The 55373-nt window shown below is 68.5% G+C and carries 50 protein-coding genes, 2 tRNA genes and 1 pseudogene (1 of these 53 only partly in view); 29 read left to right on the top strand and 24 right to left on the bottom strand.

Going from position 1 to position 55373, the window contains the following annotated elements; genetic code table 11:
- A protein-coding gene (gene paaD, locus ACFV88_RS12270; protein ID WP_385489180.1) for a 1,2-phenylacetyl-CoA epoxidase subunit PaaD crosses the window boundary here: on the top strand, nucleotides 1-47 show its final stretch. The gene continues 538 nt to the left of window position 1, outside the view; 47 of the gene's 585 nt are visible here — the last part of the coding sequence; its start codon lies off the left edge, out of view; the stop codon is at nucleotides 45-47.
- Nucleotides 47-1102, top strand: coding sequence for a 2Fe-2S iron-sulfur cluster-binding protein (locus ACFV88_RS12275; protein WP_385489183.1), 1056 nt, complete (start codon nucleotides 47-49; stop codon nucleotides 1100-1102). The genes paaD and ACFV88_RS12275 overlap by 1 nt, the downstream gene beginning before the upstream one ends.
- A gap of 62 nt (nucleotides 1103-1164) precedes the next feature.
- Here ACFV88_RS12275 and ACFV88_RS12280 read toward each other — a convergent pair whose 3' ends face one another.
- From ACFV88_RS12280 to ACFV88_RS12295, 4 genes and pseudogenes are all read right to left on the bottom strand, one after another.
- Complete coding sequence (locus tag ACFV88_RS12280) at nucleotides 1165-1494, bottom strand: rhodanese-like domain-containing protein (RefSeq protein ID WP_385489403.1); 330 nt, start codon at nucleotides 1492-1494, stop codon at nucleotides 1165-1167.
- A 239-nt stretch (nucleotides 1495-1733) separates the two neighbouring features.
- Nucleotides 1734-2600 (bottom strand): annotated as a pseudogene (locus ACFV88_RS12285) (hypothetical protein); the annotation flags it as partial.
- A gap of 103 nt (nucleotides 2601-2703) precedes the next feature.
- Nucleotides 2704-4254, bottom strand: coding sequence for a DUF2252 domain-containing protein (locus ACFV88_RS12290; RefSeq protein ID WP_385489405.1), 1551 nt, complete (start codon nucleotides 4252-4254; stop codon nucleotides 2704-2706).
- A 97-nt stretch (nucleotides 4255-4351) separates the two neighbouring features.
- The gene (locus ACFV88_RS12295; protein ID WP_385489408.1) at nucleotides 4352-4684 is read right to left on the bottom strand and encodes a winged helix-turn-helix transcriptional regulator; all 333 of its coding nucleotides are present in this window, start codon (nucleotides 4682-4684) and stop codon (nucleotides 4352-4354) included.
- 333 nt (nucleotides 4685-5017) lie between these two features.
- Between ACFV88_RS12295 and ACFV88_RS12300 the strand changes: the two genes are divergently transcribed.
- Nucleotides 5018-5677: an FMN-dependent NADH-azoreductase gene (locus tag ACFV88_RS12300; RefSeq protein ID WP_385489186.1), complete on the top strand. Its 660-nt coding sequence runs from the start codon at nucleotides 5018-5020 to the stop codon at nucleotides 5675-5677.
- 100 nt (nucleotides 5678-5777) lie between these two features.
- On the opposite strand, the gene ACFV88_RS12305 is transcribed toward ACFV88_RS12300, so the two are convergent.
- Nucleotides 5778-6773: a hypothetical protein gene (locus tag ACFV88_RS12305; RefSeq protein ID WP_385489189.1), complete on the bottom strand. Its 996-nt coding sequence runs from the start codon at nucleotides 6771-6773 to the stop codon at nucleotides 5778-5780.
- A 215-nt stretch (nucleotides 6774-6988) separates the two neighbouring features.
- Between ACFV88_RS12305 and ACFV88_RS12310 the strand changes: the two genes are divergently transcribed.
- Nucleotides 6989-9247 (top strand): heavy metal translocating P-type ATPase, encoded by a 2259-nt coding sequence (locus ACFV88_RS12310; RefSeq protein WP_385489191.1) that lies wholly within the window; start codon nucleotides 6989-6991, stop codon nucleotides 9245-9247.
- Nucleotides 9248-9533: 286 nt separating this feature from the next.
- The gene (locus ACFV88_RS12315) at nucleotides 9534-10976 is read left to right on the top strand and encodes an MFS transporter (RefSeq protein ID WP_385489193.1); all 1443 of its coding nucleotides are present in this window, start codon (nucleotides 9534-9536) and stop codon (nucleotides 10974-10976) included.
- 100 nt (nucleotides 10977-11076) lie between these two features.
- Here the strand turns inward: ACFV88_RS12315 and ACFV88_RS12320 are convergent, their stop codons facing one another.
- Nucleotides 11077-11787, bottom strand: a complete 711-nt coding sequence (locus ACFV88_RS12320; RefSeq protein WP_385489194.1) for a TetR/AcrR family transcriptional regulator — start codon at nucleotides 11785-11787, stop codon at nucleotides 11077-11079.
- A gap of 304 nt (nucleotides 11788-12091) precedes the next feature.
- On the opposite strand from ACFV88_RS12320, the gene ACFV88_RS12325 reads away from it, so the two are divergent.
- On the top strand, nucleotides 12092-12424 hold the full coding sequence (locus ACFV88_RS12325) for a nuclear transport factor 2 family protein (RefSeq protein WP_385489197.1): 333 nt from the start codon (nucleotides 12092-12094) through the stop codon (nucleotides 12422-12424).
- A gap of 92 nt (nucleotides 12425-12516) precedes the next feature.
- Nucleotides 12517-13410 carry an NAD(P)-dependent oxidoreductase gene (locus ACFV88_RS12330; protein ID WP_385489199.1) on the top strand — a complete coding sequence of 298 codons (894 nt, stop codon included), beginning with the start codon at nucleotides 12517-12519 and terminating at the stop codon, nucleotides 13408-13410.
- Nucleotides 13411-13615: 205 nt separating this feature from the next.
- Here the strand turns inward: ACFV88_RS12330 and ACFV88_RS12335 are convergent.
- Nucleotides 13616-13699, bottom strand: a tRNA-Leu gene (locus ACFV88_RS12335).
- Nucleotides 13700-14475: 776 nt separating this feature from the next.
- Here ACFV88_RS12335 and ACFV88_RS12340 point away from each other — a divergent pair.
- The 6 genes from ACFV88_RS12340 (at nucleotide 14476) to pknB (ending at nucleotide 22757) form a co-directional block, all read left to right on the top strand.
- Nucleotides 14476-15345: an FhaA domain-containing protein gene (locus ACFV88_RS12340; protein WP_385489202.1), complete on the top strand. Its 870-nt coding sequence runs from the start codon at nucleotides 14476-14478 to the stop codon at nucleotides 15343-15345.
- Nucleotides 15346-15355: 10 nt separating this feature from the next.
- A complete protein-coding gene (locus tag ACFV88_RS12345) occupies nucleotides 15356-15868 on the top strand; it encodes an FHA domain-containing protein (RefSeq protein ID WP_385489205.1) in 513 nt (170 codons plus the stop codon).
- 128 nt (nucleotides 15869-15996) lie between these two features.
- Nucleotides 15997-17589, top strand: a complete 1593-nt coding sequence (locus ACFV88_RS12350) for a Stp1/IreP family PP2C-type Ser/Thr phosphatase (protein ID WP_385489207.1) — start codon at nucleotides 15997-15999, stop codon at nucleotides 17587-17589.
- Nucleotides 17590-17615: 26 nt separating this feature from the next.
- A complete protein-coding gene (locus ACFV88_RS12355) occupies nucleotides 17616-19043 on the top strand; it encodes an FtsW/RodA/SpoVE family cell cycle protein (RefSeq protein WP_385489210.1) in 1428 nt (475 codons plus the stop codon).
- Nucleotides 19040-20509: a peptidoglycan D,D-transpeptidase FtsI family protein gene (locus ACFV88_RS12360; protein WP_385489212.1), complete on the top strand. Its 1470-nt coding sequence runs from the start codon at nucleotides 19040-19042 to the stop codon at nucleotides 20507-20509. Before ACFV88_RS12355 ends, ACFV88_RS12360 begins: the two co-directional genes overlap by 4 nt.
- Before the next feature lie 169 nt (nucleotides 20510-20678).
- Nucleotides 20679-22757 (top strand): Stk1 family PASTA domain-containing Ser/Thr kinase, encoded by a 2079-nt coding sequence (gene pknB, locus ACFV88_RS12365; RefSeq protein ID WP_385489215.1) that lies wholly within the window; start codon nucleotides 20679-20681, stop codon nucleotides 22755-22757.
- Between the two features lie 88 nt (nucleotides 22758-22845).
- Here pknB and ACFV88_RS12370 read toward each other — a convergent pair whose 3' ends face one another.
- The 5 genes from ACFV88_RS12370 to ACFV88_RS12390 form a co-directional block, all read right to left on the bottom strand.
- Nucleotides 22846-23631, bottom strand: coding sequence for a class E sortase (locus ACFV88_RS12370; protein WP_385489217.1), 786 nt, complete (start codon nucleotides 23629-23631; stop codon nucleotides 22846-22848).
- Nucleotides 23632-23663: 32 nt separating this feature from the next.
- Entirely contained in the window at nucleotides 23664-25316 is a 1653-nt protein-coding gene (locus ACFV88_RS12375; RefSeq protein ID WP_385489219.1) for a class E sortase, read from the bottom strand.
- Complete coding sequence (locus ACFV88_RS12380; protein ID WP_385489221.1) at nucleotides 25313-25951, bottom strand: aminodeoxychorismate/anthranilate synthase component II; 639 nt, start codon at nucleotides 25949-25951, stop codon at nucleotides 25313-25315. Before ACFV88_RS12380 ends, ACFV88_RS12375 begins: the two co-directional genes overlap by 4 nt.
- Nucleotides 25948-26124: a hypothetical protein gene (locus tag ACFV88_RS12385; protein WP_385489223.1), complete on the bottom strand. Its 177-nt coding sequence runs from the start codon at nucleotides 26122-26124 to the stop codon at nucleotides 25948-25950. Before ACFV88_RS12385 ends, ACFV88_RS12380 begins: the two co-directional genes overlap by 4 nt.
- Nucleotides 26125-26387: 263 nt before the next feature.
- A complete protein-coding gene (locus ACFV88_RS12390; RefSeq protein ID WP_385489226.1) occupies nucleotides 26388-27170 on the bottom strand; it encodes a DUF881 domain-containing protein in 783 nt (260 codons plus the stop codon).
- Between the two features lie 154 nt (nucleotides 27171-27324).
- On the opposite strand from ACFV88_RS12390, the gene crgA reads away from it, so the two are divergent.
- Complete coding sequence (crgA, locus tag ACFV88_RS12395; RefSeq protein ID WP_385489228.1) at nucleotides 27325-27579, top strand: cell division protein CrgA; 255 nt, start codon at nucleotides 27325-27327, stop codon at nucleotides 27577-27579.
- 357 nt (nucleotides 27580-27936) lie between these two features.
- Here the strand turns inward: crgA and ACFV88_RS12400 are convergent, their stop codons facing one another.
- Entirely contained in the window at nucleotides 27937-28836 is a 900-nt protein-coding gene (locus tag ACFV88_RS12400; protein ID WP_385489230.1) for a rhomboid family intramembrane serine protease, read from the bottom strand.
- A 207-nt stretch (nucleotides 28837-29043) separates the two neighbouring features.
- On the bottom strand, nucleotides 29044-29571 hold the full coding sequence (locus ACFV88_RS12405) for a peptidylprolyl isomerase (RefSeq protein ID WP_385489233.1): 528 nt from the start codon (nucleotides 29569-29571) through the stop codon (nucleotides 29044-29046).
- 271 nt (nucleotides 29572-29842) lie between these two features.
- Between ACFV88_RS12405 and ACFV88_RS12410 the strand changes: the two genes are divergently transcribed.
- Nucleotides 29843-30559: a DUF5324 family protein gene (locus tag ACFV88_RS12410; RefSeq protein WP_385489410.1), complete on the top strand. Its 717-nt coding sequence runs from the start codon at nucleotides 29843-29845 to the stop codon at nucleotides 30557-30559.
- 218 nt (nucleotides 30560-30777) lie between these two features.
- Here the strand turns inward: ACFV88_RS12410 and ACFV88_RS12415 are convergent, their stop codons facing one another.
- Complete coding sequence (locus ACFV88_RS12415; RefSeq protein ID WP_385489236.1) at nucleotides 30778-31800, bottom strand: LD-carboxypeptidase; 1023 nt, start codon at nucleotides 31798-31800, stop codon at nucleotides 30778-30780.
- A gap of 173 nt (nucleotides 31801-31973) precedes the next feature.
- On the opposite strand from ACFV88_RS12415, the gene ACFV88_RS12420 reads away from it, so the two are divergent.
- The 3 genes from ACFV88_RS12420 (at nucleotide 31974) to ACFV88_RS12430 (ending at nucleotide 34013) form a co-directional block, all read left to right on the top strand.
- Nucleotides 31974-32044 (top strand) — tRNA-Cys (locus ACFV88_RS12420).
- 141 nt (nucleotides 32045-32185) lie between these two features.
- Complete coding sequence (locus tag ACFV88_RS12425) at nucleotides 32186-33268, top strand: hypothetical protein (RefSeq protein WP_385489238.1); 1083 nt, start codon at nucleotides 32186-32188, stop codon at nucleotides 33266-33268.
- The gene (locus ACFV88_RS12430; RefSeq protein ID WP_385489241.1) at nucleotides 33255-34013 is read left to right on the top strand and encodes a hypothetical protein; all 759 of its coding nucleotides are present in this window, start codon (nucleotides 33255-33257) and stop codon (nucleotides 34011-34013) included. The genes ACFV88_RS12425 and ACFV88_RS12430 overlap by 14 nt, the downstream gene beginning before the upstream one ends.
- Nucleotides 34014-34091: 78 nt before the next feature.
- Here the strand turns inward: ACFV88_RS12430 and ACFV88_RS12435 are convergent, their stop codons facing one another.
- A complete protein-coding gene (locus ACFV88_RS12435; RefSeq protein WP_385489244.1) occupies nucleotides 34092-35075 on the bottom strand; it encodes a hypothetical protein in 984 nt (327 codons plus the stop codon).
- A 552-nt stretch (nucleotides 35076-35627) separates the two neighbouring features.
- Here ACFV88_RS12435 and ACFV88_RS12440 point away from each other — a divergent pair.
- Nucleotides 35628-36044: a hypothetical protein gene (locus ACFV88_RS12440; protein ID WP_385489246.1), complete on the top strand. Its 417-nt coding sequence runs from the start codon at nucleotides 35628-35630 to the stop codon at nucleotides 36042-36044.
- A gap of 7 nt (nucleotides 36045-36051) precedes the next feature.
- Here the strand turns inward: ACFV88_RS12440 and ACFV88_RS12445 are convergent, their stop codons facing one another.
- The gene (locus ACFV88_RS12445) at nucleotides 36052-36699 is read right to left on the bottom strand and encodes a hypothetical protein (RefSeq protein ID WP_385489249.1); all 648 of its coding nucleotides are present in this window, start codon (nucleotides 36697-36699) and stop codon (nucleotides 36052-36054) included.
- Nucleotides 36700-36736: 37 nt separating this feature from the next.
- Entirely contained in the window at nucleotides 36737-37723 is a 987-nt protein-coding gene (locus ACFV88_RS12450; protein ID WP_385489250.1) for a peptidoglycan DD-metalloendopeptidase family protein, read from the bottom strand.
- Nucleotides 37724-37919: 196 nt separating this feature from the next.
- Between ACFV88_RS12450 and ACFV88_RS12455 the strand changes: the two genes are divergently transcribed.
- The 9 genes from ACFV88_RS12455 to ACFV88_RS12495 all read left to right on the top strand — a co-directional run bounded on the left by ACFV88_RS12455 (nucleotide 37920) and on the right by ACFV88_RS12495 (nucleotide 47906).
- A complete protein-coding gene (locus ACFV88_RS12455; RefSeq protein WP_385489253.1) occupies nucleotides 37920-38447 on the top strand; it encodes a DUF6668 family protein in 528 nt (175 codons plus the stop codon).
- A gap of 12 nt (nucleotides 38448-38459) precedes the next feature.
- On the top strand, nucleotides 38460-38702 hold the full coding sequence (locus ACFV88_RS12460) for a hypothetical protein (RefSeq protein ID WP_385489255.1): 243 nt from the start codon (nucleotides 38460-38462) through the stop codon (nucleotides 38700-38702).
- Nucleotides 38703-38820: 118 nt separating this feature from the next.
- Nucleotides 38821-39105, top strand: a complete 285-nt coding sequence (locus tag ACFV88_RS12465; RefSeq protein WP_385489412.1) for a hypothetical protein — start codon at nucleotides 38821-38823, stop codon at nucleotides 39103-39105.
- 20 nt (nucleotides 39106-39125) lie between these two features.
- Complete coding sequence (locus ACFV88_RS12470; protein ID WP_385489258.1) at nucleotides 39126-39899, top strand: hypothetical protein; 774 nt, start codon at nucleotides 39126-39128, stop codon at nucleotides 39897-39899.
- Nucleotides 39900-40002: 103 nt separating this feature from the next.
- Nucleotides 40003-41304 (top strand): hypothetical protein, encoded by a 1302-nt coding sequence (locus ACFV88_RS12475; protein WP_385489261.1) that lies wholly within the window; start codon nucleotides 40003-40005, stop codon nucleotides 41302-41304.
- Nucleotides 41305-41353: 49 nt separating this feature from the next.
- Nucleotides 41354-42847 carry an SCO6880 family protein gene (locus tag ACFV88_RS12480; RefSeq protein WP_385489263.1) on the top strand — a complete coding sequence of 498 codons (1494 nt, stop codon included), beginning with the start codon at nucleotides 41354-41356 and terminating at the stop codon, nucleotides 42845-42847.
- Complete coding sequence (locus ACFV88_RS12485) at nucleotides 42844-44346, top strand: ATP/GTP-binding protein (protein ID WP_385489266.1); 1503 nt, start codon at nucleotides 42844-42846, stop codon at nucleotides 44344-44346. The genes ACFV88_RS12480 and ACFV88_RS12485 overlap by 4 nt, the downstream gene beginning before the upstream one ends.
- Before the next feature lie 134 nt (nucleotides 44347-44480).
- Nucleotides 44481-46382: a type IV secretory system conjugative DNA transfer family protein gene (locus tag ACFV88_RS12490; RefSeq protein WP_385489269.1), complete on the top strand. Its 1902-nt coding sequence runs from the start codon at nucleotides 44481-44483 to the stop codon at nucleotides 46380-46382.
- A 456-nt stretch (nucleotides 46383-46838) separates the two neighbouring features.
- Nucleotides 46839-47906 carry an amino acid--tRNA ligase-related protein gene (locus tag ACFV88_RS12495; RefSeq protein ID WP_385489272.1) on the top strand — a complete coding sequence of 356 codons (1068 nt, stop codon included), beginning with the start codon at nucleotides 46839-46841 and terminating at the stop codon, nucleotides 47904-47906.
- A 3-nt stretch (nucleotides 47907-47909) separates the two neighbouring features.
- Here the strand turns inward: ACFV88_RS12495 and ACFV88_RS12500 are convergent, their stop codons facing one another.
- The 6 genes from ACFV88_RS12500 to ACFV88_RS12525 are packed head-to-tail and all read right to left on the bottom strand — an operon-like array spanning nucleotide 47910 to nucleotide 53907.
- The gene (locus ACFV88_RS12500; protein WP_385489274.1) at nucleotides 47910-48539 is read right to left on the bottom strand and encodes a dTMP kinase; all 630 of its coding nucleotides are present in this window, start codon (nucleotides 48537-48539) and stop codon (nucleotides 47910-47912) included.
- Nucleotides 48540-48548: 9 nt separating this feature from the next.
- Nucleotides 48549-49634 carry a phosphotransferase enzyme family protein gene (locus tag ACFV88_RS12505; RefSeq protein WP_385489277.1) on the bottom strand — a complete coding sequence of 362 codons (1086 nt, stop codon included), beginning with the start codon at nucleotides 49632-49634 and terminating at the stop codon, nucleotides 48549-48551.
- Nucleotides 49631-50377 (bottom strand): P-loop NTPase, encoded by a 747-nt coding sequence (locus tag ACFV88_RS12510; RefSeq protein WP_385489280.1) that lies wholly within the window; start codon nucleotides 50375-50377, stop codon nucleotides 49631-49633. The genes ACFV88_RS12505 and ACFV88_RS12510 overlap by 4 nt, the downstream gene beginning before the upstream one ends.
- Nucleotides 50374-51612, bottom strand: a complete 1239-nt coding sequence (locus ACFV88_RS12515; RefSeq protein ID WP_385489283.1) for a hypothetical protein — start codon at nucleotides 51610-51612, stop codon at nucleotides 50374-50376. The genes ACFV88_RS12510 and ACFV88_RS12515 overlap by 4 nt, the downstream gene beginning before the upstream one ends.
- On the bottom strand, nucleotides 51587-53041 hold the full coding sequence (gene cysS, locus ACFV88_RS12520; RefSeq protein ID WP_385489286.1) for a cysteine--tRNA ligase: 1455 nt from the start codon (nucleotides 53039-53041) through the stop codon (nucleotides 51587-51589). Before cysS ends, ACFV88_RS12515 begins: the two co-directional genes overlap by 26 nt.
- Nucleotides 53041-53907 (bottom strand): class I SAM-dependent methyltransferase, encoded by an 867-nt coding sequence (locus ACFV88_RS12525; RefSeq protein ID WP_385489288.1) that lies wholly within the window; start codon nucleotides 53905-53907, stop codon nucleotides 53041-53043. Before ACFV88_RS12525 ends, cysS begins: the two co-directional genes overlap by 1 nt.
- A gap of 385 nt (nucleotides 53908-54292) precedes the next feature.
- Between ACFV88_RS12525 and ACFV88_RS12530 the strand changes: the two genes are divergently transcribed.
- Nucleotides 54293-55288, top strand: a complete 996-nt coding sequence (locus tag ACFV88_RS12530) for a GNAT family N-acetyltransferase (RefSeq protein ID WP_385489291.1) — start codon at nucleotides 54293-54295, stop codon at nucleotides 55286-55288.
- Nucleotides 55289-55373: the final 85 nt, after the last annotated feature.

Consider the following 55373-nt stretch of genomic DNA (forward strand, 5'->3'; position numbering starts at 1 on the left):
GCTGCCGTGCCTGCGCGGAGCCCTTCGACCACTTCAAGGAACTGTGATGGCCCGCTTCCACCCGCTCCGGGTCGCCGCGGTCGACCGGCTCACCGACGACTCGGTGGCCCTCACCCTCGCCGTTCCGGAAGAACTGCGCACCGCCTACCGGCACGCCCCCGGTCAACACCTGGCACTGCGCCGCGTCGTCAACGGCACCGAGGTGCGCCGTACGTACTCCATCTGTTCGCCGGCCCCCGGTCCGACGGGCCCGCGGACGCTACGGGTGGGCGTGCGCCTGGTCGACGGCGGCGCCTTCTCGACGTACGCGCTGGAGCAGGTCGCGGTCGGCGACGAGCTGGAGGCGATGACCCCGGCGGGCCGCTTCACCCTGGAACCCGCCCCCGGGCAGTACGCGGCGGTCGTCGCCGGCAGCGGCATCACCCCGGTGCTGTCCATCGCCCACACGCTGCTCGCCCGGGAACCCGAGGCCCGGTTCTGTCTGCTGCGGGGCGACCGGACGACTGCGTCGACGATGTTCCTGGACGAGGTGGCGGACCTCAAGGACCGTTACCCGGACCGGTTCCACCTGGTGACGGCGCTGTCCCGGGAGGAACGGCGCAGCGGGCTCCCCGCCGGCCGGCTCGACCGCGAACGGCTGACCGCGCTGTTGCCCGCGCTGCTCCCGGTGGAACGGGTGGCGGGCTGGTTCCTGTGCGGGCCGCTGGGGCTGGTGGAGGGCGCCGAGCGGGCGCTGCGCGACCTCGGGGTGCAACGGTCGCTGATCCACGAGGAGGTCTTCCACGTGGACGCCGCCCCGCCACCGCCCGCCACCGCACCGCCCGCGCACAGCAAGGTCACCGCGCACCTGGACGGGCGGGCCGGGAGCTGGCCGGCCCGCGGGGGCGAGACGCTGCTCGACACGGTCCTGCGCAACCGCCCCGACGCCCCCTACGCCTGCAAGGGCGGGGTGTGCGGCACCTGCCGGGCCTTCCTGGTCTCCGGCGAGGTCACCATGGACCGCAACTTCGCGCTGGAGCCGGAGGAGACGGGCGCCGGGTTCGTCCTGGCCTGCCAGTCCCGTCCGGTGACGGAGGAAGTGGAGCTGGACTTCGACCGCTGAGCCGTCCGAGCCATCTGAGCCGTCTGAGCCCTCCGAGCCCGACGGACAGGATGCCGGCGGGGTCAGACCACGGTGCCCGGCTGGCCCTGCGGGGTGACCACGGGGCGCCCCGCGGCCTCCCAGAGCTGCATGCCGCCCTCGACGTTCACCGCGTCCAGCCCCTGGTTCACCAGGTACGCCGTGACCTGGGCCGAGCGTCCGCCCGAACGACAGATGACGTGCACCCGGCCGTCCTGCGGAGCGGCCTCGGTCAGCTCCCCGTAGCGGGCGACGAACTCGCTCATCGGGATGTGCAGGGCTCCGTGCGCGTGCCCCGCCTCCCACTCGTCGGCCTCACGGACGTCCAACAGGAAGTCACCGTCCGCGAGGTCGGGGACACCGACCGTGGGCACACCAGATCCGAAATGCATGCCTACGACGCTACCCGACCCGCCGCCGGCCTGGCGTCGGCCTGGCGTCGGCCCGGACCGGGGGTTCAGTCCCGGGGTTCGGCCGGCGGCTCCGGCACGGGGTGGGAACCCTGGTGGGGCTGGGTCCGGGACCGGTGCTTGGGCAGGTCCGCGGGGTCCACGCCGGGCACCGGGATGGACCGTTCCGAGATGGCCGCCGCATCGAGTCCGCGCTCGGCGAGCTGGGCCACCAGCTCCGCCAGTTCGCCCTCCCGCTGGCTGACCTGGGCGAGCAGTTGCTCGGCGATCTCGTCCAACAGGCTGTCCGGGTCGTCGGGGGCCATCCGCAGCATCGCGCCGATCGCGCCGTCCTCCAGTTCGCCGGCGACGACGGTCAGCAGTTCCTTGCGCTGGGACAGCCACTCCAGCCGGGCGTACAGCTCCTCGCTCCGGGTCGGCTGCCACTCGGGCGGCACGGGGCCCGCCGCCCACTCCTCGGCCAGCTCCCGCAGCAGGGCCTCGTCGCCCCGGGAGTAGGCCGTGTTGACCCGGGTGATGAACTCCTCGCGCCGCTGGCGTTCGGGCTCGTCCTGGGCGAGGTCGGGGTGCGCCTTGCGGGCCAGTTCCCGGAACAGCTTCCGGGCCCCCTCACTGGGCCGGACCCGGTCCGGCGGACGCACCGGCTGCTCGGTGAGCATCGCCTCCGCCTCCGGGGACAGCCCGTCCCCGGACAGCCAGCCCTGGAACAGCTCCTCCACGGCGGGCATCGGCATCACCCGGGCCCATGCCTCGTCCGCGAGACGACGGTCCTCGGCCGCACCGCTGAGGGTGGCCCGCGCCTCGGCGATCCGCGCGTCCAGTTCGTCGAGCCGCGTGTACATCGGGCCCAGCTTCTGGTGGTGCAGCCGGGAGAAGTTGTCGACCTCGATGCGGAACGTCTCGACCGCGATCTCGTACTCGATCAACGCCTGCTCGGCGGCCCGCACGGCACGTTCCAGCCGCGCCTCGGGACGCGCGGCGACGGGCTCGGCAGGACCACCGGGCCCAGTGGGCTCGGTGGGCTCAGGGGCCTCGACAGGCTCAGCGCCCTCGGCTTCGGGACTCGTCACCCGACCACCCTAGGCCACCGGCCGCACCGCACGACCGCCCTCGTCGCATCTCCCGGCGGGGCCCCCGGCCGGGCCCGGCCGGGCACCTTGGCGAACCGTCGGGTCACACGCCCGTCTCCGCGGCGATCCTGCCGCCCCGCACCGCCTTCACCAGCACCGCGTGGTCCGCCTCCGTACGGTCCGCGTAGGCGACCGCGAAGGCCGCCACCGCCGCGTCGAACTCGTCGTTCTTGCCGCAGTAGCCGGCCAGGACCCGGGGGTCGGCGCTGTGCGCATGGGCCCGGGCCAGCAGGGCGCCCGTCATGCGGCCGTAGTCGTCCAACTGGTCCGGGGCGAGGGCCGCGGGGTCGACGCTGCCCTTGCGGTTGCGGAACTGGCGCACCTGGTAAGGGCGTTCGTCCACGGTGGTCCAGCCGAGGAGCATGTCGCTGACCACCTGCATGCGCTTCTGGCCGAGCACCACCCGGCGACCCTCGTGCTCGGCGCGGGGGGCGGCGAACCCGGCGGTCACCAGGTGCGGGAGGAGCGCGGAGGGCCGGGCCTCCTTGACCTGGAGGACCAGCGGCTCCCCCCGGTGGTCCAGGAGCAGCACGACGTACGAGCGGGTGCCGACGCTGCCCGTGCCGACGACCCGCAACGCCACGTCCTGGATGCTGTACCGGGCGAGCAGCGGCACCCGGTCCTCGGCGACGGTGTCCACGTACTGCGCGAGGGAGGCCGCGACGGCCGCCGCCTCCGCGTCCGGGACGCGGCGCAGCACGGGCGGGGCGTCGACGAACTGCCGGCCGCCGCCCAGTACGGCCTCCGTCGCCTTCGCGGCGAACCGGCCGCTGGTGTTGTTGCGGGCCTTCTCGCCGACCTTGCGCAGGGTGCCGGCGAGGTCCTGGGCGTCGGCGTGGGAGACGAGTTCCTCGTCGGCGATGGCGTTCCAGGCGTCCAGGGCCGGGAGCCTCGCCAGCAACCGCATCGTCCGCCGGTAGGCGCCGACCGCGTCGAAGGCGGCCCGCCGGCAGGTGTCGTCCTTGGCGCCCGTCTCCCGGCCGGCCAGGACGAGGGAGGTGGCGAGCCGCTTGAGGTCCCACTCCCAGGGGCCGTGCACCGTCTCGTCGAAGTCGTTGAGGTCGATGACGAGTTCACCGCGGGCGTCCCCGTACAGACCGAAGTTCGCCGCGTGCGCATCACCGCAGAGTTGGGCGCCGACCCCGGTCGTGGGGGTGCGCGCGAGGTCGTACGCCATGAGCCCGGCGGCTCCGCGCAGGAAAGCGAACGGGCTCGCGGCCATCCTGCCGACCCGGATCGGGGTCAGCTCCGACAGCCGGCCCCGGTTGGACTCCTCGACCGCGGCGACCGCGTCGGGGCGCCCGTCGGCGAGGTCCAGGCGGGCGTGCGCAGCGCGGGGAACACGGGTGCGCAGCGCCTTGCCGGCGTCCTTCACCGAGGGGTTCGGCCCGTCCTGCCCGGCGGGCCCGTCCACGCCGGGGAACCCGTCGGCGAACCCCCGCACCCTCGGCAGCCGCACGGACCGCGGCACGCCCGGCGGGACGTCCGCGACGAGCGCGCCGTCCACCGTGAACCGCGGGCCCGCCCCCACCCCCGTACCCGTCCCGTCGGCGTCGACCCCGGGCACCGCGCCCGCCCCGGTCCGCACTCCCACCAGATCCTCAGCCACTACGTCCCCCTCCTGCACCGCGTCGCACCGGCGTGCGCCACGCACACCGATGGGCCGAAACGGTACCCGTCCCGTGCGCGGCTCAGCGCTGGTCTTCGGGCACGATCTGCTCCCGGCACGCCTTGGCCTTCTCGGGCAGGTAGGTCTCGGCCCACAGTCCGAGCGCGGAGAGCGCGGGTTTGAGGGCGGTTCCCGACTCCGTCAGCCGGTACGCCACGCGCAGCGGGGGGCCCTCCACGACCTCCCGCAGGACGAGGCCCTCGCCGGCCAGTTCGCTGAGCCGGTCCGACAGCATCCGTTCGCTGATCCCGGGGATCGCGCGGCGCAGTTCGGAGAAGTGGACGGGGCCGTCCAGGAGCACGGCGATGATCAGCCCGGTCCAGCGCTTCCCGAGCAGGCCGAACACCCGGGTCATCCCGCCGTCCACCGTGGCGCACGTTCCGGGGCCGTGACGCACGGCGGGTCCGGCGCCCCCGTCCGCGTCGCGGGGTGTCGCCGCGGGACGTGTGGAGACGTCCGTCACGTCCGTCCCGCCCGTCACGTCCGTCGCCACGTCCATTGCGTTGCTCTCCGGGGCCGCCATGCGGTCCAGGGTACTGCCCGCCATCCCAGGGGATGAAAAAAAGTAAGTAGCTGTGTTACTAATAGCTGCGAAAGGAAGAGCAGTCCTCAGCACCCCCGTGCGGCATCCGGCGCCGTGTGCCCACGGGCACCCGCAGGCTGCCCGTCACCCGATTTGGAGACCTGAATGGCCACCCTCCTGCACCTGGATTCGTCCCTCTTCCCGTCCGCGGGATCGACCTCGCGCACCGTGACCGGCGCCTTCCGCGAGGCCTGGGAGGCGCAGCACCCGAACGGCTCGGTCGTCTACCGCGACCTGGCCGCGACCCCCGTGCCGCACCTCGACGGGATCGCCGCCTCCGCCGGGTTCGCCGACCCGTCGACGCACTCCGCCGAGCAGGTCACCGCGTTCGCCGGCCGGATCGCCCTGGTGGAGGAGCTGGAGGCCGCGGACGCCGTGCTGATCGGCGCCCCCATGTACAACTTCTCGATCCCCTCGACGCTCAAGGCGTGGCTCGACCAGGTGATCCTCCCGGGACGGACCGCGGGCCCCGAGTCGACGCTGAAGGGCAAGCACGTCACGGTCGTCGCCAGCCGCGGCGGCTCGTACGCCCCGGGCACCCCCCGGGAGCCCTTCGAGTACGTGCAGAACTACCTGGGCGCCGTGCTGACCGAGATGCTCTCGCTGGAGGTCGACTTCATCGTCCCGGAGCTGACGCTGGCGCGTTCCAACCCGGCCATGTCCGAGCTGATCCCGCTCGCCGACGCCTCCCGCGAGCGGGCGTTGGAGGAGGCGGACGTCAAGGCGAAGTCCCTCGCCGACCGGCTCGTCACCTCCGCCGCGTGACGCGCTGACGGTCCGGGGAGGTCCGGTGCGCTGACGCCCGGGAAGCAGAACGCCGGTGGGGTACGGAGCGGTCGCTCCGTACCCCACCGGCGTTTCCGGGTCAGTGCTCGTGTCCGTCGCCTTCGGGCTTCGCGGGCCGCTCCGTACCGGCCGGGTCGCCCGACTCCTCAGCGCCGCCGGCCTGGGCACCGCCGGCCCGCACGGTGAACGCGGCCGTGCGCACCTCGCCCTCGTGCTGGAAGTCGAGGAACAGCCGGTACGTCCCCGCGCTGGGTGCCGTGGCGGTGAACGACACCTCCGGGCCCGGCTTCGTCACCCCGTCGCCGGGCTCGCCGTTCGGGTGGACGTGGAGGTAGGCGAGGTCACCGGCGCGCAGCGCCACCAGGTGGCCGTACGACCCCAGGTAGGGCTGGAGGTCGGTGACGTCCCGACCGCCCTTGCTGACCTTCAGCCGCAGTTCCTCGGCGGACCCCGGCCGCAACCCACCCGCCAGGGTGACCGTGTACCCGTCCACGGTGGTCGTCCGGGAGGGCGCGGGCGCCTCGCCGGGCCGGTACGCGCCCGAGACCGCGAGGTCCCGGCCGAGGGTCAGGTTCCCGGTCTTGCCGTCGCCGGGCGTGAAGTCCGCGAAGAGCCGGTAGTCGCCGGCCGCGGGCAGCTTCACCGGTGTGCTCCAGGTGCCGTCGGCGGCCCGTTCGGGGTGCAGGTGCCGGTACGTGTTCAGATCGCGCGAGGCGAGGATGAGGTGGAGCTCCTTGCCGTGCTCCCGCGCGAAGGAGGTGAGCGCCCCGCCCTTCCCGTCCCGGATCACGAACGCGAGGTCGCTCTCGCGCCCGGCGGCGATCCGCGGGGTCTTCAGCTCGAAGGCGTACCCCTTCTCGGAGACCTGGAGCCCCCCGGGCCGCTCCCCGGCGTCCCCCGCCCCACCGGTACCGGACCCGCCGGACCCGCCGACTTCCGCGGTGGTCGACCCGTGCTTGCCGTGGGACGCGGGCTCGGGATTCACCGGGTCGATGCCGGTGCCCACCCCGAAGGCCGTACCGAAGGCCGCCGCCAGCACTGCGGCGTATGCGGTGATCCTCACTGCGGTGTTCATGGCTACTGCTCCTCGTGGCGTCGACGGGCGTGGGCGCCTAGCCGCTGCCCCACCCCTGCAATCTATACCCCTAGGGGGTATATTTCCACTCCCCGGAAAACCTTGCCTTCGATAGGGGGTGGGGGTATACATGGACTCGACGCAGATACCCCCACAGGGTATCTTGGGAAGCATCAGACAGCCCTCCGCCCAGGGCCGACTACCGAGGAGCAGTGATGAGCAGCACGCTCGCCCCGACCGAACAGGTCGAGCTGGCCATCGGCGGCATGACCTGCGCCTCGTGCGCCGCCCGCATCGAGAAGAAGCTCAACCGGATGGAGGGCGTCGAGGCGACCGTCAACTACGCCACCGAGAAGGCCAAGGTCACCTACTCCGGCACGGTCGACGTCGAGGCCCTGATCGCCACGGTCGAAGCGACCGGCTACACGGCCGCACCGCCCCCGCCGCCCGCCGCCGCGGGCAGCGCGCCGGCGCAGAGCACGACGGACGCGGAGGACGACGAACTGCGCCCGCTGCGCCAGCGCCTGGTGACCGCGGTCGTGCTGTCCGTCCCGGTCATCGCGATGGCGATGGTCCCGGCCTTCCAGTTCGAGTACTGGCAGTGGCTGTCGCTGACGCTGGCCGCCCCGGTCGTCGTCTACGCCGCCTGGCCCTTCCACCGGGCCGCCTGGACCAACGCCAAGCACGGCGCCGCCACCATGGACACGCTGATCTCGGTGGGCACCATCGCCGCCCTGTTGTGGTCCCTGTGGGCCCTGTTCTTCGGCACCGCCGGCCAACCGGGCATGACGCACCCCTTCGAGCTGACGATCGCCCGCGGCGACGGCGCGGCCAACATCTACCTGGAGACCGCGGCCGGAGTGACCGCGTTCATCCTGGCCGGACGCTTCTTCGAGGCCCGCTCCAAGCGCAAGGCGGGCGCGGCCCTGCGGTCCCTGATGGAACTGGGCGCCAAGGAGGTCACCGTCCTGCGCGACGGCCGCGAGGAGCTGATCCCCACCGACCAGCTCGCGGTCGGCGACCGGTTCCTGGTCCGTCCCGGCGAGAAGATCGCCACCGACGGCACCGTGGTGGAGGGCTCGTCCGCGGTGGACGCGTCCATGCTGACCGGCGAGTCCGTCCCGGTCGAGGTCAAGGTCGGCGACGCGGTCGCCGGCGCCACGCTCAACGCCGGCGGACGGCTGGTCGTCGAGGCCACCCGGGTCGGCTCCGACACCCAGCTCGCCCGGATCGCCCAGCTCGTCGAGGACGCGCAGAACGGCAAGGCCGCGGCCCAGCGCCTCGCGGACCGCATCTCGGCGGTGTTCGTCCCCGTGGTCATCGCCCTCGCCCTGGGCACGCTCGGCTTCTGGCTCGGCAACGGCGCCGGCATGACGGCCGCGTTCACCGCGGCCGTCGCCGTACTGATCATCGCCTGCCCGTGCGCCCTGGGCCTGGCCACCCCGACCGCACTGATGGTCGGCACCGGCCGGGGAGCCCAGCTCGGCATCCTCATCAAGGGTCCCGAGGTCCTGGAGACCACCCGCAAGGTCGACACGATCGTCCTGGACAAGACCGGAACGGTCACCACCGGCCGGATGACCCTGCTGCGCACGCACACCGCCGAGGGCCAGGACGAGACCGAGGTGCTGCGCCTGGCGGGCGCCCTGGAGCACTCCTCCGAGCACCCCATCGCCCGGGCCGTCGTCACCGGCGCCGAGGAGAAGGCCGGACCGCTGCCGGTCCCCGAGGACTTCGCCAACGTGCCCGGCCTGGGCGTGCAGGGCATCGTCGAGGGCCACGCGGTCCTGGTCGGTCGTGAGCGGCTGCTCGCCGAGTGGGCGATGGAGCTCCCCGCGGACCTGAAGCGGGCCAAGGAGGAGGCCGAGGCCGCCGGACGGACCGCCATCGCGGTCGCCTGGGACGGTCAGGCCCGCGCGGTGCTGGAGGTCGCGGACGCGATCAAGGACACCAGCGCCGAGGCGGTGCGCCGGCTGCGCGGCCTGGGGCTGACGCCGATCCTGCTGACCGGTGACAACAAGGCGGTCGCCGAGTCGGTGGCCCGCGAGGTCGGCATCGACGAGGTCATCTCGGAGGTCATGCCCGAGGACAAGGTCGCCGTGGTCAAGCGCCTCCAGGGCGAGGGCCGTTCGGTGGCGATGGTCGGGGACGGCGTCAACGACGCCGCCGCGCTCGCCCAGGCCGATCTGGGACTGGCGATGGGCACGGGCACCGACGCCGCGATCGAGGCCGGTGACCTGACCCTGGTCCGCGGGGACCTGCGGTCGGCGGCCGACGCGATCCGGCTGTCCCGCAAGACCCTCGGCACCATCAAGTCCAACCTGTTCTGGGCGTTCGCCTACAACGTGGGCGCCCTGCCGCTGGCCGCCGCGGGCCTGCTCAACCCGATGATCGCGGGCGCCGCGATGGCGTTCTCCTCGGTCTTCGTGGTCGGCAACAGCCTGCGTCTGCGGAGCTTCCGCGCCGCGAGCTGACCCAACCGCCCCGCCCCCCACCACGGGCCCCCGTTCCGGTCGACCGACCGGAACGGGGGCCCCTTCGCATGCCCGCCGCCCGCACCCGGCCGGCCCCACCCGGGCGGTCCCGCACAGCCGGCCCCGCGCCCCGGCCGATGCCCCGCCGACCGGCCCCCCGCGAAGTGCCCGCGCACCGTGCGGAATCGACTCTCCACCCACCCTTCCGGAATACCTCAGGGGGGTATATTGTCAAAGCCTCAGAGATACCCCCCTGGGGTACCTAACCGAGTGAAGGGGCAGACCCATGTCAACTGTCAACCCACGGCGCTGGTGGGCGCTTCTCGTGCTGGCCACCGCCCAGTTCATGGTGATCATGGACACCTCCATCATCGGAGTGGCGCTCCCCGAGATGCAGCGTGACCTGGGCTTCTCCCAGGGGGACCTCCAGTGGGTCTTCAACTCCTACGTCATCGCCTTCGGCGGTCTGCTCCTGCTGGGCGGACGCCTGTCCGACCTGCTGGGGGCCCGCCGGGTCTTCGTCTCCGGCTGGGTCGTCCTCATCGCCGGCTCGGTGGTGGCCGCCGCGGCGAGCACCGCCTGGGTCGAGATCGTGGGCCGCGCGGTGCAGGGCGTCGGCGGTGCGCTGATCGCACCGGCGTCGATGACCCTGCTGATGATGCTCTTCGGCCACAACACCAAGGAGCTGGGCAAGGCGCTCGCCCTCTACGGCGCGGCGGCCCCGGCCGGCGGTACCGCCGGAGTGTTCCTCGGCGGCGTCTTCACCGAGTGGGCCAGCTGGCCCTGGATCTTCATCATCTACGTCCCGATCGGCATCGCGACCCTGCTCGCCACCGGGATCCTGCCCTCCGTCGCCGGTCGCCGCGGCTCGGTGGACGTCCTCGGCGCGGTGTTCGTCACCGCGGGACTGGCACTCGCCGTCTTCGCGATCGTCCGCGCCCCCGAGGTGGGCTGGGGCTCGACGGAGACCGTCCTGGAGCTGATCGGTGCCGCCGCGCTCCTGGCCCTCTTCCTCCTGGTGCAGCGGTCCGTCCGGACCCCCCTGATGCCGCTGGGCGTCTGGCGCACCCCCGGCCTCGGCATCTCCAACCTGTCGATGGCACTGCTGGGCGCCGCCTGGATCCCCATGTGGTACTTCCTCAACCTGTACCTCCAGCAGGTCCTGGGCTACGGGGCGTTCGCCAGCGGGGCCGCGCTGCTGCCCATGACGGGTCTGCTGATGGTCTTCATGACGCTGATCACCGCACGGCTGCTGGGGCGCTTCGGGGCCAAGCCGCTGATCGTGAGCGGTCTGCTGGTCCTGGCCGGCGGCCTGCTGTGGCTGTCCGCCGTCGAGCCGACCGGCACCTTCCTGGTGGACGTGCTGCCCGCCTCGCTGGTCGCGGCGACGGGCATGTCCCTGGCCTACATCCCGGCGATGATGTCGGCGATCTCCGGGGTCCCGCAGGAGCAGGCCGGACTGGCCTCGGGCATCGTCAACACCACCTACCAGGTGGGCTCCGCACTCGGGTTGGCCGCGCTCACCGCGCTCGCCACCTCCCAGGGCGCGGGCGAACTGGGCAACCTGCCCGCGCTGACCGACGGGTTCAGCTCCGCGTTCCTGGGGGCCGCCGCCGTCGCCGCGGCCGGTGCCGCCCTCACCGCGCTGCTGATGCGCGGCCGGGACGCCGGATCACCGGCGTCCACCGGGGACGCCGCGGTCAGCCCGGAGGTGCGCACGGGCGCCTGAACCGCCCGGCACGACCGCGGACACCGGGGGAGCCCCGGCGGTGACTCACCTCACCGCCGGGGCTCCCCCGTGCGCGCCCACCGTGGACGGCGGACCGTCGTCACGAACCGAGGCCGAGGGAGACGGTGAAGTCATACATCTCGTCGTGGTAGACGGTGCCCGGGTCGTGCATGAAGGTGCGCAGGTGGCCGTAGATCTCCAGGGCCAAGAGTCCGTGCATGCGGCCCCACACGCTGAGCGTCATCGCGACGCCGGCCGGCGGCAGGTCCGGAAAGTCCTCGCGGGCGTGGGCCACCAGATCCGGGTGGAAGTCGGCCCAGTCGTAGGCACGGCCCTCGGGCCGACGCACCCGGGCCGTCGGCCAGGCCGCGTCGACGAGGCCGAGCAGGGCGCTACAGGCGCGCAGTTCGGCCTGTTGGCCGGGGCCGTCGTCGGGTGCACGGTACCCGGGCACCGGGTCGCCGTAGATCAGCCGGAAGCCTTCGGGGTTGGCCAACGCCCATGTGCGCATGGCCTGGGCCCAGGCCATGATCCGGGCGCCCGGATCGGATTCCGGCACCGCGTCGCGGGCGGCCTCGGCGGCATCGACCGCCGAGGTGTAGACGTCGCCGATGAGCGTCGTGATCAGGTCGTCGCGCGTGGCGAAGTAGCTGTAGATCGCACTGGCCGTCATGCCCATCTCACGGGCGATCGCGCGCAGCGAAATGGCGCTCGGGCCGCCGTCCGCCATGAGCTGCATGGCGATCGCCTTGATCTCGGCGCTGGTCTGGGCTCGCAGCCGGTCGCGACGGCTCGTCGTGGGGTCGCTCACGCTTGACAGTCTACAGAGTTGGTCTAATCTACGTCGTGCAACAACTAAACGCCGTTTAACAATGAGACGGCATATAGGATCGAGGAGACCGGGGGGTTCGTGACCGGAGAAGGGTTTTCGTCCCGGCATGGCCGGTAGGAACCCGCGGGAGTCCCCCGTCGGCACGGCGAGGCGCACCGCGTCACGCCGGACGTGCTCCTCGCGGGCCGCGGACGCCCGCCACCGCCACCCGGTCGACCCGGTCGACCCGCGCAGATCCGTTCCGCGACCCCAGCGAACCTCCCCCTCGGGAAGGAACCAGCACATGAGCACCACCGATGTGATCAACGCCTACCTCGACGTCTGGAACGAGCAGGACGCCGCGGCCCGGACGACGCTGATGAAGTCGGTCCTCGTCGAGGACTCGCTCTACACCGACCCCCACCAGGCGGGCCTACGCGGACACGCCGAACTGTCCGCCTGGATCGACCGGGTCCGAGCGGATTTCGGTGATCTGAAGTTCACCCTCGACGCCGTGATCGGCGCCCACCACGACCGTGCGCTGTTCCGCTGGAGACTCGACGCCACCAACACCGGTCACGACGTCGTCGAGTTCTCCGGGGACCGCATCCGCAGCATCGTCGGGTTCTTCGCCTGAGGCACCCGCAACACCCCTGGACCGCCGCCCGGAACGGCGGCCCCACCCCACCCGTCGCGGCCCGTGCCGCACGAGCATGCGCAGGAGCACACATGTCCCCGCTTTCCGCCCCGCGACCGCCGGTCACCGTCATCGGCCTCGGACTGATGGGCCATGCGTTGGCCACGGCCTTCTTGGCGAACGGTCACCCGACGACCGTCTGGAACCGCTCGGCGGCCAAGGCCGACGGACTCGTCGCCAGCGGCGCCACCCTGGCCGACTCGGTCCGCAGCGCGGTCGAGGCGAGCCCGCTCGTCGTCGTCTGCGTCTCGGACTACGACGCCGTGCACGCGCTGCTGGACCCGGTCGGGCCCTCGCTGGCCGGCCGCACCCTCGTCAACCTGACCACGTCCAGCTCCGCCCGGGCACGCGAAGCCGCCGAGTGGGCGGCCGGGATCGGCAGCACCTATCTCGACGGGGCGATCCTCGCCCTGCCCCAGGCCATCGGTACCGCCGACGCCGTGCTGTTGTACTCCGGCCCGCAGACCGCCTTCGACGAGCACCGCTCCACCCTGGCGGCGCTCAGCGAGACCGGCACCGTCTACCTCGACGAGGACCACGGCCTGTCCGCCCTGTACGACATGTCGGTGCTGAGCATCATGTGGAGCGTCCTGAACGGCTTCTTCCAGGGCGCCGCGCTGCTGGGCGCCGCGAACGTCAAGGCGACGACCTTCGCGCCGCTGGCCAGCACCGCGATCAACGTGACGAGCGCCTACGTCGCCGCGTACGCGCAGCAGATAGACGAGGGCGGGTACCCGGCCGACGACGCCACCCTCGCCGTCCATCTGGGCGGGATGGAGCACCTGCTCCAGGAGACCGAGGCGCTCGGCGTCAGCACCGAACTGCCGAACCTCTTCCTGAAGCTGGCCGCACGTGCGGCAGCCGACGGCCGTGCCGACGACAGTTACGCGGCGATGATCGAACAGTTCCGCAAGCCCACCGGCTGACCCTCCCCACGAGGGACCGGGCGGGTCGTGAATCCCCGGGATCACGGGGATGCGCGCTCCGGATTCACGGCCCGGCCGGGCACCTGCGGGCGCCGCGCATACCGCGCCCGCAGGTGCCCGGACAAAGCGAAACGGCCGTCACCGTGATTACGATGACGACCGTTTCGTCGTTCTGCGGAGGCACCGTTCAACGGTGCTCCTGCTGTGCGCGAGGGGGGAGTTGAACCCCCACGCCCTTTCGGGCACTGGAACCTGAATCCAGCGCGTCTGCCTATTCCGCCACCCGCGCGTGGGTGTTGTCTCCGGTGCCTCACTGGTGGTGCGGCGCCTTCCGACATGCAGAAGATTAGCACGCTGGGGAGGGTGCGTTCACATCCATATATACGGCGCACCCCGACGCCCCGCGCCCCCACCGCGCAACGCCCCCCACCTGCGAGGTCGCCCCCACGGACCGTGCTGCGGAGCGTGCCCGCGCGGTCACCGGACGGGCTCCGCGAAGGCAGGGAACGTCCCGCCGCGAGCACGCCCCCTGGACCGGCGACCGGAACCCGGACCGCCCGACGCGCCGACCGCCCGCATGCACCGGCTCAGCCGCGGGGAACGTACAGGGCAGATCACACCGGCGAACACCCTCACCAAGGAACACCAAGGAACACCGAACGACATGGAACGCACCCCCGCACCCGAGCGTTCTTGGGGAGGGGAGGACGTCACACGGCACCGCCGCGGTCCCCACCCTGTCTCAACCCGGCACCAGGCGTGCTCCGTCCCACCGGTATGGACCGGAGTGCTCGCCGTGTGCGGGACACTGACTCGGGGGCCCCTCTACGATCCCCCTGGGAACACGTTGTCGAGGGGCCATGGCACGGACACGGCGGGGAAGGGGTTCGGAAGGGGACCGGCGCGGGGCGACCGTTCACGGACGGATCACCGGCCCACCACGGGGCGGTGCTGTGAAGGTCGACACTCGTGGGCCTGCGAGAGCAGGGGGAACCAGCCGATCGACCGACGCGTGGATACGATCAGTAAGCAGTACCAGGACGACAGCGAAGGAGGAGGTGCCCCATGGGAGTCCTGAAGAAGTTCGAGCAGCGCCTCGAAGGTCTGGTCAACGGCACCTTCGCCAAGGTCTTCAAGTCCGAGGTCCAGCCCGTGGAGATCGCCGGCGCGCTCCAGCGCGAGTGCGACAACAACGCGACGATCTGGAACCGCGACCGGACCGTCGTTCCCAATGACTTCATCGTGGAACTGAGCACCCCGGACTACGAGCGCCTGAGTCCGTACTCGGGCCAGCTCGGCGACGAACTGTCCGGGATGGTCCGCGACTACGCCAAGCAGCAGCGGTACACCTTCATGGGACCGATCAAGGTCCACCTGGAGAAGGCCGAGGACCTCGACACCGGCCTGTACCGGGTGCGCAGTCGCACCCTCGCCTCCAGCACCTCCCAGGCCGGCGGTGGACCGGCCCCGGCGGCTCCAGCCCCGTCCGGCCGCCCCGGCGGCCCTGGTGGCGGTCCCGGCGGTCCCGGCGGTCCCGGCGGCGGGTACGGCTATCCGAACCAGCCCACCGGTGCCCCTCCCATGCCTTCCGCTCCCCCCGGCCGCCCCGGCGGCGGCGGACCGGAGCACCGCCTCGGCCCGCCGCCGGGAGCCCAGACGCGGCACTGGATCGAGGTCAACGGCACCCGCCATCAGATCTCCGGCTCGACGCTGGTGCTCGGCCGCAGCACCGAAGCCGACGTGCGGATCGACGACCCCGGCGTGTCCCGCCGGCACTGTGAGATCCGGACCGGAACGCCCTCGACGATCCAGGATCTCGGATCCACCAACGGCATCGTGGTGGACGGGCAGCACACCACCCGCGCTACGCTCCGCGACGGCTCGCGGATCGTCGTGGGCAGCACCACCATCATTTATCGGCAAGCCGAAGGGTGAAGCGGGGGCAATGTCAGAGCTGACCCTGACGGTCATGCGGCTGGGTTTCCTGGCCGTTCTGTGGCTGTTCGTGATCGTGGCCGTCCAGGTCATCCGCAGCGACCTGTTCGGTACGCGCGTGACCCAGCGCGGTGCGCGCCGCGACAGCGGGCGCGCGCAGCAGACCGCCCGCCAGGCCGCGCCTCCACAACAGCGCGGCCAGCAGGGCGGCGGACGCCAGCGGCGCGGCGCCCCCACCAAGCTCGTCGTCTCCGAGGGCACCCTCACGGGCACCACGGTCGCCCTCCAGGGGCAGACGATCACGCTGGGCCGGGCCCACGACTCCACGATCGTGCTGGACGACGACTACGCCTCCAGCCGGCATGCCAGGATCTATCCCGACCGTGACGGCCAGTGGATCGTGGAGGACCTCGGGTCCACCAACGGCACCTATCTCGACCGGGCACGGCTGACGACCCCGACCCCGGTTCCGCTGGGCTCGCCGATCCGCATCGGCAAGACCGTCATCGAGCTGCGGAAGTAGTACTACGTCATGAATGAGCGCCAGCGGAGCGAGCGGGCCGGAGCGGTACCGACGACGGACACCGGTGGGCTCCCGACCGGAGGGTGGGCACGGTGCGGAGGTACCCGGAGCCGACGGGCGAGGTGCGCATGAGTCTGTCACTGCGCTTCGCCGCCGGATCGCACAAGGGGATGATCCGAGAGGGCAACGAGGACTCCGGTTACGCGGGTCCCCGGCTGCTCGCGATCGCGGACGGCATGGGCGGCCAGGCCGCCGGCGAGGTCGCCTCGTCCGAGGTGATCTCGACGCTGGTCACGCTCGACGACGACGTGCCCGGATCGGACATCCTCACCTCGCTCGGCACGGCCGTGCAGCGCGCCAACGACCAGCTCAGGATGATGGTCGAGGAGGACCCGCAGCTGGAGGGCATGGGCACCACGCTCACCGCCCTGCTGTGGACGGGTCAGCGCCTCGGTCTGGTGCACGTGGGCGACTCCCGGGCGTATCTGCTGCGGGACGGCGTCCTCACCCAGATCACCCAGGACCACACCTGGGTGCAACGGCTCGTGGACGAGGGCCGGATCACCGAGGAGGAGGCCACCACGCATCCGCAGCGTTCGCTGCTGATGCGCGCGCTCGGCAGCGGTGACCACGTGGAACCGGACCTGTCGATCCGTGAGGTCCGGGCCGGTGACCGGTACCTGATCTGCTCCGACGGCCTCTCCGGCGTCGTCTCCCACCAGACGATGGAGGAGACCCTCGCCAGCTACCAGGGGCCCCAGGAGACCGTGCAGGAGCTGATCCAGCTCGCCCTGCGCGGCGGCGGCCCCGACAACATCACCGTGATCGTCGCCGACGTCCTCGACATCGACAGCAACGACACCCTGGCCGTCAGCCTGTCCGACACCCCCGTCGTGGTCGGCGCGGTCGCCGAGAACCAGCACCAGCTCCACGAGGGCAGTGCGATGCAGACCCCGGCCGGCCGCGCCTCCGGCCTCGGTCGTCCGGTGCCCGGCCAAGGAGGCGGCCGGGGCGGCGAGTTCGGGCCGCCCGGCAGCGGCGACGACTACGCGCCGGACGGGGCGTTCGGCGCGTACGCCGACGACGACCTCACCAAGAAGCGCGGCGGACGCCGCTGGCTGAAGACCTCGCTCTTCCTGGTCCTCGCGCTCGCCGTGACGGGCGGAGCGCTGTACGGCGGGTACCGCTGGACGCAGACGCAGTACTACGTCGGCACCAAGGGCCAGCACGTCGCGCTGTACCGGGGCATCAGCCAGGACCTCGCGTGGGTGAGCCTGTCGAAGGTCCAGAAGGACCACCCCGAGATCGAACTCAAGTACCTCCCGCCCTACCAGCGCAAGCAGGTGGAGACGACGATCGCCGAGGGCGGTCTCGCCCAGGCGACCGACAAGATCAACGAACTCGCCACCCAGGCGTCCGCCTGCAAGAAGGACGCCGAGCGCCGCAGCGCCGAGCGCGCGAACGCGAAGCCCGGCGAGGGCGAGGCGGGCGGCACCACCGGAGCTCCCAAGGAGTCGGCACCGCCGGCCGCTCCCCGGCAGACCACCGCCCCGGAGGGGACCGGTGGGGGCGGGGCGCGGCCCGCGAGCATGAAGCAGGCCCCCACGCCGACGCCCGGTGCGAGCGAGAGCCGCAAGCCCAGTTCCACGCCCACACCCACACCCGGCCCCAGCTTCTCCGACGAGGAGCGGAAGCTGGTCTCGCTGTGCGGTAAGCAGTAAGCAGCCGTGAGGGGCCCTGTCACACCATGAGCAGTAACTCGACGACGAACACCTCGACCATCGGGGCCATCGGCGCGCCCAGCCGCCGCAACACCGAACTGGGCATGCTGGTCTTCGCGGTGGTCATCCCGGTGTTCGCCTACATCAACGTGGGTCTGGCCATCGACGGCGAGATCCCGACCGGCGTGCTCGGCTACGGCATCGGCCTCGGCCTGCTCGCCGCGGTGGGCCACCTGGTGGTGCGGAAGTTCGCCGCCTACGCCGACCCGCTGCTGCTGCCGCTCGCGACGCTGCTCAACGGACTCGGGCTCGTGGTGATCTGGCGGCTCGACCAGTCACCGCGGCTGCACGCGCTGGCGGAGGGCCGCGGGCAGGAGTTCGTCGCGGCGGCCCCGCGGCAGCTGCTGTACTCCGCGATCGGCATCGCGCTCTTCGTCGGCGTGCTGCTGCTGCTGAAGGACCACCGCATCCTCCAGCGGTACACGTACATCTCGATGGCCGCGGCGCTGGTGCTGCTGCTGCTGCCGCTGGTGCCGGGGCTCGGCCGGGACGTGTTCGGCGCGAAGATCTGGATCAGCGTCGCCGGATTCTCCATCCAGCCGGGCGAGTTCGCGAAGATCGTGATCGCGGTGTTCTTCTCCGGCTACCTCATGGTGAAACGCGACGCACTGGCCCTCGCCAGCCGTCGGTTCATGGGGCTCTACCTGCCGCGCGGCCGGGACCTGGGCCCCATCCTCACCATTTGGGCCGTCAGCCTGCTCGTCCTGATCTTCGAGAACGACCTCGGTACCTCGCTGCTGTTCTTCGGCATGTTCGTGATCATGCTGTACGTGGCCACCGAGCGGACCAGCTGGATCGTGATCGGCCTCGGCATGTCGGCCGCGGGCGCGGTCGGCGTCGCCTCCTTCGCGGGCCACGTCCAGTCCCGGGTGGACGCCTGGCTGGACCCCTTCGGCTGTTACGACGACTCCGGCGCCTGTACCCAGATCGCCCAGTCGGTCATGTCGTTCGGCTCCGGCGGGGTGCTCGGCACCGGGCTCGGCCAGGGCAACTCGGACCTGATCGGCTTCGCGGCCAACTCCGACTTCATCTTCGCCACCTTCGGCGAGGAACTCGGGCTCGCGGGCGCCATGGCGATCCTGCTGCTCTACGGGCTGATCATCGAGCGGGGGCTGCGCACCGCGCTCGCCGCGCGCGACCCGTTCGGCAAGCTGCTCGCCGTCGGCCTGTCCGGCGCCTTCGCCCTCCAGGTCTTCGTCGTCGCGGGCGGCGTGATGGGGCTCATCCCGCTGACCGGCATGACGATGCCGTTCGTCGCCAACGGCGGATCGTCCGTGATCGCCAACTGGGCGCTGATCGGCATCCTCATCCGGATCAGCGACACCGCCCGCCGGCCCGCACCGATGCCCGCCTCGAACCCCGACGCCGAGATGACCCAGGTGGTCCGCCCGTGAACAAGCCCGTGCGCCGAATCGCGATCTTCTGCGGCCTGCTGATCCTCACCCTGCTCATCCGCGACAACTGGCTCCAGTACGTCGAGGCGGGCGACCTCCAGGAGAACTCCAAGAACCGCCGCATCACCATCGAGCGGTACGCCCAGCCGCGGGGCGACATCATCGTGGACGGCAAGTCGATCACCGGTTCGGCGAAGACCAACGGCAGCGACTACGCCTACAAGCGCACCTACAAGAACGGCCCCATGTGGGCCCCGGTCACCGGGTACGCCTCGCAGGCGTTCGGGGCGAACCTGCTGGAGTCCGTCGAGGACGGCATCCTCACCGGCAACGACGACCGGCTGTTCTTCCGCCGCACCCTGGACATGATCACGGGTGAGAAGAAGGAGGGCGGCAATGTCGTGACCACCCTCAACGGCGCCGCCCAGAAGGCCGCGTTCGAGGGGCTCGGCAGCAAGAAGGGCGCGGTCGCCGCCATCGACCCGAGCACCGGGGCGATCCTGGCGCTGGCCTCGACGCCCTCGTACGACCCGTCGTCCTTCGCGGGGAACTCCACCAAGACGGACACCCCCGCCTGGCAGAAGCTCCAGAAGGCCAAGAACCCCGACGACCCGATGCTGAACCGGGCGCTGCGCGAGACCTACCCGCCCGGTTCGACCTTCAAGGTCGTCACCGCGGCGGCGGCGCTGGAGCACGGGCTGGTCGACGACCCGGACGACAAGACCGAGACGCCGCTGCCCTGGGTCATGCCGAACACCCGGACCGAGCTGAAGAACGACGGCCTGCTGCCCTGCAAGAACGCCACGCTGCGCGAGGCGCTGCGGGTGTCCTGCAACACCGTCTTCGGCAAGGCCGGCGCCGACCTCGGCAAGGACAAGATGAAGGAGACGGCGGAGAAGTTCGGCTTCAACTCCGAGCAGTTCGTCCCCGTCCGCTCCAGCGCCTCGGTGTGGCCGACGGAGATGGACGCCCCGCAGACCGCGCTCAGCTCGATCGGGCAGTTCGAGACCGCCACGACGCCGCTCCAGATGGCCATGGTGGCCGCCGCGGTCGCCAACGACGGCAAGCTGATGGAGCCGTACATGGTGGACGAGCTCCAGGCGCCGGACCTCAACGTCATCGAGAAGCACGAGCCGAACGAGATGAGCCGTCCGCTCTCCGAGGACAACGCCCAGAAGCTCCAGTCCATGATGGAGACGGTCGTCGACAAGGGCACCGGCCGCAACGCGCAGATCAACGGCGTCAAGGTCGGCGGCAAGACGGGCACCGCCCAGCACGGCGTGGACAACAGCGAGAAGCCGTACGCCTGGTTCATCTCGTACGCCAAGACGGACTCCGGTTCCCCGGTCGCCGTCGCGGTGGTCGTGGAGGACAGCGACGCCAGCCGCGGCGACATCTCGGGTGGTGGCCTCGCCGCCCCGATCGCGAAGGCCGTGATGCAGGCGGTCGTCGACAGCAAGAAGTGACCCCGGACACGTTGCCGTCACATCGGTGCACGTTGCGGTACCGGTCCTGTATCGGGTGGGGTACGCGGCCGAGGCAGGTAGGACGATCCGGGTACGGTAAGCCTCGGACAGCACACCGCCGGACCGTACGCCGGTACGGTCGGGACCGACGGAGAGGGCTGGAATAGCTATGGAAGAGCCGCGTCGCCTCGGCGGCCGGTACGAGCTGGGCCAGGTGCTCGGCCGCGGTGGCATGGCCGAGGTGCACCTCGCGCACGACACCCGGCTCGGCCGCACCGTAGCCGTGAAGACGCTGCGGGCCGACCTGGCCCGCGATCCGTCGTTCCAGGCCCGGTTCCGCCGTGAGGCCCAGTCGGCCGCCTCGCTCAACCATCCGGCGATCGTCGCGGTCTACGACACCGGCGAGGACTACATCGACAACATCTCCATCCCGTACATCGTGATGGAGTACGTCGACGGCTCCACCCTGCGGGAGTTGCTGCACTCGGGGCGCAAGCTGCTGCCCGAGCGGTCCATGGAGATGACCATCGGCATCCTCCAGGCCCTGGAGTACTCGCACCGCAACCAGATCGTCCACCGCGACATCAAGCCCGCGAACGTCATGCTGACGCGCACCGGGCAGGTCAAGGTGATGGACTTCGGCATCGCCCGTGCGATGGGTGACGCCGGCATGACGATGACGCAGACCTCGGCCGTCATCGGCACCGCGCAGTACCTCTCCCCGGAGCAGGCCAAGGGCGAGACCGTCGACGCCCGCTCCGACCTGTACTCCACGGGCTGCCTGCTGTACGAGCTGCTGACCGTCCGCCCGCCGTTCATCGGGGACTCCCCGGTGGCGGTGGCGTACCAGCACGTGCGCGAGGAGGCCCAGCCGCCGAGCGTCTTCGATCCGGAGATCACGCCCGAGATGGACGCGATCGTCCTGAAGGCGCTGGTCAAGGACCCCGACTACCGCTACCAGTCGGCCGACGAGATGCGCGCCGACATCGAGGCGTGTCTGGACGGCCAGCCGGTCGCGGCGACCGCCGCCCTGGGCGCCGTCGGGTACGGCGGCGGGTACGGGCCCGGTTACGGCGACGACCAGGCGACCACGGCCCTGCGGCCCCAGGACGGCGGCGCGGCGACCACGATGCTGCCCCCCGTCCACGCGGACGACCCCGGTTACGGCTACGACGAGCGCCCGGACCGCCGCCGGCAGAAGAAGGGCAACGGCTCCACGGTGCTGCTGGCCGTGGCGGGCGCCCTGGTGCTGGTGGGCGCGATCCTGATCGGCAAGTGGTTCACCAGCGGATCGGGCGACAAGGGCCCGGTCAAGGTGCCGAACTTCGTCGGGCAGGAACTGCCGGACGCCGAGAAGATGGCGGACATCGGCCACGTCAAGCTGGCAGTGACCCGCAAGGCCTGCGAGGACCAGCCGCGCGACAGCGTCTGCGCCCAGGACCCGGCCACCGGTACCGAGGTCGACCGTGCGTCCACCGTCACGCTGACCGTCTCCACGGGGGCCCCCAAGGTCGCCGTGCCGAACGTCATCGGCGACGACCTGGACGCGGCGACGGACAAGCTGGAGGGCGACGACTACGAGTTGGAGGTCGTCCCGAAGTTCAAGCAGTCCGAGGAGCCCGTCGGCACCGTCCTGGAGCAGGACCCGACCTCCGGCGAGGAGGTCGAGAAGGGCACCAAGATCACCCTGACCGTGGCCAAGGCCAAGGAGCGGGTGGCCGTGCCGGACCTCACCGGCCAGACCTGCGACGCGGCCAAGCAGCAGCTCCAGGACAGCGATCTGGTGGGCACCTGCACGGAGGTCGAGACGGCCAACGGCGAGCCCGGCCAGGTCTTCGGCCAGTCCCCGACGGCCAACACGCCGGCCGCACCGGGCTCCACGGTCACCCTTCAGATCGCCAAGGCTCCCCCGGAGGAAGAAGAGGAAGAGGAGGAGCCGCAGCAGGTTCAGGTGCCGAACCTGACCGGCAAGACCCTCGGCGAGGCGAAGCAGGAGCTGACGAACGCCAAGCTCCAGGTCGGCCAGATCGGCGGCCCGCAGGACGACAACGCGATCGTGGTCTTCACCAACCCGCCCGCGGGCAGTCCGGTCGACGAGGGCACCCAGGTCCAGATCCAGACCGCCGGCGGCAACGCCAACGGCAACGGGGGGACCGGGGGCACCGGCAACGGGGGTGACGGCGGCGACCAGGGCGACGCCGACGAGGCCGGCTTCTACGGCGGCATCATCGGCGGACGCCGGAACTGACGCCCCACCGGACGACGACCGTGGTCCCGGCCCCTGCTGCACGAGCGGGGACCGGGACCACGGTCGTACCGGGCGGGCCGGCGGGACGTCAGCGCAGCTCGGCGGGGGGAGTGCGCTCGGCGTCGACCTTCTCGGTGCGCTCCAGTTCGCCCCACACGACGTACCGGTACGTGGACGTGTACTTCGGGGTGCAGGTGGTGAGCGTGATGTACCGTCCGGCCTTCTTCGCGCCGGACTCCTCGGGGACCGGGTCGAGGACCTGCACGTTGTACTTCGAGGTCTGCGGCAGCGTCGCGTACACCCGGTAGACGTACCAGGTGTCCTTGGACTCGAAGACGATCGGGTCGCCCTTCTCGATCTTGTGGATGTCGTGGAACTTCGCTCCGTGGCCGTCGCGGTGGGCGGCGAGCGAGAAGTTGCCCTTCGGGTCCTGCGGCAGGGCGGACTTGACCGGCTTGGTGTAGTAGCCCGCGACCCCGTCGTTGAGGAGGTCGGTCGCGGTGCCCTTCCTGATCAGTATTTCTTCCCGGCCGTTCATCGACGGCACGTGCAGGAAGCCGATGCCGTCCTTGGTGTCCAGGGCGCCGGGGCCGCCCGGGCGGTCGTCGGCCCAGGTGTCCCGGACCCGGTCGCCCTGCTTGTCGGCCTCGCGGTCGGCGACGACGTTGGTCCACCACAGCGAGTACGCGACGAAGAGGCCGAGCACCACGCCGGCGGTGATGAGGAGTTCACCGAAGACGCTGACGGCGAGGGCGAGCCTGCCGCGTCCGCGGAGCCGCGGCGCCGAGGCCGTGGGTTCCGCGGCTCCGTGCCCCGCACCGCCCTCCCCGGCGTCCCCCTCGGCACGCCCGTGCGGTTCTGTCGTCGCTACCACTGCATCGTGCCCCGTCTGTCCGTCCGTTCGCCTCAGCTGACGAGCGCGTCCGGCTTCCCCTCCGAGCGCGGTCGTTCTTCAGCCATCTTGCCCCACACGATCATCCGGTACTTGCTGGTGAACTCGGGGGTGCACGTCGTCAGTGTGAGGTATCGGCCAGGAGCGGTGAAGCCCGACCCGGGCGGGATCGGTTCGAGGACGGCGACGTTGCTCGGCGGGGTCTGCTGGAGGATGCTCGCCATCTCGTAGACGAAGTACGTGTCCTGCGTCTCGACCACGATCGGGTCACCGGGCTTCAACCGGTTGATGTAGCGGAACGGCTCGCCGTGGGTGTTGCGGTGACCGGCGACGGCGAAGTTGCCCGTCTTGTCCTCGGGCATCCCGGTCTTCAGACTGCCCTCGGCGTAGTGGCCGACCATGCCCCGGTCGAGGACCTTCTTCTTGTCGATCCCCTCGGCGACGGGCACGACCACGTCGAGGGTGGGGATGTGCATGAGGGCGAAGCCCTGTCCGGGTTCGAAGGACCCCGGGGCCCGCTTGCCCTTGGCCCAGTCCTCCTGGATCTGGTTCGCCGCGCCGTCCGCCTGCGCCTGCGCCCGGATGTTGGTCCACCAGAGCTGGTACGTGACGAACAGCAGCATGAGCAGGCCGACGGTGATGAAGATTTCACCGAGGCCCCGGCTGACCAGCACCCCGACCGTCGGTTTCCGCGCGCGGGCCGCACGGCGCGCCTCCACCCGGGACAGCGGCGCACCGTCCGCATCGTCCGCGGTGCCTTCGGGGTACTTGGGGGACACGTCGAAGTCCCCGGAACCCGCACGGTCGTTGGCGCCGGCGTAGTGGTCGTACGCGTCGTCCGCGCCACGGGGTCGGCGGCCGGGGCGTGGGCCCTGGAGGACGTCGGACGGGCCGGTGAAGACCGCGGAGCCGTGCGGTGGCGTCCCGGTGGGCCCGGCACCTCCCGCGGCCCCAGGGCGGGCCGTGGCGGCTGCGGAGCCCGGTCCGGGCCCGGGGGGCCGGTAGGTGCCGGCGGGCGGCGGGTACGGACGGGACGGGCCGCCGTGCGGGCCGGGGCGCTCCGGGGGCAGCGGACCGGGCCCCACGGTCGACGGCCCGGTCGGCCCGGTCGGCCCGGTCGGGTACGCGTTCGCGGCGGGGGCTCGGTACGGGACGCCCTGAGCGGCCGGAGCGGGGGGAGGGTGCGGCGTCTGCCGGTGCCGTCCGTCGGGCGGCGGGCTCGCGTACGGCGGGCCCCCGGAGCCTGCGTACCCGGCCCCGCCCCGGCCGGAACCGTCCCCGTACCCGTGCGGACCGGCCGGTCCGTACGGTCCGGTCGGCCCGACCGGTGCGGGGGGCGGCGGCTGGGTCGCGGCTCCGGTCGTCGGCCCGTGCCAGTTGCGGGCGTAGCCCTGCGGGTCGTACCACTCGCCGGGCATGCCCGGGGCGTGCCGGGCGGCTCCGCCGGGGCCCGGGGCCCCGGGTTGCCAGCCGGCGGGCGGGTCCTGGCCGGGCAGCGGGTCGTTCAACGGGTCGGCGAGCCCTTGCACGGCCCGCTCGAACCCGCCGGGGACCTCGTACGGCAGGGGCCCGTACGCGGGGTCCTGGTACGGAGCGGTGGGCCCGGGAGGCGGCGGGCTCCCCGGGTCCCTCGGTCCCGAGTCCCGCTCGGGCCGCACCGCTGTCACGCGGAGGCCCTGCCCACCACCGGGGCGAGCCCCACCGATCTGGCCACGGCATCGCCGTACCCGCACTCGACGAGCCAGTTGGCGAGCATCCGGTGCCCGTGTTCGGTGAGCACCGACTCGGGATGGAACTGCACGCCTTCGACGGGCAGTTCACGGTGGCGCAGCCCCATGATGATGCCGTCGTGGGTACGGGCCGTGACCTCCAGCTCGTCCGGCACGGTCGCGGGCTCGGCCGCGAGCGAGTGGTAGCGGGTCGCGGTGAACGGGGAGGGCAGTCCGGCGAAGACGCCCTGTCCCGCGTGCTCGACCAGCGAGGTCTTGCCGTGCAGCAGTTCGGGGGCACGGTCCACGACGCCGCCGTAGGCCACTGCCATCGACTGCATGCCGAGGCAGACCCCGAAGACGGGCACTCCCGTGGCGGCGCAGTGCCGGACCATGTCGATGCAGACGCCGGCCTGCTCGGGGGCGCCGGGGCCCGGTGACAGCAGGACGCCGTCGAAGCCGTCCTGCGCGTGCGAGGTGGAGACCTCGTCGTTGCGGAGCACCTCGCACTCAGCACCGAGCTGGTAGAGGTACTGCACGAGGTTGAAGACGAAGCTGTCGTAGTTGTCGACTACAAGAATCCGCGCGCTCACTGGGTGGGGGCCCTTCCCTCGTCGACGGTCACGTCGTTGAAGGGGAGCAGGGGCTCGGCCCACGGAAACACGTGCTGGAAGAGCGCGTAAACGACCGCGAGCACGAGGATGAGCGACAGGACCGCCTTCACCCACGCATTGCCCGGCAGATGCCGCCAGATCCAGCCGTACATGCCGTCCCTACTCGCCGTTGGTGTTCCTGTGCATCCACCAGACTACGGGGGTGGGGCGCGAGATAGCGGGGGTTGGCGTGCAAACCCGCTCACGGACCGGGCGTCCCCGCGGCCCCGGACGCGCCCGGCGTCACAAAGCGACCGGCTTGCCCTGTTCGGCCGGCCGGGAGTGCCGGGAATGTTCCCCGTGGAACCACGCGGTGGGACGTAGATCACGGTGGGCCACTGGGCCACCCGGGCTACCGGGCTACCGGGCTACCGGGCTACTTGATGGGACGCGCCTGGTGCAGGTCCACGGGGCCGGTGTAGCCGGGGAGGGTCACCGTTCCCTCCTCGTCGACGTTCCAGCCCAGTCCGTAGGCGTTGACGTACAGCATGTAGTTCTGGATCGCGGGTGCGGCCGTGAGGGTCTTCTTCAGCCGGGCCGTGTCCCCGATCGCGGTGATCTTGTAGGGGGGCGAGTACACCCGGCCCTGGAGGATCAAGGTGTTGCCGACGCAGCGGACGGCACTGGTGGAGATCAGACGCTGGTCCATCACCCGGATGCCCTCGGCGCCGCCCTGCCACAGGGCGTTGACCACGGCCTGGAGGTCCTGCTGGTGGATCACCAGGTCATCGGGCTGCGGTTCGGGGTAGCCGGGGAGCTTGGGCGCGGCGTCGGGCGGGGCGTCGTTCAGCGTGACGGTCAGGGCCTCGCCGCGCAGTTCCCGGGTACCGGCCCGGTTCTCCAGCGCCTTCAACCGGGCCTCCTCGGCGTCGGTGGCGCCGGGGTGGCCCTCCTCGGCGCGCACCTTCACGTCCTCGCGCAGGACTCCGTTGTCCTCCTCCAGCTCACCGTTCTTGTGGCTGCGCTCCTTGATCAGGTCGGAGAGCTTGAGCAGGGAGGCGTCCGTGCGGAGGTTGGTGCCCTTGGCGGTGTTGAAGCTGGTCACGAAGAGCAGCCCGGCGAGGGCGAAGACGCCGGCGGTGAGTGCGCGCACCGGCCGCCAACGCTTCTTGCCAGCGGGGGTGGTGCGCACACCGGGGGAGTCGGCAGAATTGCTCAACGTACCCTTGCTCCTTACCGCGCCGAGGAAGCACTACGCTAACGGACGCCCGGGGGAACGATCCGTTTCCCCCAGCAGTTCGCTTGTACGCTGCCCCGGAGCCCACCCCCACCGTCTCGCGCGGCCACGCAGCGCATCGACAGGAGAGCCCCTCGTGCCGAAGTCACGTATCCGCAAGAAGGCCGATTACACGCCGCCCACGGCGAAGCAGTCGACCGCGATCAAGCTGACCAACCGCAGCTGGGTCGCCCCGCTGATGCTGGCGATGTTCTTCGTCGGTCTCGCCTGGATCGTCGTCTTCTACCTCACGGACGGCAAGCTCCCGATCGACGCCCTGGACAACTGGAACATCGTGGTCGGCTTCGGCTTCATCGCCGCGGGCTTCGGCGTCTCCACCCAGTGGAAGTGACCCGCTCGTAGCTGGTCTACGGGCTGAGCCCCCCGGCCGGGGGCTGCACTCTTCTCCGGCCCAGGGGGCCCTTCGTGCTGCTCGCACGGCAGGTGGCCGCCGCTGCGCCCCGAGCCGACGGTCGAGTTATCCACAGAGTTTTTCCACAGTGGGGAAAAGGTCAGACGATCTGTGGATAACCCCTTACGTGTTGACGCCGATGTGACTGACCTACCGGTATCCGAAAACACGTTCGCCCCTTGTGCTGACTGGGGAAACCCAGGTCAGCGCAAGGGGCACAGTTGTTCGCCCACAGCATGCACAAGATCCGCCACCCACTGTGGACAACCATTGCGGGCCGTCGTTCGTCAGGCTGCCTCAGACGAGTGAAGCGGTCCGCGCCACCACGGCGACCAGAGCGACGAGGAAGACCGCCGCACAGGTCCCCCACTGAACGAGGGCGCGCCGCTTCCCGCCGGTGTGCATCATCCCGTAGGCGATGACCACACCCGCGATCAGACCACCGACATGGGCCTGCCAGGCGATGCCGGACATGGTGAAGGTGAAGATCAAGTTGATCGCCAGCAGGGCGATCACCGGGCGCATGTCGTAGTTGAGGCGCTTGACCAGGACGGCCGTGGCACCGAACAGGCCGTAGATCGCACCCGAGGCACCGAGGGACGCGGAGGTCGGGTCGACCAGCACATAGGTGAGGGCGCTGCCCGCGAGCCCCGAGACCAGGTACAGCGCGAGGTACCGCGCCCGGCCGAAGGCCTCCTCCAGCGGACCGCCGAGCCACCACAGGCTGAACATGTTGAACGCGATGTGCCACACCTCCTGGTGCGCGAACATCGACGTCACCAACCGGTACCACTGGCCGTCCGCCACGCCCTCCACGGCGAAGTGCGGAGCGGGCCAGGCACCGATCAGGAAGAGATCGCTGACCAGGCGGTCGTTGGTCTGGATGGCGATGAAGACGAGGACGTTGATCGCCAGGAGGATCTTCGTGACCAACCGGGGGTCCCGCGCCAAGGGAGCGCCCGTGAGGGTGCGGGGCTGGTTGGCGGTGGGAGCGTGCCCGGTACCGGAGCCGTCACGCACGCACTCGGGGCACTGGAAACCCACCGAGGCGCTGATCATGCAGTCCGGACATATCGGCCGCTCACAACGGGTGCAGCGGATACCGGTCTCCCGGTCCGGGTGCCGGTAGCACGTGGGCGGGCTCTGGGCGTCCCGCGAGCCCTGCGTTCCGTGCGGTCCGCCTGGCGCCTGGTCCATGGGGTCCCCTCAATCCAACTCGTCCGAAGGCGTACGCGGCCGCCACGGCCCGTGGACCACGGAAGGTCGTCCCTCGGGACATCACTCGGTCAACGCACGGCCCCGCCCTCCATGACGGATGGGCGGGGCAGTTTGTTCCCCGGGCCGGCCGCCCCACTGACGAGCAGGGCCCTGCGGCACCGGGTCACCGGCGGTGCGCGTAACGGGTCAGCGCGTCTCGATGACGACCGACTCGATGACCACGTCCTTCACCGGACGGTCCGTGCGCGGGTTGGTCTGGGTGCCCGCGATGGCGTCCACGACCTTCTGGCTGGGAGCGTCCACGACCTCACCGAAGATCGTGTGCTTGCGGTTCAACCACGCGGTGGGCTCGACCGTCACGAAGAACTGCGAGCCGTTGGTGCCGGGGCCCGCGTTCGCCATGGCCAGCAGGTACGGACGGTCGAACCGGAGCTCCGGGTGGAACTCGTCCTTGAACTGGTAACCCGGGCCACCGGTGCCGTTGCCCAGCGGGTCGCCGCCCTGGATCATGAATCCGGGGATGACCCGGTGGAAGACCGTGCCGTCGTAGAGACGGTCGGTGGACCGCTTGCCGGTCTCGGGGTGAACCCATTCGCGCTTGCCCTCGGCAAGCTCGACGAAGTTCTTGACCGTCTCGGGCGCGTGGTTGGGCAGGAGCCGCACCACGATGTCGCCTTGGTTGGTCTTCAAAGTGGCGTAAAGCTGCTCGGCCACGATCTGCCTTCCGTTGTCTTCTGTGACGTATCGATCCTCGCACGAGCCGGAGCCCGCGTCGCCCGACCGCGGGTGCCGCGGGCTCCGGCTCGTGCTACCTCCCTACCCCTCCTCCGCTCGGCATGCACGGCCACCGGTGTGACCCGGATGCGCTTCCTCACATGCCGTGGCGTGGGACGGCAGGCATGATCCTCAAAAGGGTGGAAAGGTGAACGATGACTTGCCGGGGACACCCCCGGCACTGACGTACGCCACCGAGGAGGAGGTTCCCGTGACCCGCATCGACAGCGTGCGCGCCGCGACCGGTTCGGCGAAGGACAGCGTGCTGCACGCCGCGGAAGTGGTGGCGCCCTACGCCGACACAGCCAAGGACCGGGCTGTGCACTACGCCCAGGAGGCTCGGGTTCGACTGGCACCCAAGGTGTCCCACGCTGCACAGCAGGCCACCGAACAGGCTCGTGTCCAGTACGGAGCGTATGTGGCGCCCCGGATCGAGCAGGCCCGCACCCATGTTCCGCCGAAGGTCGACCACGCCGCCCATGAGGCGGCCGTCCGCACCCGCCTCGCCGCCCGCCAAGCAGCCGATTACTCCCGGCCCCGGATCGAGCAGGCCGTGGCAGCCGCAGGTCCGGTACGGGACGAGGCCGCTTCCCGGGGGCTGGCCGCCCTCGCAGCACTGCGGGGACAGGTGTCGGCAGAAGAAGTACGGGCGCTCCTGCGCAAGCAGGAACGCCGCGCCCGCGCAGGACGCGTCGGCAAGGGACTCCTCGTCCTGGGAGTGACCGCCGGTGCCGCGTTCGCCCTCTGGCGCTGGTGGGACAGGCAGGCCAACCCGGACTGGCTGGTGGAACCGCCCGCGGCCACGGAGGTGCCCGAGTCGGGCGACTCCCTGAACGCGGTCGACGGTTCCCCGTCCGCCCTCGACCCGGAGGTGGAGGCCAAGCAGGCCCAGGCGGACGCCTCGTCCGACACCCCGGAACGCGATTAGCCGGCCCGCGCGAGACCGTAGGCCCGGGCCGCACGCAGCACACCCGCGAAGAACGTCCGGCGAAACGCCCCACGGGCACCCGGTTCCCCTTGACCCGGGCCGCCCGCGGGGCGTTTCACGTGAAACAGTGCGCTGCCCCGCGAAACGTCACCAGACGGGTGAGAAACCCGACCTAGTGTTCTCGACGGACCCCGTCACAGGCCGATGGCACGAAGCGGCTAGGAGACGGAAGGCTCCCACGTCGATACTGCGGCCTCGTCGAGACGCAGCATGGTCCGGCCGGTGTCCAGAGTGGCCATGACACCGATCGGCATCGTCGCGATCGGAACGGTGTGACCGAAGTCAACGTCGGTGAGCGCGGGAAGGCCATGGTCGATGGCCAGCTCCCTCACGCACCGATCCAGGTCGTCCGGCCTGTCGGCGCACGGCGTACGACCGAACACCAGACCTGCGGCGCCACGGAAGAATCCGGCCGCGGCGAGAGTGCACAGATCCCGTCGGATCTCCGCCACCTGGGACTCGTTCGTCTCCAGAAAGACCAGGCAATCGACCGTTGGCGGACAGTACGGTGTGCCAAGCAGGCCCACCATAGTGTTCAGGTGGCCGCCCACCAGCCGCCCGCGACCGACACCGGGTGTCAGGGCACGCCACGGCCCAGCCGACACCCGAGATCGCGGCCAATGATCCTCGGCTTCCCAGCGCGGTGACTCCGCGGAGGTCGTGGTCGGTGCGCGCAGCAACCGGGAGTTGGTCGGACGCCAGGATTCGAGCAAACTGGCCGCGGCGTACGGGTCCATGCCATCGACATCACCCATCGACGGGACGGCACTGGGGCCGTGGAACGTGACCAGGCGCGAGCGCGCGTAGACGCCGAGCAGCAAGGAGGTGATGTCGCTGAAGCCGCAGAGCGGTTTGCGAGCGGCCCGCAACAGGTCGAAGTCCAGGTACGGGAGCAGCTCAGCGGAGCGCAGACCGCCGGTCGTACACAGGATCGCCGAGATCTCCTCCTGCCGACAGCACCACGCGATGTCCCCTGCGAGGACATCAGGCGCGGGCCGATCTTCGTCGTCCCACCACGCATGCGGCGCGGGGATCGGACGGAAACCAAGAGCGGTCAGGGCCCGCAGGGCCCGCCTCGTGCGACGCGGATACCTACTCACCGAACTCGACGGCGTGACCAGGCCGATGCCCGAGCCGGGTACCGGCGCGTATGGCTTCACCGGCGGTTCGGAGAGTTCCATCTGCCCACCCTACCGGCGTAGTTCGTGACCCTGAAGGTAGGTGGGTATGGCGGGCATGCGGATGCGAGCAGGGACGCCTGGGGTGGAGAGGTCCGGGGGATGGCTGCGTTGCCGGAAACGATGATCGGTTGATAGCCTTCTACTACGCCTTTTCTGACCCGGCGTCATGTTCTGGTGAAGTGGCCGAGAGGCAAGGCAACGGCCTGCAAAGCCGTCTACACGGGTTCGAATCCCGTCTTCACCTCTCCCTCCCGCCAGCGTGCTGCCTGTTCGACTCCCCTAAGGTTGGCAGATTGATTCACGGCATAGCGGCATTCGCGGCACACCGGTCGACTCCGCCGCGGTTGACGGTCTCTCCAGGACAGCGTGTCATCGAGGGTGCCGCATGAGCCGCACCCTGTCGATCCGCTTCGCGGAACAGGAGATCAGCGCGACGATCCACCTCGATGCCGAGCAGGCCGTCGAACCAGTGCTCGCCTTCCTACAGCCGCACTTCTCGGTCGATCCGCTCGATCCCGCTGCGGGGCGCGGACTACCCCTGCGGATTTCCCCGCTGATTGGCTGGACTCGCCCGTCCGCCGAACCGCGGCAGACGATGGTCCGCAAAGGGCGGTCGGCCGATACCCACGTCTGGGGTGACCTCTGGCAGGTTGACAACCGGACGGTTATCGAAATTCGGTCAAGTCACACGGTTTTCGACCTGGCCAACGATGGGTCTGACCTGCACGTCTATGTCAGCGACACATCGCGCTACCACCTCTCCGACTTCTTGCGCGAGGCCATGTGGGAGCTGGCCGTGGTCGGCGGCGGCACGTTCATCCACGCAGCCTCGGTGGGCAACGGGCAGGCCGCGGTCGCCCTGGTCGGTGACAAGGGAGCGGGCAAGACCACGACGGCCCTGGACCTCGTTCAGGGCGGAGCAGACTTCTACTCCGGCGACATTCTCTTCACGTACGCCGACTCCGGTCAGATGTACAGCTACCCCGACTATCCGGGGGTGTGTTGGGGCACCATCCGCGCCAACCCAGCTCTCCTGAGCGCCACTGCGGAACTGGGCCTGGCGCCGTCGCCAGACGACGGAGCCAAGGTCCTCCTGCCGCATGACATCTACTGGACCGCGCTCAGCGTCCAGAAGTCCGCGCCGCCACTACCGTTGGGCGCGATCGTCATCGCCAACGTCTCCGCCCCAGGGCCTGCCCGGATAGAGCCCGCCGCACCGCAGTGGGACCTGCTGGAGACGCTAGACCGGGGAGGAAGCGCGCCCGGTGAAGGTTGGGAGCCGTTCCTCTACGAGGCGGGGCGCCGGTACGCACACCCCGGCGGCATACCGCTCACGAGTTCCCTGCGCCCGGATGTCCCGTGGTATACCAGGCTCGGCCGGGGACGCCCCTCGTTGGAGGACATCACCTTGTTCCTCGACACGATTGCTCCGGCCCCCGTGCGGGAGATATCCGATGGCCGGTCTTGAGCCGTACCAGGACGAACTGCTGGGCACGGTCACAGACGACGGCTCGGGCAACTGGCTCAACCTCCTCGCCGCGAAGGGCTTCCGGATTCACCCCCACGCCAAGGGGGTGGAGTTCGAGATCAAGTACGCCCCACGGTCCGGAGCCCATGGTGAGTTGGGCGACTACGCACAGCGTCTGCTCGCGCCGGACGGTCTACCGGAAGCCGTGCTCGCGCCATCCTGGCTTGTGTTCCGGGACACCACTGTCGAGTACTGGCTGCTGGACGACACTGAGTGGAGCAAACAACGCACGTCCCACCGCACGGACGTACTGAAAAGGAAGACGCACCGCATCTACCGGGAGCCGATCACGGGCACGCCACTCGTCCAGTCGACCGAGGACTTCCTCACCGATCCGGATCGGATTGCGGCTGCACTCGGGGACTTCGACGGCAGTGCCGGGATGATGCACAAGAGCCGGGCGAAGGGCCACTACGTCCATCTCGCCGCAGGGATCGTCTTCAACCTCGTCGAATCCCGCTGCCGGACACATGAGACCGAGCAGATCCAACTGGAACTCGAATACGGGGCCCATCTTCATCATAAGTCGCAGACGCCGGCACCAGCGTGCACACACGCCGTGCTCCGGACTCACCTCTGGTGGCTTCACCATCTGTTGAAGCCACGGTTCGACGAGGCTGGCCTGGCCCCTACGATCGAGCGGAAGCGCGACTTTGTCCAGGCCGTGCGCGACCAACACACCTAATCCCGACTTCCGTGCGCAGCGGCGTCATCGCCGGCTGCCACATGCTGGCTCCACCTCAACGGGACGGGAAAATGACGGTCAGGTGGCCCGGGCTGCCCGAGCTTCGAGACGCGTCATGCGCTCCCTGGCAGCGGCCAACCGGTCAAGCTCGCTGAAACCGGATTCGTCCGCTCCGGCAAGTGTCGTCCAGAGTCTGATCAACTCCTCGCCCTGTCGTATTCCTTGTCGCGGCTCCCGGATACCGGGCCACACCGCAGCGGCCCGCATGAGCGTCCCGTAGGCGCCGGGATCGTGGCGCCGCATCCACGCGCGACAGACGCTGAGCGAGATCGCCATGGAGCGCTCCGCGTCCCCGGCGAGGTACGCGATATGAGCTTGCAACTCCCTTAGTTGGAGAACGTAACCGTGCTCGGCGCCGAACTCCTGGGTGACGGGACCAAGCGTGTTGCGCACGGTGGCCGCCGCGGCATCCAAGTGGCCCCCGTGGACATGTTCGTTAATCCTGGTGACGGCCGCTGCCAGCGCCCGCGGGATCGCCTCCTCCGTGGGCAGCACCTGACGTGCGATCCGAGTCCCACCAGGTGACCCGGCTCCATCCGGATCGGTCGGGCGCCGCTGTACGTCGGCGGACCGGGGCCCTAGTGCCTCGGTCGACGGCTCGACCCCCACGCGGAAATCCGGCCCGGGCGAGGCGCCGTCCGTCGAGTCCCGGGAGACCTGTTGCCCGGACGGTCGCGCGACCGAGGCCTGTGTCGTGGACTCAGGAGAACCGTCAGACCCGGTGGGCCCGAGCGGCGTCAGGGCTTGTGAAGCCCGGTCGTAGCCCGGCGGGACGTACTCCGGCTCGCCGGCGAGCTTGCTGGAGCCGTCGATGCCGACCGTGATGGGGGTGAGGCAACCGCTGCGCGCATCATGCACCGTGGCAAGGACCGGGTGCCCCATCGCCTTCGCGATCTGGTGTAGATAGTTCAACACGGTTCCGGGGAGAGCCTCCTCGCCCTCACCCGTCACGACCAGGGGCAGGCCCGCGACCGTGCACTCCCCTCGCTTCGAGATCAGCACGTCGAAAGGCTGCCGCGTGGGTTGCTCCCGTGTGGCAGCCGGCTCGCGTGCGCTTCGCCGGAACATGGGCATCAGACACTCATTCTTGTTGGGATCTCTCGCGTTCCTCGGGCCCTACAGGGCGCTGATCCGGGTGGACATGGACAGTCACCCCCCATCGGCTGTCGCACACCCAGGTCATGAGACGAACAAGGGCAGACTCTGGTTGCACCCTCCGAAGGTCATGAGACCAGCACAAGGGGCCACTGTGGGATTTCCAGTTGATCGCTAAGATGCGCTGCGGCGTGCAGACCGCGTCAAGGGGACCGAGGTCGCGCAACCGAGAGGATGAGTGGAATGCCGACTCTGGCACGGATATTGGTGCTGACGCGTTGCGCGTCCGTCCTTTGCCTCATGGCCATCACCGCCTGTAGCGGTGACAACGGTGGCGGAGAGGATCCGGTGAAGGAGCTGCCCTCGTCGTCACCGAAGAGCGACAGGACCATGAAGCCGCCCGCGCCACGTGGACCCATCCTGCGGGGAGACACTGCGGGACGTCCGTTCGAACTTCAGTTGGCCTCTGCCGAGTTCACCACCCAACTCACGGACGGCTCCACGCTCAGGGCGGACGAGAACGCGCTCCGGCTTCTGGTCGTGGCCAGGTCACCCGACCCCGCCCGTTCCACCCTCGCACCGAGCGAGACGTGGATCGGCGTCGGTGGCCCCCACTGCGAGGCGCGCTCCTGCACCAGCCCGATCGCCCGCACAACGGACTACTACCCGGCAAGCGGTGTAGACGAGGCCGGGCAGGGCCGGGGGGAGGGAGTGTCGTGGGGCGGCACGCTGAAGGGCGGCACCGACTACTACGTCACCTGGGAGGCAGTGGTCAACGTGAAGGCGAAGTGGGACGACGCGCAACTGTGCGTGCTTCCCGAGGTCAAGCCCTGCATCCCACTGGGCGAGGTGACGAAGGCGAACGGCGTGCGGTGAGGGCGGGTCAGTCGGGGCTCCCGGACCCCGACGGTTCCGGGACCTTCGCGGCGGGAACGGTGACGATCTTACTGATCCGCCAGGGATCACCGCCGCTGGAGCGTTGGAGGGTGACGTACGCGTGGGCGCGCGGGCCCGTACCGTTCCAGCCGTCCCGGCCGCGCACCGTACAGGAGATCGCGATGCGCCTGAACGCCTGGTGGGCGGTGTCCTCGGGGTGGTCAGCGTCCACCTGGAGCCTCGCCGTGGACTTCGTCCACGCCTGGTGCTCGGCCCAAGTGTTCCATTCGGCCCCGGGACCGGCCGCCGAGCGGTACTCGCGCTCGGCGGCAGCTCTCTTCTCCGTGAAGTAGCGAAGTGCACGCAAGGTCGCGTCATGCGGCCCAGCGTCGTACTTCGTGTCATATGCGTAGGCCATGACCCCCCAGGCTTCGGCGACCTGTGTCGCGTCACGATGGTTGATCTCCGGATGCTCAGGCACCTTCGCATCCGAGCCGAGTCGCTTCGACTGCGGCATCTGTTCCTTGGTCACGAAGGTCGGACTGCTGCTGGCGTCGGGCTTCGCGTCGGAACCGGAGGATTCGCTCAGGCCCGGAAGACCGCAGCCGCCGAGCAGAAGAGCCGTCAGGCCCCCTGCCGCGACTGACTTGGCCATGCTCGACCTGTCCCGTGATGTCATCGTTGCCTCAGCCTCATATCCCCAGCCATGGCGCCGGGTTCACGTACCCATCGTTCACCTGGACCTCGAAGTGACAGTGGGCACCAGTGGAGAACCCCGTGGATCCCACCGCGCCGATCTGCTGGCCGGTCCTCACCCGCTCGCCCTCGCTCACGCTGATCGCCGACATGTGGCTGTACGTCGTGTTGACCCGCTGGCCGTTCAGCGTGCCGTGCGAGATCACCACACGGTTCCCGTATCCGTTTGACCAGCCAGCAAACGTGACCTCCCCGTCCCGGGCCGCCTTCATGGGGTCGCCCATTCCAGCAGCGAAGTCGATGCCCGTGTGCAACTTGCGTACATGCAGGACCGGGTGCATTCGGTAGCCGTATGGTGAGGTCACCTGCGGGTTCCCGGCCAGGGGCATCGCCATCTGCTGTCCCGGCGGGATCTTCCCACCGCCGCCCACGGCCCCTTCGTACTTGCCCATCAGGGACTTGATGCGTGCCACGTACGCGATGGTCTCGGAGTACGGCGGCACACCCCGGTACTGCTGCACCCGTCCCGGACCGGCGTTGTAGGCAGCGAGCGTGAGGTCCAGGAGGTTGCCGCTGTTCGCGTAGGGCCTGACCTGATCGACCAGGGCGCAGTCGTACCTGCCCTGGGCCATGATCGCGTCGCCCGGGTCGAACGGGGATATCGTGCCATTCCCGTCGTCGTCCCGTCCCCAAGTAGCCCAGGTGCCAGGGATGAACTGGGACAGTCCCTGGGCGTTCGCGAAGGAAACGGCGTTCGGATTCCAGCCGGACTCAGCCTCGATCTGGGCGGCGATGACCGCGGGCGGGATCTCGTCGCACAGGGCGCCTGCCTTGAGTACCCACTTCACGTACTCCTCGGGCACTGCACCGGAGTTCAAGCCGCCGCTGCCCGTGCCGGTTTCGGGTGGTTCCGTGACTTGGGAGAACAATCCGATAACCAGAACGATCGGTAAGAGCAGCAAGGACAAGGCGGCGGCGACCACCCAGAGCACCGAACTCCGCGACATGCAAACCCCGTTGATTGGCCGTATCCCCGTAGGGAACCGCTCGCCACTTGGTAGGGTCTGTCGCTCAAGCCAACTACCCGCGAGCCATCCGCTATTGGGTAAAACTGATGATAGCATGGGAGTTGACCCATGTCCGAGCTCGGCCGGAGGTGGTGGGCGCGACACGGGGGAGATGGTCGAGGTGGACTATGGGCCGGACATTTGGTTGCGGGATCCGATCGTCGACGTCGATTCCCAGCACGCTCAAGAACCGGTCGATGAAACGACCCAAGGGGTGCCCCCAGGATGCGAGTTCTCCTGGTTCGGCGTGCACGGTGGCGCCGGCGCCACCACATTGGCAGCCCTTGCTGGTGGCGTTGACGTCGGTCGCCGATGGCCGAACACAGCTCAAGGAGAGCCCCCAGACCTCCTCTTGGTGGCCCGAACCCATGCAGCCGGGCTGACGGCCGTCTCGCAAACCCTCGACCTCTTCCGGCGCGGCCACCAGCCCGAAGGCCTGCGGATCATCGCGGTGGTACTAGTCGCGGACGCCCCTGGCCGGGTACCTCGGGACCTCAACAAGCGGATCAGGATCATCAGTTCCGCGTCCTCGGTCTTCCGCATCCCCTGGGTTCCCGCTTGGCGCAGAGGCGAGTTCGCGGGGAACGTTCCCCGCGAACTGGGCGTCCTGACACGTAAGGTCGGGACGCCGACTCAATGAAGGAGACGCGTCGTGACGAGTATCCCGCTTGCTGGGCCGCCCGCTTCCGTGACCGGACCTCTCAACGACGTGCTGGGAATGGTCGCCTGGGTAGCAACAGCCGCCGGAGTCATGGGGGTTCTGATCGTCGGTATGCGGATGGCCATCTCCCTCCGCCACGGTGACGGGCAGGAGCACCTTGTCCAGTTCAGTGTCGTGATGGGGGCATGCATCCTCGCCGCGTCCGCCGGCCCCTTGGTCAGCCTGTTCGTGTGAGGAGAACGGGGGAGAGAGGGAGCGATCCGGCACGTTCCCCCCGCAGTACCAGCCGCATGTGACGGCGATCCGTCCCCAACAAACGGTGGCGGCACATCAGTTTCAGAACGTCGAGGAGATGATCGTGCAACTTGCCCAGCGCTACCTTGTCCACCTAGCAGCCCCGGACCCCGATGCCAAGGCGCCCAAGGAACTGACCGACAAGGTCGACACGGTACTCGGCGTCGTGGCTTGGGCAGGCACGGCGGCCGGCGTGGCCGGCGTGCTGATCACGGGCGCGATGATGGCCATTTCCATGCGCCGCGGGGAGGGTTCGGAGCACATGGGCCGGCTGGGCATGGTGCTCGGTGGCTGTGTCCTGGTGGCCACCGCGGGCCCACTCGTCAACTTCGTCTTCGCCTGACGCCGACGGAGGTGGCGTAAATGGAGTTCAGGCGTGCGCCGCAGGAGAGCGGGGAGTGGAAGACCCCGCTGCTCCAACAGCGGGGGTGGGTCCTCTCCGCGGGATTCCTGTTCACCATGCTTGTGCTGGCGGGAGTGGCTGCGGTGACCTCCGGCGGTGACGAGGACTCCAGCCAACCCAGTCCACAGGCCTCGGCGACCGCCGAGAAGTCCGAGGACGACGCACCATCTGGCCTCGGCTCGGGTGACGGACGGGCGCCGGAATGCCGCACCGCTGACCGCGACACATCTCTTCCGAAGAATTCACCCAGAGATCTGAAGTGGAAGAATCTGGGCAGCATGTCGGTTCCCGTGTCCGAACTTTCCGGGCCGAAGCACTTCAACGGCCCGATCTGGTCCTGTTACGCCCACACGCCGATGGGTGCGGTCATGGCTGCGCACTCCATCACCTCCCGGATCAGCTACCCGGGCTGGCGTGAACTCGCGGAAAGGCAGATGGTCCCGGGTAAGGCACGGGACAAGTTCCTTGAGGCGCGGGCCAAAGAGAAGGATAAATCTCTTTCGGCTCCCCCTGAAGACGGCCGCTACGCCGGTTTCTCCGTCCTTTCCTTCACCAAGGAAAGGACCAGTCTGATGATGCTGCTGGAGTACGCTGAGGGCGCCTACTTCACCGTGTCGGTCAACATGCAATGGCAGGACGGGGACTGGAAGTTGATTCTGCGCAGCGACGGCTCCTACAGCCCCGATCCCAGCATAGTGTCCGACGATACCGGCTTCATCGCATGGGGGAAGTGAAGGCATGGGGTGCGGGGTAAGCTCGCCGGGCGACTGCATCAAGGCAATTCCAGGGGCGGTTGAGAAGGCTGTCGGAAAGGCCCTCGATACGGCGATTGGAAACGTGGTGGAGGCATTCGCTGAAGCTCTGGGTAAAGCTGCCGAGAAGATATTGGATTGGCTCAACAGCTTCTGGCTCGGCATCGACTCTGATGGATCTGAAGCTCCGATCAGAACCATCCAATCGGAGCTGAACTGGATCGTCGGCTACATAGCCGTCGCTTCCCTACTGATTGCCGCAATACGCATGGCTGTCGAGCGCAAGGGACAGCCCATGGTGCAAGCCTTCCAAGGGATGTGGCGGGTCATTCTGGTGAGCGCCACAGCGACTGCCACGGTGCAGTCACTGAGCGTGGCTTCCGATGCATACGCCCGGTACATCTACAAACAGGCAGGAACCGGCGACACCGGTGCCAAAATCATCGGCGGGTCACTGATGGTGTTGGTGCCGACGAGCCCGGGCCTGGTCCTCATCTTCGCGCTCCTGGCCATTATCGCGGCTTTCGTCCAGGCCATTCTGATGATCCTTCGCATCGGTGTCCTCGTCATGTTGGTCGGAACCTTGCCGCTTGCCGCAGCGGCCTCCATGACCGGCTGGGGTGGCGGCTGGTGGAGGAAGCACGTGGGCTGGCTGGTCGCGTGGCTGCTCTTCAAACCAGCTGCCGCACTCATCTTCTTCTCCGGCAAGGTCATGACCCAAGGCGGTGACGGCAATGACAAGAACCTCACCCAGGTCATCTCGGGCCTCGGCGTTCTCCTGCTGGCCACCTTCGCGCTTCCCGCACTCCTGAAGCTCGTCGTCCCGGCGACCGCCGCGCTCGGCAGCGCATCGGGCGGCTCGGTCGCGCTGGACACCGCCAACGCCATGGCCACCGGTGCGGTCAGAGTCGCCTCCAAGGGCGCTGTCGGTGGTGGTGGGGGGGGCGCCGCCGGCGCCGGCAAGAGCGGCATGGCCCCCAAGGGGTCGCCGTCCAGCGGCGGCGCTGGGCCCTCCGCGGGAGGAACCACCGGTGGCGGAGGAACCACCTCCGCAGGGGGAGTTGTGGGTGGCGGCGGCACCGGTAGCGGTAGCGGTAGCGGTAGCGGTAGCGGTAGCGGTGGAACCTCGGCGGCAGGAGGCGGTGGTGGTGCCGGCAGTGGCGGTGCCGGACCGTCCGGAGGAGTCTCCGGCGGCGGTGGCGGCTCCGGCTCGACCTCGGGTGGGGGGACTTCCGGCCGAGGTCGAGCCGCTACGGGTGCGTCCGACCAGGCCGCCACGAGGCGCCGCATGAAGAAGGCGCTGGCGGGGGAAACAGCGACGGGTGCCGTCAGCGACATCATCGGCTCCTTCGATGACAACGACGGCAACAAGGGACACAACGAGTAGTCATTACCGATCGACCGCTCGTTCATGAAAGGAAAGGAAGGGCGAACGCATGGCATCAGCACCCCAGTCCCAGCGGCCCACGTACGGCAACTGGCGACGTCCCAGGCGACCCGGCCTGGGACCGTTGGGACTCATTGGCACCGTGGTCACGTTCTGTGGCCTCGTGGTCGTGCTGCTCCTTTCGCTGGTTTCGCTGCCGTTGGCGATCGGAGTGCTGATCCCGCTCTTCCTGATCGTCGCGCCCATAGCCGTACGCACGGTCGATGGCCGCAATGTGTACCAGCTCATTGCTTCCCGCATCGGCTGGATGAATCGCAAGTCCAAGGGTGCAACCACGTACGTGTCGGGCCCGCTCTCCCGCCGCCCTGGCGGTCGTTTCTCACCGCCAGGGCTGCTGGCTCGGGTCAAGATGCGCGAGGGACGTGACGCGTACGACCGGCCCTTCGGCGTACTGCACCACCCCGGCCGGAACTTCTACACTGTCGTGCTCGCGTGCGAACCCGACGGCGGCTCGCTCATTGACCCCGAGCAGGTCGATATCTGGGTCGCCTCCTGGGGCGACTGGCTCGCCCGTCTGGCGCACGAACCCGGGCTGCGGGGGGCCAGCGTCGTGGTGGAGACCGCACCGGACACCGGCACTCGACTGGTTGCAGAGGTGTTGCCGCGCCTCGCGCCCGACGCCCCCGCTGCGGCCCGCGCCGTGATGGAGGAGGTCGTCGCCCGCTACCCGCAGGCGTCCTCAGAGATGCACACGTACATCACCCTCACCTACGGGGCCATGAACAATCGACGTGACCCCGAGGCCGTCGTCACCGAGTTGGCGATGCGGTTGCCGGGCCTGCTGTCCGGTCTGGTGGCTTCCGGCGGAGGGGCGGCCTACCCGCTGTCCGCGGAACGCATCGCCGAGGTGGTCCGGGTGGCATACGACCCGGCTATCTCGTCCGACATGCTCAACGCCCGCAACGAGCAAGCTTCCACCGGCCTGGAGTGGGAGGACTCCGGCCCGGCCACGGCTGAGGAGACCGTGCACGCCTACCGGCACGACTCGGGCGTCTCCAAGAGCTGGTTCCTCACCCTCGCACCTCGCGGTACCGTCCGCTCGAACGTGCTGCGTGGCCTGCTGGAGCCTGTGCAGGGGACCCGGCGCAAGCGGGTGTGCATTATGTACCGGCCGATCGATCCGGCCACATCCGCCCGCATCGTCGAGTCCGACCGTCGCAACGCGCACTTCGCCGCGTCCTCCGGACGCGGCCTGATGCAGGCACGAGCCGCGACCGAGATGCGCGCCGCCGAACAGACCGCGGCGGAGGAGGCATCGGGCGCGGGCCTGGTGGAGTTCTCCCTGTCGCTGACGGTCACCGTCGACGACGAGTCCCAGCTCGCCGATGCCGTGACGACCGTACGGAACCTCCAGGCGTCGTCCCGTGTGCAGATGCGGTCGGCCGACCGCATGCAAGCGGCAGCGTTCACATGCGCGCTACCGGTTGGAATCCTGCCGTGGGAGCACACGCTGATCCCGCACTCGATTAGGGAGGCCCTGTGAGGAGGAAGGCCGAACCGAGGAAGCCGAGGGTGCCGTTCGTACCGTCGCGTGGCTACCCGGGGCCCGGTGGGGGGCAGGTCGGGAACCTCGAACCGCCTGCCATGTGGCGGTCGACCACGGTGCAAGCCTGCGGGCTCTGGCCGTTCGCTGCGGGTTCGGGTGCCCCGATGACGGGTGTTCCGCTAGGTCAGCATCTACACACGGGCGCGACGGTGTGCGGGGATCCCATCTCATGGTTCACCAGAGCGCGTTACATCTCCAACCCCTCGCTCTTCATGCTTGGCATGCCGGGCCTCGGGAAGTCCACGCTGGTCAACCGGATGCTGATCGGGCTGACGGCGACGGGTGTGGTGCCCTTGGTGCTCGGTGACCTGAAGCCCGACTATGCCGACACCGTGCGTGCCTTGCAGGGGCAAGTCATTTCCATCGGCCGCGGCATGGGCGGTATCAACGTTCTCGATCCGGGAGCCATGGGCCAGGCCGCCAAGCGGTTGCAAGGCGACAAGGCCAGGGCGCTCATCTCCGAGGCACACGGCCGAGTCCTCAATATGGTGGCCGCACTCATCACCATCGTGCGCGGCCGGGCCATGGACGACCACGAACAATCCGTTCTCTCCGCCTGTCTGCACCACCTCAACGAGCGGACCCAGGCCGGCCGGCCGCCCCTGCTGCCCGATCTACTCCGGGTTCTAGACGAAGGGCCGGACCGGGTGCGGTCGGTGACCCTGGACCGCGGGGACATGAGCCGGTACCGCAAAGCCGTTGACCCCCTGCACCGCTCATTGCTGGGCGTGCTCGACGGACCGCTAGGCGACACCTTCGCGTCCGAGACCTCGACCCGCATCGACCCCAGTGCGCCGGCGGTGTGCATCGACATCTCCCGCATCGGTGAAGCGGACACGCAGCTCACGGCCGCCGCGATGCTAGCCGCATGGTCGGACGGACTGGGCACCGTTGCCGCCTCGCACGCCTTGTCCGATGCCGGCCTCGCGCCGAGGCGCTGGTTCTTCACGGTCCTCGACGAGCTGTGGCGGCCGCTGCGTGCCGCATCCGGCATCGTGGAACGCATCGACGCGCTGACCCGGTTGAACCGCTCGCTCGGCCTCGGGGACGCAAAGATCACCCACACCCTCAAGGACGCAGAGGCATTGGGGAGCGAAGCGGACCGAGCCAAGGCCCGTGGATTCGTCGAGCGTGCCGGGATGGTGGTCTGCGCGGGGCTGCCGCGTGCGGAGTTGCAGGACCTCAGCCAGATCGTCGGCCTCTCGGAACGCGAGATCGACCTAGTCTCCTCCTGGTCCTCGCCCCCCGGCTGGGCCGGCATCGGTGGGAACGAGGAGCCGCCCGGGCGGGGCCGGTTCCTGGTGAAGGTTGGCGGGCGCCCTGGCATCCCGATCCGGGTGGCGATCACCGAGACCGAGCGGCAACTGCACAACACCAATCTGCGCTGGGCCTCGGAGACGGGCACCATGGGCGGGGCGTCAGAGGTTGGCCCATGACTCCGTCCGCCGAACGGTTTATCACCTAGGCGCCGGTACGGCCCCTTGATGGATGTGATGCCAACCGGACCCGTTCTGAACGGGTCCTCAATAGTGCTTGCGGCATCTCGCATGAACAGAGAGGTAGCGATGGCGTGTCCAAGAGCATGAAGACCAAATCCGCTGCTAGCAGATCCGGACATACATGGTCGACAGATGAAGTGATCGGCACGCTGATGGCCTGCTTGTTGGGTCTGAGCTGGGGCCTCGGCCTGTTGGCCTGGCTCTCGGGAGGTCTCGTTGCGCTCGTGGCCCATGGCTCCTGGCCCAGCCAGCCGTTCTCAGCATCGTTCTCCCTTGCCCTGCGGCTGGCCATGAACTGGGACGAACGCACGCTCGCGTGGCCGGATGAAGACCGGTCCGAACTGGGTCCCGATGCCTTCTTCTGGACGGCCTTCTTCGTCTTGGTCATCGCGGTAGGGATCACCGTGCAGAGGCTGATCTCCTGGATCTCTCGTTCACTCGCCGAGAACCGTCGCACCCGCTATGTCAAGATTCGCAAGGAACAACGGGACAAATCAGTCATCTGGGCACAGCCCGCTGATGTTGATTCCCTGGTGGTCCCCGACCGGGACTCCCTCACCGGACGGGTCTACCTGGGTGCGATGGTGGAAGATCCATCGATCAAACTGGCGACTTCGCGTTACACATCGATCGCGGTCATCGCCCCGACGGGTTCGTCAAAAACAGTGAAGTACGTCGTACCGACCATATTGAGCTGGCCCGATTCAATCTTCGTCACATCCACGAAGAATGACGTAGCAGATCTGACGCTGAACTACCGGGGCGACACGCTTGGCCGACCCGTATACATCTTCGACCCCACAGGAGAATGGCCGGAACATCAGCGCAAATACCTGTGCGCCTGGTCACCGCTCATGTCGATTCATGATTTCGCCGATGCTGACAAGGTAGCTCAATGGCTCTCCGAGGCAGTCATGGAGGGAGCCAGCCAGGACGGGGCAGTGCGTTACTTCATTAACCTGACCCAGATAGCCTTGGCGCCGATGCTGTGGATCGCCCGAAAAGCTAACAAGTCGATGTTGGACGTCGCAGACTGGAGTGGATACAAGGATTTCGATCGAATCGAAGCACTTTTCGACGAATATGAAACCACCATCACAGACTCGGCAGGCAAAGAAGATCTGGCGCTGGCCCGTCGCGGACTGACAGCAACCAAGGGGCGTCACTTCAAGGATCTGGGGTTCGTCTTCGCCAATGCGGATCTGATACTCAAGCCGTTCGTTTCCGCCCAGATGGCGCCGACGACAGACATCAGGTTCGATGATGAGGGTAAACCATACAGTCCTTTCGGGCGCCGAGTTCTGGACGTGGAAGACGTACTGGACACGGGCGGCACCATCTATGCCGTCAGTGATGAGGAAGAGCAGGCACTACTCCGCCCCGTATTCCAGACGGTGGCGAATTCCTATCTTCGGGCGGCCCGCAAGCGACAACAGCGTCAGGGGGCCGGTCCGCTACTGAACCCTCCGCTGCTCCTCCTTGAAGAAGCCGCCAATGTCGCACCATTGCCGACTCTCGACAAGATGGCTGCCACCTATCGTGGATTCGGCATCGTCATCATGTCGATCTGGCAGGATGAGTCACAGGTAGGGACGCTCTATGGTACGCGAGCCCCCACCGTTCTGGGTAATCACACCACCCGGCTCTACCTGCCCGGATCCTCGGACGACAAGACACTCGACCGGCTTTCCCGACTGATCGGCGACCAATCCGTTTCGCAACTTAAATTTGGATACTCAAACCAAGGCGGAGGAAAACGAAGGACAGTCAACGAAGGCTCCGAAGACATAAGGTTGGCCCCGATCGACTATCTGCGCACCTTGCCGAAGGACCACGCAGTTGTCTTGTCCGGGAACCTTCCGCCTTTGAAAGTCTCGGCGACGCCATGGTTCAAAGACCCTGAGATGCGCGCACGAATCGGCCAGGAAATGTGCGAGAAGTATGACCGCGCTTTCGGCGAATCGAGTAAGTGAGGATGAGGATCAGAACCGTGACTTCCGAACGCTGCGATTAGAGTAGTGCGTCTGCTTTACCAGAATAACGCACCAGGAATCGGTTCGTGTTGAACGGCCGTCACGTGCGCGGGGCTCCGCGGGGAACCCGACATTCCGGCTGTGTCTGTCCCGTACACCAAACGCTTCCATGCCTCGCACAGGATCATCCGATCGGCGCAGACCTCCGGAACGTAGGGCTGTCTCCAGGTCCACGCCGGCTACCAGGGTCTCGTCGTTCCCTCCCCACAGACGTGCGCATCCGAGCCTGCCAAAGGCCTGATGGCTCGTCATGGTGCGTCCCAGGAAGGCGAGATGACGAACCTTCCGTTCCGGCCCATGTGCTCTTATTCTTGCCAGGGGATAGCTAACGCCCCATCAGCACCACTGCTTTGGTGCGATCTCTTGACGGATCAAGCGCAACAAGGAGGCCAGGGCGTGAGCCAAGGCATCGATCTACTCCACACCTCGCCAGACGAGAACGTAACCAGGTCGCACGAGCAGCGAACGCGGCCACCGGGAGTGTGGGCCGATCCAGAGGCGCACCTCACTGCGGCAGTTGAGCATCATTGGTACCGGGCTGTGACCGCTATCAACGCCTCCATCGTGAACAGCACCAGCTCGTTCTACCAGTCTCGAAACATCTCTCCGGTGCTCATGCCTGTGACGGTCAGCTCAGTTTCGAGCCCGATGGGGCTCGGGAGCGACAGCCTGCCGGTACAGATCGACCTCATGGGTGACCGTACCTATTTGGCCGATTCCATGCAGTTCCAATTGGAGTTCATGCTGCGGCACGGGCTGGAGGGCGCGTACTACATCATGCCGACCTTCCGCGGGGAGGACGCCGACCAGACACACCTCAACCAGTTCTTCCACTCCGAGGCAGAGATCCGCGGAGGCCAGGACGATGTCATGAGCCTGGTTGAGGCGTACTTGGGAGCCCTGACCGAAGGTCTGTTGGAAGGATCGGTCGGGAACCAGGTTGAGCGGTGCGCCGGCACCACCGACCATCTGGAGGCTCTCCTCAAGCAAGCGGAATTCCCACGGATCACTTACGACGAGGCGCAAGACCTCCTCGGGTCGCATGCCTTCACGCTGAAGGCGCCAGGCGCGCCAGCCATCACGCGCGACGGCGAGCAAGCTCTCATCGAGCGCTTCGGGGGCGCCGTGTGGCTGGCCTCTCCGCCATCCATCACGGTGCCGTTCTACCAGCGGGTCGACAAGCGAGGCAGGGCTCACAGCGCCGATCTCCTCTTCGGGGTCGGCGAGGTTGTCGGTTGCGGTGCGCGACACATCACCGGGAAGGAGACCCGTCGTGCACTCGTGGACCATTCGATAGCGGAGTCCGAGTACACCTGGTACGTCCGGATGAAGGAGGACTATCCGCTGGAGACCGCAGGGTTCGGCCTCGGCCTCGAACGATTCCTGCTCTGGGTCATGCAGCACGACGACATCCGGGACCTCCACGTGATGCCCCGCATAGCCGGCACCCGATCCTGGGTGTGATCGTCAGTTGGTCTCCGGCCGATCAGTGAGCCAGTTGCGAAGGATCTGACCGGTGATCTCATCGGGGTCGCGTGTAGCGTCCAGGACAACGATGTCCGGCCTTTCCTTCGCGATCCCCCACATGAGTTCCTGGACCTGGCGGAGGAGGTCCACGGACTCATCGGTTCGCTGCCGATTCCCAGTCCGCTCTTTGAGCCGTTGCACCGCTGCCTCTGCAGGAAGATCCAACAAGTAGGTACGGTGCGGGCGGGGATAGAGCGACTGGGCTCGGCCGACCCACTCGGAGAGGCCGCCGTACGCGACGGCGGAGGCATAGTAGGACAGCGGCCCACGGTCCCACACCACGGTGACGCCGTCGTCGAGGAGCGACGGGAATCTCGTCTTGGTGAAGTATGCGACATCGCAGGCGAAGGCCCACTCACGCAACTCGACGGGTATCGCGGGATGGTAAGCGTATGGGTCCCCGGTCAGCTGCTCCGCCAACGTGTTGACGGTGCGGGCGCCAAACGCCTTCACCACCACAGGTTCCGCGCGGATGCCGGCCGCCGACAACGCCGTAGCGACCCGCGCGACCTGAGTCGACTTGCCCGAGCCGTCGATCCCGTCGATGGAGAGAAGCAACTGCTGTGACATGTCAGATTCCTACCAGACAGAGGCTATGGCCTCGGCGGCCATCTCGGGAAGGCTCTCCGCGCTGCGTCGGAGGGTCGGCAGGTCGCCGGGCGTGTAGTACGCAGACAGGAGGCCGATGGCAGCCAACTCCAAGGCTACGACGGTCATGACGGGCGGTAGTAGCGGTCGTGCCACAGCTGCTGACGCTTCGTCAACCAAGCGGTATCCGGACAGGACTGCGCTGATGGCAGTGTGGTCGAATCCCGTCGGCACCGCTCCGTATGCAGAGCTCAGGCCACGGTAGTTGACCCACCCGAAGCGAACCAGAGATTCTCCCAGGTCGTGAGCCCGGTCGTCGAGACAGGCGTTGTCGAAGTCCACGATCCCGACGACCGTCTCGTCCTTCTCTAGCCTCTCCCCGAAGATGAGGTTGAACGGGTTGAAGTCGCCGTGGACGGGTAGTGTCTCGGATCCGTATCCGGCCGCGTATGCCTCGGTCCTGGACCGTTTGATGGTGGCGAGCGCGAGCCGAGTGAAGTCGTTGATCTCCTCGCGTACCGGCTCAGGGTGCTCCGCGATGTCTTGAAGCAGACTCACCAGGCTCTTCGCGCTGGCGAACGCGTCACGCATCCCTGGCAGACCCGTCAACCGCGCCTGCTGTGCGTGGGTGTGCAAGCCAGCCAGTGCGCGTCCGGCCGCCTGCGCCTCACCGTCACCACCGGTCCAACTCCGGCCCCCGACATACCGTTGGAGGGTGAAGATGGAGCCGGTCCGGCGGTCATGGAAGTAGCCGTGTCCTGAGCGGGTGACCAGCGGGGCGGCCACCGGGGCGCCCAGTTCGTGCAGCTGGGACAGCAGGTCCGTCTGGAATGCCGCGAACTCCAACGATGAGCAGTACCAAGGCAGTTCCTTGAGAAACAGGATGCCCCGGTCCGACTCGATAAACACCTTGCGCGCCGTCTCCGTACGCCGTCTCAGGTCGATGATCGACTTGTTGAGAGAGAAGAACGGCAGCACCAGCAGGGAGTCCAAACCGTACGCTGCCTGCACTCTGGTGAGCTGGTCGTCGGAGATCACACCGATCGAGGTGTCAAGCGGCTTCGCGTCCGTGCTCATCCTTGGCGTTCCTTTTCGTGAATGCGCCGCGCGATGTGGTGAATGCCGAGCCGGAATTCGGCGACGGCCGGCTCCTCGGTGAGGACCAAGGGGACGGAGACTCCGAGGTCGGGCGGGTCAGGGACGAACGGTACGCGCGCGAGGAGCGCTAGATCATCCAATGCGCCGTCGTCGGCGGGGGTGAAAAGCCGTGAGGAACGACCGCAGAACTCACAGCAGAAGTGGCTCATGTTCTCCACGTAGCCGAGCACCGGGAGGTGCAGTTGTTCCAGCAGCCGACGGCCCCGCGCGAGGTCCTGGGTCGACAGGACATGCGGCGTGGTGACCAGGGCGACCCGCATGGGCAGGCGACTGAAGACCTGGCGGTGCAGGTCGTCGAAGCCGGGCGGCATGTCCACAATGACGTGGTCGTAGGCTTGCCACACGTCGTGGAAGAGGATCTGCGTCAGAGCGCCCTCTAGGTACTTGCCGCTAAGGAGCCCCGCCTCGTGCGGTCGGACGAAGAACCCCAGCCCAGCAATGTCGACATCACCGTACCGGCCGGGATGAACACGAAAGTCCACCATGGTCGGTGGTCGGCCGGTCAGGCCTGCCACCAGATTCTGGACGTTCGGGCCGGACAGATCCAGATCCACCAGGCCGACGGACGCGCCCGTACGGCTCAGCGCATACGCCGTGTTGACGGCGATCGTGGACTTGCCGACGCCACCCTTCGTGCCGTAAACGGCCGTGAAGCGGGTCACCGTTCGGACCAGTGATGGTGGGCTCGAACGGCTTCCTCGCCGTCGGCGGGTGATATGGCGACGACCATGTCGTCCCTTACGTAGGACGTGTCAGGCAAGGGGTAGACGAAGTGCTCCTTCATGACGCCCGCGTACGCGCCCGCATTGAGCACTCCGACCAGGGCGCCCGGCCGCAGCGAGCCGCAAGCGTTCTCACAGATCGTGCTGCCCATCCGGTCGACGAACCGCACCGGAGTCCGCGTCTCGCCCCCGGCAAGCGGCTCCAGCCGCTCCACCCGGAACCGATGGCCGGGTGCCGGGATCAGGTAGTTCGTGGTCGCGTCCAGGATCGCGACCACCGTGCTACCGTCCGCCCGGACATCCACCACTCGGCTGAGCAGGGCCTCGGCGTCGGCTACCAGGAACCGGCCGAGTTCGAGGATCGTGGTGCAGTCGAAAGCCGCGTCGATCCTGCCGGCGAGCGCGAGAAACGTTTCTGTGGCGTTCTCGTCATCCATCTCCATCCTGCTGGCCCAGCCTCCGCCCACGTCGATGTAGTCGAGAGCGACCGCAGGATGACCGGACAGCGGAGCCAACTCCGGTAGCAGCCGTTCAAGTGCATCGAGGTGATCGGCACCGTTGAGCCGGTTCGCGAAGTGGTGGAAACTGATACCGCCGAGAACCAGACTGGATCCCCGGAGCGTATCCGCGACCGTGAGCAGGTGGTCGACAGGCAGCCCGAGTACACCGTACTTGCCGAGGGCATCACTGCCTCCCAGCACGGAACTGTTGACACGGAAGCCGATCCGGCCCGGCGGCGACCCCGCACCCCGAGCATGGAGGAGGCCGTGCAGTTCCGCGAGTGACTCCAGATTGACGGTGACGCCGGCGTCGACCGCCGCGGCGAGCGCCGCACCATCACGGCCCACGCCGTTGTAGACGATGTCGGACGACGCGAACCCCGCCGTGCGAGCGAGGTCCATCTCCAATTCGGAAAAGGCGCTCACGCCCGCCCCCGTAGCACGCACGGCATCCAGTACCGGCCGGTGGTAGGAAGCCTTCATAGCGTAGGTGACCACGATGCGGGAGTGTGCCTCCCGGGCCAGCCCCACTCCGTCGGCGATTCGGTCCAGGTCGACGACGGCCGAAGGCGTGGCTGTCGATGACGACGTCACTCGACGTAGTTGCCGTAGCGCCCGCTCGGCCGGTCCACCCGACTCCATGGGCAGATCAGTCGCTAACGGGAACAAGCTCATACCCCCCGGGCCCGTCCTGAACGGTGTAGCCAGCCGCCAGGATCCGGTCGCGCAGCTTGTCCGACTCCTCGAATCGCTTCGCCGAACGGAGTTCCCAGCGCTCCTGCGCGAGCCGCAGCACCTCGTCCGGGACCTGGGTGGACTCCTTCGAGGCGGATTCCAGGTCCAGCCCCAGCACCTCGTCGAAGGCCAGGATCAGGCTTAGCTTGGTGGCGTCGTCGATCTCGGGGTCCCGGACCAGCTGCCACAGCTCGGCGACAGCGCGCGGCGTATTGAGATCCTCCGCCAGTGCCTCGAGGAATCGTGTGAGGTACGGGCTGTCGGCGCACTGTGGCAGCTCCGCCCCAGCGCCAACCGACTTCTTCCAGGTTGCGACCCGGTGCCGCAGGCGTCGCAGGGCGTTCGCGGCCTGCTCCAGCCCGGTGAGGGAGAACGAGAGTGGGCTCCGGTAGTGGCTCTGCAGAACGAGGTACCGGAATTCGAGCGGATCGAAGCCATCGTCGATGAGCGTGTCAAGGGTGATCTTGTTGCCCTCGGACTTGCCCATTCTGCGTTCACCCTCGATGGTGAGGAACGCACCGTGCATCCACCAGCGCGCGAACGGGACACCTGTCGCAGTCTCACTCTGCGCGATCTCGTTGGTGTGGTGGACCGGAATGTGGTCGATGCCGCCCAGATGCAAGTCCAGCGTCTCGCCCAGGTACTCCATCGCCATCGCCGAGCACTCGATGTGCCAGCCGGGGAAGCCGACGCCCCAGGGGGACGGCCACTCCATGTCGCGTTTCGGAGCGTCCGACGAGGAGAACTTCCACAGGGCGAAGTCCGTGGCGTGAAGCTTTTCGCCCATGGCCACCCGCTCGCCAGGGCGCAGGTGCTCGCGCGTGTCATTTGGGGTGAGCTTGCCGTAGTCGGGCACGAACGAGGTGTCGAAGTACATGCCGTCTTCGGTCCGGTAGACGACACCCTTCTCCTCTAGGCGCTGGACCAGCGCGATCTGCTGGGGAATGTGCTGGGTGGCCCGCAGAACCAGATCCATCGGCAGAATGTTCAGTCGACCGGCGTCCGCGAAGAAGATCTCCGTGTACTTCTCCGCGACCTCCCACGCGGTGGCCCGCTCAGCGGCGGCAGCCTTCGCCATTTTGTCGTCGCCGCTGTCTGCGTCACTGGTCAGGTGGCCCACGTCCGTGATGTTCATGGCTGCCTGGACGGAGTAGCCGGCGAAGCGGAGGACGCGGCGGGTGATGTCCGCGAACAGGTAGGTCCGCATGTTGCCGATGTGCGGGGCGCTGTAGACGGTGGGCCCACACACGTACATCCGAACGGCGTTGCCCTCGACGGGGGTGAAGTGCGTGGTGGTGCGCGACAGCGTGCTGTAGAGCGACAGGCTCTGCCGTAGCTGCCTGCTCGCTGATGGGTTGGTCACGGCCATCAATCCTTGGGCGGGAGCGGTGCGGAATGGCTGGTGAAAAGCTCGACCTCGTCCCGCTCTACCCGCTTCTGCATCAGCATGATGGAGAAGCCTGCGTAGCTGAGATTCTCGTTGAACAGCTGCATGAAGTAGCTCATCTGGGCTCGGATTTGCTGCTGCATAGCAGGATCGAGGATCGAGATGCTTTCCTTGGTCATCAAGTCATCGCAGTATCGTTCGACGTCCTGATCGTCAATGAAGTCGTAGACGAAATCAGATTCGTAGTAGAGTTCGAGATCGGGCGCCGTTTCGTAAAATGCACGCCAGTCACTCTTGCTCATCACGTCAAGAGGCGTCCCGATGGCCTTGGACACCTGGTCGACGATCTTCGTCGGCGGCTGGCATCGGTAGTAGATCGGCACGGCGATTATGGTGCCGCCGACCTTGACCGCTCGTGTCACCTCGCCGAGCATCCGGTCCTTGTCAGGTACGAACGAGACCACGTTGCTGACCCAGACCGCATCGAACGAGGCGTCCTCGACCGAGAGCCCCCGGGCGTCCTGCACCTGAAAACGCACCCGGTCGGACAATCCGTGCAACCGTGCGTACGCTTCCGCCTCGACGACGGAGGTCGCGTTGATGTCGATGCCCAGCACCGACGCTCCGGTGAGCAACGACAAATTGACCGAGGTGAATCCGGTGTTGCTGCCGATCTCAAGGACCCGACTGCCTGCTCCGATCCGAGCCTGAACCGCAGCCTCTTGCACCGTTCGCACGCCCCCCGAGGGCCGGTTCCGCTCACGAACCAGGCCGACGAAGGTTGAGTAGTCCATCTCGGACAGCGATCCGGCGGTCGGCACGGACACATCGACAGAAGCCTCGACCACGGCGGGAACTCCTTTATGCAGCGGCATCTCACGGGCCGGGCTATGAGATCCAGGACCCCCACCCGAGGCGATCGACTCTACGTCAGCGACACCCTTCCATGCTAACCCCATGGGTGACATGCCCAGAGGTGCCACAGGGCGCTTTGACGGCTCGTCATGGCGTGGTGCGGCGCTACGGATCGCCACCGGACGCGCTCCCGGAACGACTGCCGTGCGAGCAGGGAGGGCCGGAACGGACGTCTCGGCGAGGGCCACCAACCGCTTCCGCCTAGAGAGGAGAGGGGAGCGCTACCTTGATACCGTAGCCGGGGAAAGTCTCCACATCGGCCGGCTTCAGGCTGGGGCCAGACGATTACAGACCGGCGAGGAAGGGCATGTGTGGGGCATGAGCAGTGTCGACATAACGTGGGGACGCGGCGATGAAGTCCTCGGCAATCCTTCGTGGAACGAATTCGCTTCTACGGCCGGTTCTATTTTTCAGGACAGTGGATTCCTGCTGCCGTGGTGGCGCGACACCGCCATGAAGAATCCATCGTCGGAATTCCTCGCGGCCACTTTTATGGACGGCGGAGAAGTTATCGGCTTCTGCGCCTTTGAATTGAAAGACGATGCTCTGTTCTTTGCCGGTGGACAGGACGTCGTCGACTACATGGGACCGGCCGTCGCAGACGGCAGGGAAACGGCCGTGGCCGAAGCCGTGGTCCGGCTAGTCTTCGACGAACTGCAGTGGGAACGTGCTCACCTTGCCGGGCTCCCGGCCGGCGAGACCCTGACCCAGGCGCTGACCGAAGCCGTCCGCTCGCGCGCGCCGAAGGTTGCGGTCGAGATGTACGACCAGGCGCCCCGCATCCTGTCGGCGCCGGAGGGGTACCTCGGGCTGCTGAACTCCAAGCGGCGAGGAGAGGTGCTCCGCAAGCGGAAGCGCCTGGTGGAGGAGTTCGGTCCGGTAGAGGTGACCACCTCCACCCCAGACACCTGGTCCAGCGCACTGGAACAGTTGCTCGACTGGAAGGCATCGGCCGCACCGGCCATGCGCGACTTCGTGACGGAGTACGGCGACTTGGTCCGCAACATGGTCAAGGAACTGGCTCCGAAGAACGCCGCGCACGTGGTGGAACTCCGTACGCAGGACCACGCTGTCGCTTCCGCGATCGTGCTGACACACCGGCGGACGAAGTACCTCTACAACATGTCGTACGACATATCGGCGGTCAACGCCTCCCACAACGGGCTGGCGCCTGGTGTCGTCCTCGTCTCCTACCTGGCCGAGGACACCCTCGCGCAGGGGCTCGTGTTCGACTTCCTCAAAGGTGCACAAGGCTATAAGGTCCGCCTCGGTGGCGTCCCGGAAGACATCGTCGCCCTGTCCTTCATGCGCTGAGCGACTCAGCAGCGCTCCACGGATGGCGGGCCGCGAGTCCGATCAGGGGGCCGCTTCCGGGTGCCCGTTCATCGGGCCCCGGAAG

Origin of the sequence: Streptomyces sp. NPDC059816 (assembly GCF_042732055.1) — a bacterium.
In the GTDB taxonomy this organism is placed as follows: domain Bacteria; phylum Actinomycetota; class Actinomycetes; order Streptomycetales; family Streptomycetaceae; genus Streptomyces.

Excerpts from the sequence above, each read along its gene's own strand:
- pknB (WP_385489215.1), top strand. The coding sequence starts at position 20,679 with ATGGAAGAGCCGCGTCGCCTCGGCGGCCGGTACGAGCTGGGCCAGGTG.
- ACFV88_RS12425 (WP_385489238.1), top strand. The coding sequence starts at position 32,186 with ATGAGCCGCACCCTGTCGATCCGCTTCGCGGAACAGGAGATCAGCGCG.
- ACFV88_RS12465 (WP_385489412.1), top strand. The coding sequence starts at position 38,821 with ATGATCGTGCAACTTGCCCAGCGCTACCTTGTCCACCTAGCAGCCCCG.
- ACFV88_RS12470 (WP_385489258.1), top strand. The coding sequence starts at position 39,126 with ATGGAGTTCAGGCGTGCGCCGCAGGAGAGCGGGGAGTGGAAGACCCCG.
- ACFV88_RS12310 (WP_385489191.1), top strand. The coding sequence starts at position 6,989 with ATGAGCAGCACGCTCGCCCCGACCGAACAGGTCGAGCTGGCCATCGGC.
- ACFV88_RS12325 (WP_385489197.1), top strand. The coding sequence starts at position 12,092 with ATGAGCACCACCGATGTGATCAACGCCTACCTCGACGTCTGGAACGAG.
- ACFV88_RS12455 (WP_385489253.1), top strand. The coding sequence starts at position 37,920 with ATGGTCGAGGTGGACTATGGGCCGGACATTTGGTTGCGGGATCCGATC.
- ACFV88_RS12295 (WP_385489408.1), bottom strand. The coding sequence starts at position 4,684 with ATGACCCGGGTGTTCGGCCTGCTCGGGAAGCGCTGGACCGGGCTGATC.
- ACFV88_RS12400 (WP_385489230.1), bottom strand. The coding sequence starts at position 28,836 with ATGGACCAGGCGCCAGGCGGACCGCACGGAACGCAGGGCTCGCGGGAC.
- ACFV88_RS12340 (WP_385489202.1), top strand. The coding sequence starts at position 14,476 with ATGGGAGTCCTGAAGAAGTTCGAGCAGCGCCTCGAAGGTCTGGTCAAC.
- ACFV88_RS12415 (WP_385489236.1), bottom strand. The coding sequence starts at position 31,800 with ATGGAACTCTCCGAACCGCCGGTGAAGCCATACGCGCCGGTACCCGGC.
- ACFV88_RS12350 (WP_385489207.1), top strand. The coding sequence starts at position 15,997 with ATGAGTCTGTCACTGCGCTTCGCCGCCGGATCGCACAAGGGGATGATC.
- ACFV88_RS12480 (WP_385489263.1), top strand. The coding sequence starts at position 41,354 with ATGGCATCAGCACCCCAGTCCCAGCGGCCCACGTACGGCAACTGGCGA.
- ACFV88_RS12385 (WP_385489223.1), bottom strand. The coding sequence starts at position 26,124 with ATGTACGGCTGGATCTGGCGGCATCTGCCGGGCAATGCGTGGGTGAAG.
- ACFV88_RS12345 (WP_385489205.1), top strand. The coding sequence starts at position 15,356 with ATGTCAGAGCTGACCCTGACGGTCATGCGGCTGGGTTTCCTGGCCGTT.
- ACFV88_RS12500 (WP_385489274.1), bottom strand. The coding sequence starts at position 48,539 with ATGTCACAGCAGTTGCTTCTCTCCATCGACGGGATCGACGGCTCGGGC.
- ACFV88_RS12530 (WP_385489291.1), top strand. The coding sequence starts at position 54,293 with ATGAGCAGTGTCGACATAACGTGGGGACGCGGCGATGAAGTCCTCGGC.
- ACFV88_RS12355 (WP_385489210.1), top strand. The coding sequence starts at position 17,616 with ATGAGCAGTAACTCGACGACGAACACCTCGACCATCGGGGCCATCGGC.
- ACFV88_RS12430 (WP_385489241.1), top strand. The coding sequence starts at position 33,255 with ATGGCCGGTCTTGAGCCGTACCAGGACGAACTGCTGGGCACGGTCACA.
- ACFV88_RS12315 (WP_385489193.1), top strand. The coding sequence starts at position 9,534 with ATGTCAACTGTCAACCCACGGCGCTGGTGGGCGCTTCTCGTGCTGGCC.
- ACFV88_RS12300 (WP_385489186.1), top strand. The coding sequence starts at position 5,018 with ATGGCCACCCTCCTGCACCTGGATTCGTCCCTCTTCCCGTCCGCGGGA.
- ACFV88_RS12275 (WP_385489183.1), top strand. The coding sequence starts at position 47 with ATGGCCCGCTTCCACCCGCTCCGGGTCGCCGCGGTCGACCGGCTCACC.
- ACFV88_RS12505 (WP_385489277.1), bottom strand. The coding sequence starts at position 49,634 with ATGAGCACGGACGCGAAGCCGCTTGACACCTCGATCGGTGTGATCTCC.
- cysS (WP_385489286.1), bottom strand. The coding sequence starts at position 53,041 with ATGGCCGTGACCAACCCATCAGCGAGCAGGCAGCTACGGCAGAGCCTG.
- ACFV88_RS12305 (WP_385489189.1), bottom strand. The coding sequence starts at position 6,773 with ATGAACACCGCAGTGAGGATCACCGCATACGCCGCAGTGCTGGCGGCG.
- ACFV88_RS12445 (WP_385489249.1), bottom strand. The coding sequence starts at position 36,699 with ATGGCCAAGTCAGTCGCGGCAGGGGGCCTGACGGCTCTTCTGCTCGGC.
- ACFV88_RS12515 (WP_385489283.1), bottom strand. The coding sequence starts at position 51,612 with ATGAGCTTGTTCCCGTTAGCGACTGATCTGCCCATGGAGTCGGGTGGA.
- ACFV88_RS12330 (WP_385489199.1), top strand. The coding sequence starts at position 12,517 with ATGTCCCCGCTTTCCGCCCCGCGACCGCCGGTCACCGTCATCGGCCTC.